Source organism: Microbacterium allomyrinae, assembly GCF_020682705.1.
In the GTDB taxonomy this organism is placed as follows: domain Bacteria; phylum Actinomycetota; class Actinomycetes; order Actinomycetales; family Microbacteriaceae; genus Microbacterium; species Microbacterium allomyrinae.
This window is the reverse complement of sequence record NZ_JAGTTN010000004.1, coordinates 281911-326097: the sequence shown is the minus strand read 5'-3', so window position 1 is coordinate 326097 and position 44187 is coordinate 281911. Positions and strand designations below refer to the sequence as shown.

General features: G+C 70.4%; 44 protein-coding genes (1 of these 44 only partly in view). 16 read left to right on the top strand and 28 right to left on the bottom strand.

Features of this window, described 5'->3' with window-relative positions; all coding sequences use genetic code 11:
* Positions 1-167: 167 nt before the first annotated feature.
* Positions 168-815, top strand: coding sequence for an IMPACT family protein (locus KEC57_RS14025; RefSeq protein ID WP_229385260.1), 648 nt, complete (start codon positions 168-170; stop codon positions 813-815).
* A 347-nt stretch (positions 816-1162) separates the two neighbouring features.
* Here KEC57_RS14025 and KEC57_RS14020 read toward each other — a convergent pair whose 3' ends face one another.
* From KEC57_RS14020 to KEC57_RS14005, 4 genes are all read right to left on the bottom strand, one after another.
* Positions 1163-2035 carry a cation-transporting ATPase gene (locus KEC57_RS14020; RefSeq protein ID WP_229385259.1) on the bottom strand — a complete coding sequence of 291 codons (873 nt, stop codon included), beginning with the start codon at positions 2033-2035 and terminating at the stop codon, positions 1163-1165.
* Positions 2036-2315: 280 nt separating this feature from the next.
* Entirely contained in the window at positions 2316-3197 is an 882-nt protein-coding gene (panB, locus tag KEC57_RS14015) for a 3-methyl-2-oxobutanoate hydroxymethyltransferase (RefSeq protein WP_229385258.1), read from the bottom strand.
* Entirely contained in the window at positions 3197-4066 is an 870-nt protein-coding gene (panC, locus tag KEC57_RS14010; RefSeq protein ID WP_229385257.1) for a pantoate--beta-alanine ligase, read from the bottom strand. Before panC ends, panB begins: the two co-directional genes overlap by 1 nt.
* Positions 4063-4821, bottom strand: coding sequence for a Rossmann-like and DUF2520 domain-containing protein (locus KEC57_RS14005; protein WP_229385256.1), 759 nt, complete (start codon positions 4819-4821; stop codon positions 4063-4065). The genes panC and KEC57_RS14005 overlap by 4 nt, the downstream gene beginning before the upstream one ends.
* A gap of 272 nt (positions 4822-5093) precedes the next feature.
* On the opposite strand from KEC57_RS14005, the gene helR reads away from it, so the two are divergent.
* Entirely contained in the window at positions 5094-7262 is a 2169-nt protein-coding gene (gene helR / locus KEC57_RS14000; RefSeq protein WP_229385255.1) for an RNA polymerase recycling motor ATPase HelR, read from the top strand.
* Between the two features lie 63 nt (positions 7263-7325).
* Here helR and manA read toward each other — a convergent pair whose 3' ends face one another.
* The 4 genes from manA to KEC57_RS13980 all read right to left on the bottom strand — a co-directional run bounded on the left by manA (position 7326) and on the right by KEC57_RS13980 (position 11172).
* A complete protein-coding gene (gene manA / locus KEC57_RS13995; RefSeq protein ID WP_229385254.1) occupies positions 7326-8480 on the bottom strand; it encodes a mannose-6-phosphate isomerase, class I in 1155 nt (384 codons plus the stop codon).
* Between the two features lie 87 nt (positions 8481-8567).
* The gene (locus KEC57_RS13990) at positions 8568-9461 is read right to left on the bottom strand and encodes a shikimate dehydrogenase family protein (RefSeq protein WP_229385253.1); all 894 of its coding nucleotides are present in this window, start codon (positions 9459-9461) and stop codon (positions 8568-8570) included.
* A 67-nt stretch (positions 9462-9528) separates the two neighbouring features.
* On the bottom strand, positions 9529-10515 hold the full coding sequence (locus KEC57_RS13985) for an aldo/keto reductase (protein WP_229385252.1): 987 nt from the start codon (positions 10513-10515) through the stop codon (positions 9529-9531).
* A gap of 117 nt (positions 10516-10632) precedes the next feature.
* Entirely contained in the window at positions 10633-11172 is a 540-nt protein-coding gene (locus KEC57_RS13980; RefSeq protein ID WP_229385251.1) for a YaeQ family protein, read from the bottom strand.
* 167 nt (positions 11173-11339) lie between these two features.
* Between KEC57_RS13980 and KEC57_RS13975 the strand changes: the two genes are divergently transcribed.
* Positions 11340-12809 carry an FAD-dependent monooxygenase gene (locus KEC57_RS13975; protein WP_229385250.1) on the top strand — a complete coding sequence of 490 codons (1470 nt, stop codon included), beginning with the start codon at positions 11340-11342 and terminating at the stop codon, positions 12807-12809.
* A gap of 34 nt (positions 12810-12843) precedes the next feature.
* The gene (locus KEC57_RS13970; RefSeq protein ID WP_229385249.1) at positions 12844-13257 is read left to right on the top strand and encodes a RidA family protein; all 414 of its coding nucleotides are present in this window, start codon (positions 12844-12846) and stop codon (positions 13255-13257) included.
* A 1-nt stretch (position 13258) separates the two neighbouring features.
* Here KEC57_RS13970 and KEC57_RS13965 read toward each other — a convergent pair whose 3' ends face one another.
* From KEC57_RS13965 to KEC57_RS13955, 3 genes are read right to left on the bottom strand one after another with little or no spacing between them, the layout of a single operon-like run.
* Positions 13259-13906, bottom strand: coding sequence for a TetR/AcrR family transcriptional regulator C-terminal domain-containing protein (locus KEC57_RS13965; protein ID WP_229385268.1), 648 nt, complete (start codon positions 13904-13906; stop codon positions 13259-13261).
* 55 nt (positions 13907-13961) lie between these two features.
* The gene (locus KEC57_RS13960; RefSeq protein ID WP_229385248.1) at positions 13962-14195 is read right to left on the bottom strand and encodes a putative acetyltransferase; all 234 of its coding nucleotides are present in this window, start codon (positions 14193-14195) and stop codon (positions 13962-13964) included.
* Positions 14189-15694: an SDR family NAD(P)-dependent oxidoreductase gene (locus KEC57_RS13955; protein WP_229385247.1), complete on the bottom strand. Its 1506-nt coding sequence runs from the start codon at positions 15692-15694 to the stop codon at positions 14189-14191. Before KEC57_RS13955 ends, KEC57_RS13960 begins: the two co-directional genes overlap by 7 nt.
* 25 nt (positions 15695-15719) lie before the next feature.
* Between KEC57_RS13955 and KEC57_RS13950 the strand changes: the two genes are divergently transcribed.
* Positions 15720-16136 (top strand): NUDIX hydrolase, encoded by a 417-nt coding sequence (locus KEC57_RS13950; protein ID WP_229385246.1) that lies wholly within the window; start codon positions 15720-15722, stop codon positions 16134-16136.
* Between the two features lie 66 nt (positions 16137-16202).
* On the opposite strand, the gene KEC57_RS13945 is transcribed toward KEC57_RS13950, so the two are convergent.
* The 8 genes from KEC57_RS13945 to KEC57_RS13910 all read right to left on the bottom strand — a co-directional run bounded on the left by KEC57_RS13945 (position 16203) and on the right by KEC57_RS13910 (position 23908).
* A complete protein-coding gene (locus KEC57_RS13945; protein WP_229385245.1) occupies positions 16203-17171 on the bottom strand; it encodes a family 43 glycosylhydrolase in 969 nt (322 codons plus the stop codon).
* A gap of 95 nt (positions 17172-17266) precedes the next feature.
* On the bottom strand, positions 17267-18208 hold the full coding sequence (locus tag KEC57_RS13940; RefSeq protein WP_229385244.1) for a carbohydrate kinase family protein: 942 nt from the start codon (positions 18206-18208) through the stop codon (positions 17267-17269).
* The gene (locus KEC57_RS13935) at positions 18205-19158 is read right to left on the bottom strand and encodes a carbohydrate ABC transporter permease (protein WP_229385243.1); all 954 of its coding nucleotides are present in this window, start codon (positions 19156-19158) and stop codon (positions 18205-18207) included. Before KEC57_RS13935 ends, KEC57_RS13940 begins: the two co-directional genes overlap by 4 nt.
* Positions 19159-19161: 3 nt before the next feature.
* Positions 19162-20103 (bottom strand): carbohydrate ABC transporter permease, encoded by a 942-nt coding sequence (locus KEC57_RS13930; RefSeq protein ID WP_229385242.1) that lies wholly within the window; start codon positions 20101-20103, stop codon positions 19162-19164.
* Positions 20104-20161: 58 nt separating this feature from the next.
* Positions 20162-21451 (bottom strand): sugar ABC transporter substrate-binding protein, encoded by a 1290-nt coding sequence (locus KEC57_RS13925; RefSeq protein ID WP_229385241.1) that lies wholly within the window; start codon positions 21449-21451, stop codon positions 20162-20164.
* A gap of 59 nt (positions 21452-21510) precedes the next feature.
* Positions 21511-22578, bottom strand: a complete 1068-nt coding sequence (locus KEC57_RS13920; protein ID WP_229385240.1) for a LacI family DNA-binding transcriptional regulator — start codon at positions 22576-22578, stop codon at positions 21511-21513.
* Positions 22579-22676: 98 nt separating this feature from the next.
* Positions 22677-23555, bottom strand: a complete 879-nt coding sequence (locus KEC57_RS13915; RefSeq protein ID WP_229385239.1) for a CHAD domain-containing protein — start codon at positions 23553-23555, stop codon at positions 22677-22679.
* A gap of 14 nt (positions 23556-23569) precedes the next feature.
* Complete coding sequence (locus tag KEC57_RS13910) at positions 23570-23908, bottom strand: three-helix bundle dimerization domain-containing protein (RefSeq protein ID WP_229385238.1); 339 nt, start codon at positions 23906-23908, stop codon at positions 23570-23572.
* A 16-nt stretch (positions 23909-23924) separates the two neighbouring features.
* On the opposite strand from KEC57_RS13910, the gene KEC57_RS13905 reads away from it, so the two are divergent.
* On the top strand, positions 23925-24293 hold the full coding sequence (locus tag KEC57_RS13905; protein ID WP_229385237.1) for a hypothetical protein: 369 nt from the start codon (positions 23925-23927) through the stop codon (positions 24291-24293).
* 28 nt (positions 24294-24321) lie between these two features.
* On the opposite strand, the gene KEC57_RS13900 is transcribed toward KEC57_RS13905, so the two are convergent.
* Together KEC57_RS13900 and KEC57_RS13895 are read right to left on the bottom strand one after the other, a co-directional pair.
* Positions 24322-24816 carry a MarR family winged helix-turn-helix transcriptional regulator gene (locus KEC57_RS13900; RefSeq protein WP_229385236.1) on the bottom strand — a complete coding sequence of 165 codons (495 nt, stop codon included), beginning with the start codon at positions 24814-24816 and terminating at the stop codon, positions 24322-24324.
* A 136-nt stretch (positions 24817-24952) separates the two neighbouring features.
* Positions 24953-26092, bottom strand: coding sequence for an FAD-dependent oxidoreductase (locus KEC57_RS13895; protein ID WP_229385235.1), 1140 nt, complete (start codon positions 26090-26092; stop codon positions 24953-24955).
* Between the two features lie 239 nt (positions 26093-26331).
* Here KEC57_RS13895 and KEC57_RS13890 point away from each other — a divergent pair, with 239 nt between their 5' ends.
* From KEC57_RS13890 to KEC57_RS13845, 10 genes are all read left to right on the top strand, one after another.
* Complete coding sequence (locus KEC57_RS13890) at positions 26332-27867, top strand: sugar ABC transporter ATP-binding protein (protein ID WP_229385234.1); 1536 nt, start codon at positions 26332-26334, stop codon at positions 27865-27867.
* Positions 27860-28843, top strand: coding sequence for an ABC transporter permease (locus KEC57_RS13885; protein ID WP_229385233.1), 984 nt, complete (start codon positions 27860-27862; stop codon positions 28841-28843). Before KEC57_RS13890 ends, KEC57_RS13885 begins: the two co-directional genes overlap by 8 nt.
* Before the next feature lie 59 nt (positions 28844-28902).
* A complete protein-coding gene (locus KEC57_RS13880) occupies positions 28903-29874 on the top strand; it encodes a sugar ABC transporter substrate-binding protein (RefSeq protein ID WP_229385232.1) in 972 nt (323 codons plus the stop codon).
* A gap of 262 nt (positions 29875-30136) precedes the next feature.
* Complete coding sequence (locus tag KEC57_RS13875; RefSeq protein ID WP_229385231.1) at positions 30137-31585, top strand: aldehyde dehydrogenase family protein; 1449 nt, start codon at positions 30137-30139, stop codon at positions 31583-31585.
* Positions 31585-32799 (top strand): L-2-hydroxyglutarate dehydrogenase, encoded by a 1215-nt coding sequence (lhgD, locus tag KEC57_RS13870; RefSeq protein WP_229385230.1) that lies wholly within the window; start codon positions 31585-31587, stop codon positions 32797-32799. The genes KEC57_RS13875 and lhgD overlap by 1 nt, the downstream gene beginning before the upstream one ends.
* A 156-nt stretch (positions 32800-32955) precedes the next feature.
* Entirely contained in the window at positions 32956-33396 is a 441-nt protein-coding gene (locus KEC57_RS13865) for a flavodoxin domain-containing protein (protein ID WP_229385229.1), read from the top strand.
* 32 nt (positions 33397-33428) lie between these two features.
* On the top strand, positions 33429-34664 hold the full coding sequence (locus tag KEC57_RS13860; protein WP_229385267.1) for an MFS transporter: 1236 nt from the start codon (positions 33429-33431) through the stop codon (positions 34662-34664).
* 84 nt (positions 34665-34748) lie between these two features.
* Complete coding sequence (locus KEC57_RS13855; RefSeq protein ID WP_229385228.1) at positions 34749-35465, top strand: DUF2306 domain-containing protein; 717 nt, start codon at positions 34749-34751, stop codon at positions 35463-35465.
* A complete protein-coding gene (locus tag KEC57_RS13850) occupies positions 35462-36589 on the top strand; it encodes a sensor histidine kinase (RefSeq protein ID WP_229385227.1) in 1128 nt (375 codons plus the stop codon). The genes KEC57_RS13855 and KEC57_RS13850 overlap by 4 nt, the downstream gene beginning before the upstream one ends.
* Complete coding sequence (locus tag KEC57_RS13845; RefSeq protein ID WP_229385226.1) at positions 36586-37257, top strand: response regulator; 672 nt, start codon at positions 36586-36588, stop codon at positions 37255-37257. Before KEC57_RS13850 ends, KEC57_RS13845 begins: the two co-directional genes overlap by 4 nt.
* Positions 37258-37278: 21 nt before the next feature.
* On the opposite strand, the gene KEC57_RS13840 is transcribed toward KEC57_RS13845, so the two are convergent.
* From KEC57_RS13840 to KEC57_RS13810, 7 genes are all read right to left on the bottom strand, one after another.
* A complete protein-coding gene (locus tag KEC57_RS13840; protein WP_229385225.1) occupies positions 37279-38559 on the bottom strand; it encodes an MFS transporter in 1281 nt (426 codons plus the stop codon).
* 31 nt (positions 38560-38590) lie between these two features.
* Positions 38591-39577 (bottom strand): ABC transporter ATP-binding protein, encoded by a 987-nt coding sequence (locus KEC57_RS13835; RefSeq protein WP_229385224.1) that lies wholly within the window; start codon positions 39575-39577, stop codon positions 38591-38593.
* Positions 39567-40586, bottom strand: coding sequence for an ABC transporter ATP-binding protein (locus KEC57_RS13830; protein ID WP_229385223.1), 1020 nt, complete (start codon positions 40584-40586; stop codon positions 39567-39569). Before KEC57_RS13830 ends, KEC57_RS13835 begins: the two co-directional genes overlap by 11 nt.
* The gene (locus tag KEC57_RS13825; protein WP_229385222.1) at positions 40583-41497 is read right to left on the bottom strand and encodes an ABC transporter permease; all 915 of its coding nucleotides are present in this window, start codon (positions 41495-41497) and stop codon (positions 40583-40585) included. The genes KEC57_RS13830 and KEC57_RS13825 overlap by 4 nt, the downstream gene beginning before the upstream one ends.
* On the bottom strand, positions 41494-42459 hold the full coding sequence (locus KEC57_RS13820) for an ABC transporter permease (RefSeq protein WP_229385221.1): 966 nt from the start codon (positions 42457-42459) through the stop codon (positions 41494-41496). Before KEC57_RS13820 ends, KEC57_RS13825 begins: the two co-directional genes overlap by 4 nt.
* A gap of 65 nt (positions 42460-42524) precedes the next feature.
* The gene (locus KEC57_RS13815) at positions 42525-44108 is read right to left on the bottom strand and encodes an ABC transporter substrate-binding protein (RefSeq protein WP_229385220.1); all 1584 of its coding nucleotides are present in this window, start codon (positions 44106-44108) and stop codon (positions 42525-42527) included.
* On the bottom strand, positions 44105-44187 hold the final stretch of the coding sequence (locus KEC57_RS13810) for a Rieske (2Fe-2S) protein (RefSeq protein ID WP_229385219.1). 349 nt of this gene lie beyond the right edge of the window; 83 of the gene's 432 nt are visible here — the last part of the coding sequence; the start codon falls outside the window, past its right edge; its stop codon occupies positions 44105-44107. The genes KEC57_RS13815 and KEC57_RS13810 overlap by 4 nt, the downstream gene beginning before the upstream one ends.

Sequence of the window (44187 nt, the reverse complement as noted above, 5' to 3'; positions counted from 1 at the left end):
CCGGGCGGGGCGCGCGGGCGGTCAGCGCCCGGGCGGGGCGGGCGGGCGGGCGGGCGGGCGGGCGGGCGGGCGGGCGGGCGAGTATCGTGCCAGCAGGAGGAACCGATGGCCCGACCACCCCTGGCGGAGGAACCCGCGGCATCTCTCGGGCATCGAGCGAAGGGGCGATGAGCCGCCGCTACCCCGCGACGATCGCGGCGCCCGTCGAGCGGGAACTCGTCGTGCGCAAGTCTCGATTCATCGCGCACGTCGCGCCTGCGTCCTCTCCCGAGGCCGCCGACGCCGTCATCGCAGCGGTCCGTAAGCACCGCTGGGATGCCCGCCACAACTGCGCGGCGATGGTAACGGGGCTGTGGGCGGATCAGGCGCGCTCCTCCGACGACGGCGAGCCGTCCGGGACCGCGGGCATCCCGATGCTCGAAGTGCTGCGCCGTCGCGAGCTGACGGACATCGTCGCCGTTGTCACGCGCTACTTCGGTGGCGTGAAGCTCGGAGCCGGCGGTCTCGTCCGCGCCTACTCCACGGCCGTATCCGAGGCGCTCGACGACGCGCGTCTCGTGCAACGCGTAGCCCTCACCGCCGTGCGCATCGACGTTCCCCACGCCGACGCCGGCCGCTTCGACAATCTGCTCCGTGAGTGGGCGCAGCGCTCGGGCGCCTCGCTCGGTGAGACGACTTACGGGAGGCTCGCGACGCTCGAGGTATGGGCACCCGCCGACGCTCTCGCTCGGCTGCACGACGAGATCGCCGCAGCCTCCGGCGGTGCGATCCTGCCGACCGTGGGCGACGAGCGTGTCGTCGACTTCCCGGGCTGACTCGCGGATCAGCGGCCGGGACGGCCTGCACCCGAAGACGGTCAGCACCCGAAGACGGTCAGTGATCGAGACCGTCAGCGATCGAGACCGTCAGCAATCGAGACCGTCAGCGATCGAGACCGCCGGTGATCGAGACCGTCAGCGATCGAGACGGTCAGCGATCGAGACCGTCAGCGTCCGAGACCGTCAGCGTCCGAGACCGTCAGCGTCCGAGACCGTCAGCGTCCGAGACCGTCAGCGTCCGAGACCGTCAGCGATCGAGACCGTCAGTGATCGAGACCGTCAGCGATCGAGACGGTCAGCGTCCGAGACGAACACCGCCCGAAACGCACACCGTCTGAGACGGATCAGCGCCCGAAGAGGTCGCCGAACCCCGGGATCTCGAAGTTCGACAGCTGGTCGCCGAAGCCCGACACGACATCACCGGCACCCGAGACCAGGTCGCCCGTGGCACCCACGTCCAACCCGCCGGCGATCGCGTCGAGATCGAGTCCGGATGCGATCTGCTCGAAGTCGACGCCCATTCCGGCTGCCTGTGCAAGCAGCGGGGCGGCGACCGCGCTGAGGATGGCACCCCCGGCGACAGCTCCCAAGAGCCCGCCCGCACCCCGCAGCGCCGTATTGCGCGCACCACTGCCGCCCGGGCGTCCTCCGCGTCCGGCGCGGGCCAGGAGGCCGGCCATGATCCCGGGACGCATCGCCTCGGTGCGGGCAGCGGAGCGGGCGAGGTCGCCCGCTTCGGCGGATCGAGGCTGCTCCGCCGGCAGCAGCTCGGCCCTCATCCCGGCCTGCACCTGCGCGCGCTGCTGCGGCGTGAGGCGCGCGAACGCCTCGCGATGGATCGCCTCGACCTGATGCGGGTCGGAGGTCTGCAGCAGGTACTCGTAGCGCGCGATCGCAGCGCGGTCCGCGGCATCCGCTGCCGGAGGCGTGACGCCTGCTCCCGCGCGCGGCGACGGAGAGGCGGTGCCCGACGGCGGCGTGAGACCGACGCTCGCGGACGTCGGCTCCGCCGCGCCGGAAGTTCCCGCGAGCGGCGGCGCGTACCGGGCGCGTGGGTCGGTCTGCGCGCGCTGCGGCGTGTCGCCCGTCACGGCTCCGGCGACATCGCGGAGCATCGCACGCCAGTCGCGGCCGCCTGCCTGCGAGGAGTTCGACGACGACGTTCCCTTGTCGAGGGCTTTCGAAGCCATGTCGATGAGGCGCGAGAACGAGCTCATGGGGATCCTTCCGGTAGGAGACGGTGGCCTGTCGCGCACGGCCCTGAGGCTCGCCGCGCGATGGACGCCAAGGTCTCCTCCGCCTCGAAAGGCCGGCAGCCCGGGATCCGTCGATGGATCCGTATTGACGAGCGTGCCGCAGACGGGAGTACTCCCCTTGCTGCTTCCAGCCTAGGTCGCCGCGCACCGGCATCCGCCGACTTCGCCGGGCTCGTCACGCTCTCTCAGCAGATTGATCGAATCCGGATGCCGTCGGCTCGAGACCGCCAGTCCGCGACCGTCAGTCCGCGATCTGCCCGGGCTCGAGCGCTGCTGCGGCTGCGGCTGCGGCTGCGGCTGCGGCGATCGCGTCGGCACTCGCGGGATAGCCGTGCTCGGCAGCGGGGAAGGCGCCCGAGCGCACCTCTGCCGCATAGGCCGTCACGCCGGCGAGCATGGCGTCGCCGACGGCGGCGAACCGCTTGACGAAGACAGCGGTCTTCCCCTCGGTGATGCCGAGCAGATCGTGCAGGACCAGCACCTGTCCGTCGGCAGGCCCGGCACCGATCCCGATCACGGGCACGTGAAGCTGCGGCAGCACGACGTCTACGACCTCGGCGGGCACGGCTTCGATGACGATCGCGCTCGCGCCCGCCTCCTGCACGGCCAGCGCCTCACGCACGAACCTGTCCGCGGACTCCGTCGTGCGTCCCTGTGCACGCATCCCACCGAGCGCCACCGCGGTCTGCGGCGTGAGGCCCACATGACCGACGACGGGGATGCCCGCCGCGACGATGGCACGGATGCGGGAGAGCCGCTGCGCACCGCCGCCTTCGAGTTTGACCGCGTCGGCCCCGGCGCCTTTGACGAAGCGCACGGCGGTCGCGACGGCCTGCTCGTCCGAGACCTCGGTGGAGCCGAACGGCACGTCGCAGACGACGAATGCCGAGCGCACCCCGCGCCGGACGGCGGCGGCGAGCACGAGCATCTCGTCGACCGTGACCGACACGGTGGAGTCGTGCCCGAGCACGACCTGCGCACCGGAATCGCCGACGAGCACCATGTCGACCTCGGCGCGCTCGGCGATCCGGGCCGTCGGGTAGTCGTAGGCCGTGACCATCACGATCGGGTCGCGCGCCGCCTTCATCTCGGCGAGGCGCCGCAGGGTGGTCTGGGGACGCATCACGAACCTCCGGTGGTGCTGAACGGCTCGGGAGTGAGCACGGTGTTGTCGATGAGGCGCGTCGCACCCACGCGCGCCGCGATCGCGACGAGCGTCGGTCGGTCCACCAGCGGGAGCGGCTCGAACGTGTCGGGGTCGACGAAAGCGATGTACTCGAGCGGGATCAGAGCCTCGGCGAGCACGTCCAGCGCGCGGCCGCGCAGTGCATCGGACGAGCGGATGCCGGAGGCCGCGGCATCCGCCACCGTCTGGAGTGCGCGCGGGATGGCGACCGCACGCGCGCGCTCCTCCTCCGATAGGCGCGTGTTGCGGCTGGAGCGAGCGAGCCCGTCGGCATCGCGCGAGGTGGGGCACACCACGAGCTGCACGGGCAGGTTCAGGTCGGCGACCGTGCGGCGCAGCACCGCGACCTGCTGGGCATCCTTCGCGCCGAAATACGCCGCGTCGGGTTGCGAAGCGAGCAGCAGCTTCGTGACGACCGTGGCGACGCCGTCGAAATGGCCGCGGCCTCGCTCGGCGCCTTCGAGCGTCTCGGCGATCCGGCCGGTGACGCTCACGGTCGTGGCGAATCCGTCGGGATAGATCTCGGCGGCATCCGGCGCGAACACGATGTCGACCCCTTCGGCGGCGGCGACCGCGAGGTCGGCATCCTCGGTGCGGGGGTAGCCGGCGAGGTCGGACTGCTCGTCGAACTGGGTGGGATTGACGAAGATCGACATCACGACGGTGTCGCCGTCGGTCCGGGCGGCACGCAGTAGCGACGCGTGCCCCTCGTGCAGGGCTCCCATCGTCGGGACGAATCCGATGCGTCCGGTCCGACGGTCGCGCAGCTCGGCGCGCAGGTCGGCAATGGTGCGCACGACGATCACGACGACACCCGGCCCTTCGTCGCCGCGAGGGCCCGCGTCGCGTCCGTGAGGGCGTCGAACAGCGCCAGGCGCTGGGGCGTCCGCTCCGCCACCGCGGCGCGCTGTCGCGCGAGCGTCGCGTCGTCGCCGCGCGCGATGGGCCCGGTGAGCGCGAACGCCGCGCCGTGTTCCTGCCAGTTCTCGACAGTCGCGCGGACGAGCGGCGCGAACGCCGCCCGCTCGACCCCCGCGGTCGCGGCGAGCTCCTCTGCGAACCACTCGAGGGTCACCAGGAAGTTCGAAGCGATCGAGGCGGCTGCGTGGTAGGCGGCACGATCGGCATCCGCGACCTGGAACGGCGCCATGCCGAGCGCGACCGCCAGCTGATCGGCTGTCTCGAGGGCACGGGCAGTGGCGCCGGCGATCGCCGCGGGTACGCCGGCGAACGACGCATCGCCGCCCGCGATCGTCATGAGGGGATGGATGCCGAACCCCTCGTGCGGTGCGAGCGGCTCGAGTGTCGTCGCACCCGAAAGGTGGCCGACGAGGCGTCCGGGCGCGATCGCCGACGCTGCGGCCTCGATCTCGGCATCCGGAACCGCGAGCAGCACGATCTCGACACCCTCGCCGTCCGCGCCGCGTCCGAGCGGCCCGCGGACGTCGATCCCGGCTCCGCGCAGCCCCGCGACGACCGCGTTGCCCACCCGGCCGTCGCCGACGACATCGACGCGCAGGTCGGCGAGCGCGCGCGTCTGCGCGGCGTGCGGCTCCGGCATCGTCGTCGTCTCCCGTCGTGCCCGGCATGGGTGAACCACGTTCAAAACTACCGCTCGCACGCGAGGGCGGCGCTCCGGACCTTTGATCGGGGCGGATCGGCAAGATCGTTGGCTTCGACTCGGAGACCCGAGCGGGTCGACGCGCGATGCGCGGACCTCTTGCCATGTCCAGGATATCGCGGGGTGGGGGGCTTGCGGCAAGGGCCCCTCACTGGCGCATACTGGTCGGCCGCGCTCCCTCGCGCGACGCGATCACCCCCGGAGTCGATGCCGTGAACACCACTGACACCCGCGCCTTCCAGCTTCCCGACACCCTCGCCGCCAAGTCCTCCCCCGCACTGATCGCCGCCGACGAGCAGCAGTTCGCCGCGATCGCCGCGAGCCTGGACAGCTCCATCGCCGCGCTCTCGGAACGGCTCGCATCCGTGCGGCGGCTGCCGGGCGGCGGCGGCCAGGCCGCGCTCGAGCGCGACCTCGAGATCCACCGGCTGTCTGCGCGACTGCGCGCGCTGCGCCGATTCGCCCTGGACGCCTGCCTCGGGCGGATCGTCGCCGACGACGGCTCGGCGCCCGTCTACATCGGGCGGTTCGGTCTGACCGACTCGAGCGGCCGCCGACTGCTCGTGGACTGGCGCACGCCTGCCGCAGAGCCCTTCTTCGCGGCGACCCATGCGCGTCCGATGGGCCTTGCGAGCAGACGCCGCTACCGCTGGACCGGCGGCCGTGTGACCGACTACTGGGACGAGGTCTTCACGGCCGAGGCGCTGCAAGGCAACGCCGCTCTCGACGACCAGTCGGCGTTCATCGCCAGTCTCGGCGCGAGCCGCTCACCGCACATGCGCGACGTGCTGGGCACCATCCAGGCCGATCAGGACGCCATCATCCGCGCCGGCTCGCAGGGAGCGCTCGTGGTGGACGGCGGCCCGGGTACGGGAAAGACCGTCGTCGCGCTTCACCGCGCCGCGTATCTCGTCTACTCCGATCCCCACCTGGGCGAGGGCCGGGGCGGAGTGCTCTTCGTCGGACCGCACCAGCCCTACCTCTCATACGTCGCCGATGTGCTGCCGAGCCTCGGCGAGGAGAGCGTGCAGACCTGCACGCTGCGAGACCTCGTCGCCGAAGGCGCCGCCGCGGCGATCGAGAGCGACCCCGCCGTCGCACGCCTCAAGGCCGACGCGCGCATGACCGACGCGATCGAGCCGGCCGTCGCGCTCTACGAGGAACCGCCAACGACGACTCTCCTCGTCGAGACGCCGTGGGGGGAGATCCGACTCGACCCGCAGGACTGGGCCGAAGCCTTCGCCTCGCCCGAACCGGGCACCCCGCACAACGAGGCGCGCGACCAGGTGTGGGAGACGGTTCTCGACATCCTCATCGACCAGGTCGGCGGCGAGGTGCCGCCCCACCAGGTGCGGCGGGCACTCGCCCGCAACGACGAGCTGGCGCGCGTCTTCACCCGCGCGTGGCCGCTGGTCGAGGCATCCGTCCTCGTCGCCGACCTGTGGTCGGTGCCCGCGTACCTGCGCCGGTGCGCGCCCTGGCTCACCCCCGACGAGGTCGCGGCGCTTCGACGATCGGATGCCTCGGCCTGGACGGTGTCGGATCTGCCGCTGCTCGACGCGGCACGCCGGCGCCTCGGCGACCCGGCCGCGTCGCGTCGACGCCGCCGACGCGAAGCGACGCTGGCTGCCGAGCGCGAGTACATGTCGCAGGTCGTCGAGCGCCTGAAGGAGGCCGGCGACGAACTGATGCAGTGGATGGACGGAGACGACCTCCGCAACAGCCTCGTCGACGAGAGCGTCGCGCCCGTAGGGGACCCCGACCTGCTCGCGGGCCCCTTCGCCCATATCGTGGTCGACGAGGCCCAGGAGCTCACCGATGCGGAGTGGCGGATGCTGCGCGAGCGCTGCCCGTCGCGCAGCTTCACGATCGTCGGCGACCGCGCGCAGGCCCGTCACGGGTTCGCGCAGTCGTGGGAGGAACGGCTCGGTCGGGCCGGCATCTCGGACGTCTCGGTCGCGTCGCTCACCATCAACTACCGCACGCCGAGCGAGATCATGACCGAAGCCGAGCCGGTCATCCGGGCGGTGATCCCCGACGCCAATGTGCCGGTCTCGGTCCGCAGCACAGGCATCCCGGTGCGGCGCGCACCGCTCTCGCAGCGCGACGCGATCCTCGACGAGTGGCTCACGACCCACCACGAGGGCACCGCGTGCGTGATCGGCGATGCCGGGTTCGCCGGACGCGAACAAGTGAACGCGCTGACCCCGGAACTTGCGAAGGGTCTCGAGTTCGACCTCGTCGTGCTCGTGGACCCCGAGCGACTCGGGGACGGGATCGAAGGCGCCGTCGACCGCTACGTCGCGATGACGCGGGCGACCGAGCGCCTGGTGATCCTGGTGCCGGACCAGCCCGACCAGCCCGACCGGCCGGAGCGCTAGCGAGAGCGGAGCTCAGTCCTTGCGGCGGACCGGTCTGCGGGCGGGGACCCGCTCGCGCGAGCGCTACTCGGCAGAGGCGAAGTAGAGGCGTCCCTCCCCGCTGATCGCGAGCTCGCCCGCCTCGGGCACGAGCACGGCCTGCCCGCGACCCACGCGGTGCTCGCTGTCACCGCGCCGAAGCACGAACTCGCCGTCGAGCACGACGCCGATCGCGGGGCTGGAGGTGCGGATCGCGGCGTCCCCGTCGATGAGGCGCAGATCGAACGGCACGCCCTCGCCGGACGGCTGGGTCGCCGGGCGGTACACCGCGACGTGCTCGGATGGATGCCCGGGCGCCAGGTACGGCGCGGGGCCGTCGCTGAAGTCGAGGACGCGAAGGAGCTCGGCAACGTCCACGTGCTTGGGCGTCAGCCCACCACGCAGCACGTTGTCGCTCGGGCCCATGAGCTCCACCCCGAGGCCGCGCAGGTAGGCGTGGATGTTGCCGGCGGGCAGCCAGAGGCATTCGCCCGCCTGCAGCGTCGTGTGGTTGAGCAGCAGTGCGACGACGATCCCGGGGTCGCCGGGATACTGCGCGGCGATCCGCAGGACGAGCTCGAAACGCGCAGGCTCCCGGCGCGCTGCGGCCACGACCTGGGCGATCAGGGACGCGACCTCGCCCGCGCCCGACATCAGCCACTCGAACGCGGAGCGAAGCCCGCTCTCGCCGTTCAGCGCCACGAGCAGGGGGCGGAAGAGCGCGGGCTCGTCGGCGAGCGCGGCGAGCGCCTCGATGTCGGCGATGGATTCCGCGAGCGGGCGGAAGCCGCAGAGCGCCTCGAAGCCGTCCTCGACGGCGACGATCAGCTCGGGCTTCGCGTACGGGTCCTTGTAGTTGCGGTGAGCCGCATCGCGCGGGATGCCGAGGGCGTCCTCCTTGGCGAAGCCTGCGGCGGCGTCGTCGGGGGTCGGGTGCGCTTGCAGCGACAGCGGCGACGAGGCGGCGAGGACCTTCATCAGGAAGGGCAGACGCACCCCGTCCTGTCGCTCCCACTCCGCCAGGTCCGCCCACGGCGCGCCCGCCGCGCGGCTCGGAGACAGCGGATGGGCGCCGAGCCAGACCTCCGCCTCGAGCGCATCCGTCGGCGCGAGCCCGAATGCGCGCGAGATGCCGCCGGGAGTTCCCCATGCATAGTCGCGCGGCTCGTTGCTGATCGGGATGAACGTGGGCGAGGTCATTCGTGCCTTTCGAGGTCGTGGATCGGTGGGAAGGACGGATCTCACGGTTCCACTCAATCGTGGCATCCCACGGCGAGCGGGCGCGCGTCAGGACGTGGTGGGATGCCGCCAGTCGCCGATCGCCGCGCTCAGCGCCTCGTGCATCACCGCGCGGTCGGGGTCGAGCCCCAGCCACAGCCCGAGGTTGATCGCGGCCTGGTTCACCAGCATCCAGCGGCCGTCGAGGGTCGTGGCTCCGCGTCTCGCGGCTTCGCGCAGGAACGCCGTCTCGGGCGGGTTGGGGATCACGTCGCACACCAGCAGGTCTGAGCGAAGCGACTCGGGTTCGACGTCGAGCATCGCATCGGCATGCGGCGCGAGGCCCACCGACGTCGCGTTGACCGCGATCGTGGCGTCCTCGTCGATCGCGTAGGGCCCCTGCCACGCGGACGCCGAGGCGTCCACGCCGATACGTTCGCGCAGCAGTGCGGCGATGGCCTCGGCCTTCGCGGCATCTCGGTTCACGATCCGCACCGCGGCTGCGCCTGCCAGCGCGAGTTCGACGGCGATCGCGCGAGCGGCACCGCCGGCACCGAACAGCACGACCCGCTGTCCTCGCGGGTCGACGCGCGTGCGGAGCGCGGCGACGAACCCCTGGCCATCGGTGTTGTTGCCGGTGAGGCGCCGGTCCTCGCCCACCACGACGCAGTTCACCGCGCCGATGAGGCCCGCCGACTCGGCGAGGTCGTCCAGGAGCGGGAGCACGGCCTGCTTGTGCGGCAGCGACAGGCTGAATCCGAGCCAGCCCATCGCGACCGCGCCACGCACCGCATCGGCGAGGTCGGCGGGCTGCACGTCGCAGTTGACGAAGCGCGCGAGCACTTCATGGTGCGCGTACGCGGCTTCGACCATCGCCCCGGTCGGATTGCCGCCGGCAGGAGAGGAGAACGATCCGGTCAGGTTCTTTCGCAGCGGTGTCGGCGCCGGGCGTGGGTTCGTCACGGGTTCGTCTCTCTCGTGTCGGGGTGATCCCAGACTGCCACGCCGCGCCCCGGCCTCAGCGTGGCGATCAGAGCCCGACGGCCGCCATGCCGGCCTCGTCGTACCGGTTGCCGGCGACGCCGATCCGATCCGCAAGGCCGTCCAGGTCGGCGATGTCGTCCGCGGACAGCCGCACCGTCGTCGCGGCCGCGTTCTCATCGATGCGCTCCCGGCGGCGGGTGCCGGGAATCGGGGCGACGAAGGGATGCTGGGCGAGCAGCCAGGCGAGTGCGATCTGGCCGGGCGTCGCCTCACGCTCCTCGGCCAGCGCACGCACGTGGTCGACGAGGGCCTCGTTGGCGCGGAGGTTCTCGGGCTGGAACCGCGGCACCCTCGCGCGGATCTCGCCCGCGGCGAACGTCTGATCGGCGGCGACCGTGCCGGTGAGGAAGCCCTTGCCGAGCGGGCTGAACGGCACGAATCCGATGCCGAGCTCGGCACACGCGCGCAGCACCTCGCTCTCGGGGTCGCGCGTCCACAGGGAGTACTCGCTCTGGACCGCCGTCACGGGGTGCACCGCGTGCGCGCGCCGGATGGTCTGCGCGCCGGCCTCCGAGAGGCCGAAGTGGCGCACCTTGCCGGCCCGCACGAGATCGCCCACCGCACCCGCGACGTCCTCGATCGGCACGGCGGGATCGACCCGGTGCTGGTAGAACAGGTCGATCGCATCGACACCGAGGCGTGCCAGAGAGGCATCCGCGACCCGACGGATGTTGTCGGGGCGGGAGTTGACGCCCTGCATGGCGCCGTCGACGATGTTGAACCCGAACTTCGTCGCGACCACGACCTGGTCACGGATCGGGGCGATCGCCTCTCCGACCAGCTGCTCGTTGTCGTAGGGGCCATAGACCTCTGCGGTGTCGATGAACGTGACACCCTGCTCGACGGCGTAGCGCAGCACCCCGATCATGTCGTCGCGATCGCCCGGATTCGGGCCGTAGCTCATCGACATGCCCATGGCGCCGAGTCCGATGGCCGAGACCTGCAGTCCCTGGCCGAGAGTGCGTGAATGCATGCTTCTCCTCCAATGCGTTCGGCGGATGCCGGGGCCCCTCGATCTCGGAGGGCTCGCAGTCCACGCTAGGAGGCGCGGGCGTGCGTTGGGAGGGCCCGTCGGAACCTCCCTCGCGGGCTACGGGAGCGGGTGGTCGTGGATGGCCGAGCTCGACGTCGCGCCGTTCAGCTCGAGATAGAGCTGGCGTTCCGTGACCGAGAGGGTCATCGTGTTGCGGCGACCGATCGCCGCGACGGCGCCATCAATGAAACCCGGGTCGAAGCTGTACAGGGTGATCTCGTCAGCGCGGTGGATCCGCTTGCCGGCCCAGGGCGCGAGCACCTTCGCGGGATCGCGATGCGTGTAGATCACGGTCCGGTCGGCGAGCTTGCTCGCGTAGTGCAGCCGCTCCGCATCGGGGGCGCCGATCTCGATCCACGCCGTGATCCGGCCCGTCAGGTCGCGAACCAGCACCGCAGGCTCGTCGACCTTCGAGATCCCCTCGCTGAACGCGATGCCCTCCTCGAACTCGAGCAGATAAGCGAGTACTCGCGTCATCATGTACGCGTCCGTCTCGGACGGGTGCCGCGCCACCCGCAGCGTGACCTCGTCGTAGACGCCGCGGTCCACGTCTGCCAGCTGCACCGCGAAGGTGTGGATCGTTGCCCCGAGTGCCATAGCGACCGAGCCTACGCGTTCGCAGGCGCCCCCTCAGCGACTCATCCGTGTTTCCGCTTCGTGAGGCCGGATGAAGATCTCGTTTCCCGACGGCCTCGTTCCCGACCCGTCCTCTAACTTGGTCACAGCACAAGTAACTTGGTCACTGATCAACTGAGGGAGAAGAAGTGACAGATGTCCTGATATCCGGGGCCGGTCCCGTCGGTCTCTGGCTCGCTGCCGAGCTGCGCCTGCGCGAGATCGACGTCGTGGTGGTGGAGACGAGGAGCGAACCCGTCGCCCACTCGAAGGCGTTGACGATCCATCCGCGGACGCTGGAGCTGTTCGCGCAGCGAGGCGTCGCCGACGAGTTCCTCGACCACGGGCTGAGGATCCCCGCCGGGCACTTCGGCGCTCTCGAGCAGAAGCTGGACTTCCGCGCTCTCGAGACGCCGTTCCCGTTCACGCTCCTCTTTCCCCAGGAGCGGACCGAGCGCATCCTCGAACGACGGGCGCGGGATCTGGGTGCGGATGTGCGCCGGGGGAACACCCTGGTGGACTTCGACGAGACCGCCGATGGCGTGCGTGCACGGATCCGCCGCGCCGACGGCAGCGAAAATGCCGTCACGGCGACGTTCATCGCGGGGTGCGACGGCGCAGGCAGCACGGTGCGCAAGCGCGCGGGGATCGACTTCCCCGGGACGGATGCCGACACCTTCGGCATCCTGGCCGATGTCTCCCTGACCCGGCCTCCGGCGGTGCCCCTGTACGGCTTCTCTGCGATGACGGGGCAGGCCATGGTCGTGCCCCTTCCGGACGGCCAGCACCGGATCGTCGGCATCGACCCGCTGTGGCAGGAGCCGATCGCCGGAGAGCTCGCCTTCGATGAGTTCCGCGAGAGCATCCGCCGTATCTGCGGGCAGGACTTCGGAATGCACTCGCCGTCGTGGGTCTCGCGCTACGGGAACGCGTCGCGGCTCGCGACGACCTACGCGCGAGGCCGCGTCGCCCTCGCCGGAGACGCCGCACACATGCACTTCCCCGCGGGCGGGGTCGGGATGAACGTGGGGATCCAGGATGCTCACGGGCTCGGCTGGCGGCTCGCCGACGCCGTGACCGCGCTCGCTCCCCCCGCCGCCGCACTGCAGGAATACGATCGCGAACGCCGGGCCGTCGGCGCGGCACTCCTGGCGAGCACGCAGGCGCAGACCGCGATCCTCGCCGCGTTCGACCCCGACAGCCAGGCCTTGCGCGCCCTGCTGAACACGCTCATCGCCGAGGTGCCCGAGCTCTCGCGCACTCTCGCTGCGCGATTGTCGGGCCTGGACGTGGCATACCCGGCACCGGCCGGGGCGCATCCGCTCGTCGGCCGCCGGCTCGTGGATACCGTCGACGGCGTCCGCTCCGCCCAGCCGGTGCTCCTGCACCCCGCGCCGCTCGACCGCGACCTCGCCGATGCCCTCGCAGGCGCCCGGGTCGAGACCGCGCCGACGACCCACGACATCGCGATCCTGGTGCGACCCGACGGCCACGTCGCGTGGGCAGCCGAGGCGGGCCAGGCGACCCCGCAGGCGATCGGCGACGCGGTTCATACGCTTCGCCCCGGCGCCGGCACAGGCACCGGCACCGGCACCGGCACCGGCACCGGCACCGACTGAGACCTGCAGCACCCACCGACAGAAGGAGCACCACATGCCCATCATCCGCACCGATCCCGCCGGCCTTTACGCTGTGCCGGGCTTGATCAGCCTCGTCGCCGCACCCCACGACGCCGACCTCGTCTACCTCTCCGGCCAGATCGGCTGGGACGCCGACGGCGTCATCCAGGACCCAGGAGACCACGCCGCGCAGACCGCGCAGATCGCCCGGAACATCGACATCGCACTGGCATCGCTCGGGGTGACACGCGAGGCGATCGTCAAGGAGACCGTCTACGTGGTCGATTGGAGCCCGGAACTCATTCCGGTCGTGATCGGAGGACTGCGCGACGGGTCGGCAGCGCCGGCCAGCACCCTGGTCGCCGTCGCCGCCCTCGCGTTCCCCGACGCCCTCGTCGAGGTGGAGGTCGTGGTCGCCGTTCCGCGACCGGCTCACCCTCGGCCCTGACTCAGCGGGTGGACCGGGCGTGGGAGATCAACGCGTCGAGGCCGAATGCGAAGCGGTCGTCGAACGAGTCGGTCAGCAGGACGTCCTCCACGCCGACGAGCACCGGGTAGTGCGCAGCCGTCACCTCGGATGCGAAGCGGTCCCGGTGCTCGGCGGTCGTCGCCTGCTCCTCCTGGACGAGCCCGATGAGGAAGTAGTGCAGTCCCCAGAACGCACGCACGGCGCTCACCCGTGTCGCGCCGCTGTCGAGCAGGGCAGCGACGATCGCTTCGCCGACGCGGAGCGTGTTCTGCTCGACGACGCTCGTCCCGGCCACCAGCCGCGCTCCGTCGCGGCGCGTGAGCAGTGCGCGCCGGTAGCGGTGCAGGATCTCTTCGACACGCTCGGCGGGATCCTCGGGAAGATCATCGAGGGTGAGGCCCGCCATGATCGTGTCGGCCATGAGTTCGAGCAGGCGCGCCTTCGTCTTCACCTGGAAAGACACCGTGTTGAGGTGGGCGTCGAGCCGGCGCGCGACCTCGCGCAGTGCCACGGCTTCCAGCCCGCGCTCGTCGAGGATCTCGAGCGCGGCGGCGATCACATCCTGTCGCCCGTAGCGTTTCGATGCCACCGCGCCACCCATCTCTCCTCGCGACCGCCGAGTGCGCATGGTCACGGACCAAGCATAGAGAAGCCCGGCCGCCCATCCCGCGGCGACGGCCGCCTCAGGCAGGCCGATCGGCGGAGCCGGTCCGACGCTCGCGGGGCTCCGGCGGCGGCGGCACCTCTTTCGCCGCGATGATGTCGGCCACCGCGATGCGCTCGATGCCGCGCTTTCCATCGACGACCACGGTCACGGCATCCGCGCTCAGCAGTTCGCCGAGCGCATCGGTCGCCTGTCCCGATGCCAGCAGGTACCGCACCACCACGCGGTGTCCGGGCTCGGGGAGGATCACCATGCGCCGGGCGCGTAGTCCTTGAGGAAGACGCCGAACAGATCCTCGCCGGCCTCGCCGCGGACGATCGGGTCGTAGACGCGCGCCGCGCCGTCGACCAGGTCGAGCGGGGCATGGAAGCCCTCTTCGGCCAGACGCACCTTGGTCGGATGCGGGCGCTCATCGGTGATCCACCCGGTGTCGACGCTCGTCATGAGGATGCGGTCGGTCTCGAACATCTCCCGGGCGCTGGTGCGCGTGAGCATGTTGACCGCCGCTTTCGCCATGTTGGTGTGCGGATGCCCCGGGCCCTTGTACCCGCGACCGAAGACGCCCTCCATCGCGCTGACGTTCACGATGTAGGTGCGTCGCGCCCCGCTCGCAGCCATCGACGGGCGGAGCTTGGAGACCAGCAGGAACGGCGCGGTCGTGTTGGCGAGCTGCACCTCGAGCATCTCGAGCGGATCGACCTCGTCGACGCGCTGAGTCCAGGAGTTGACGTGGTCGACGTCCGGGATGAGTCCGCCCGCATCGATCGCGGTGCCGGCGGCGAGGCGCTCCAGCGAGCTGGAGCCGGCGGCCATCGCCTGCTCGGTCAGCTCGTCGGCGCGCGACGCGGCGGCGGCGAGGATGGGGTGGGCCGAGACCGAGCGCTCGAGAGCCTGCGGATGCTGGTCGTTGGTGTGACCGAAGGTCACGAGCTCGGGGATCGGCCCGTTGGGCAGGGGTGCGAGCTCGGCGTCCACGAGCGGCTGATACGCGCCCGGGGAGCGGCGCACGGTCTGGGTGGCGTTGTTGATCAGGATGTCGAGGGCGCCTGCCGCCGCGACGTCGTCGGCCAGGCCGATGACCTGCGCGGGGTCGCGCAGATCGATCCCGACGATCTTCAGGCGGTCGATCCACTCGGGCGCATCCGGAAGACTGCTGAATCGGCGCACCGCGTCGCGCGGGAAGCGCGTCGTGATCGTCGTGTGGGCGCCGTCGCGCAGGAGCCGCAGCGCGATGTACATGCCGATCTTCGCGCGGCCGCCGGTGAGCAGGGCGCGCTTGCCGGTCAGATCGGTCCGCGCGTCGCGCTTGGCGTGACTCATCGCCGCGCACGACGGGCACAGCTGGTGGTAGAACGCGTCGACCACCGTGTAGGGCTGTTTGCAGATGTAGCACGCGCGCGCCTTCATCAGCGTGCCCGCGGTCGGCGCGGTGGTGGACGTGCTGATCGGGATGCCGCGGGTCTCGTCATCGATCCGGTCCGGCGCTCCCGTCGCGGTGGCTGCGACCACATCGCGGTCGGCCTGCGCGATCGCGTCGCGGATCTCGCGCCGACGCACCTTCTTGACCGCCTTGAACATCTTCGCGGTCGCCTGGCGCACGGCGACGAAGTCGGGGTGGGTCTCATCGAGTCCGGCCATGCCGTCCAGCACCCGGAGGGTGGCTGCGAGATCCGCCGGGTCGATGCCGCTCGGCGGCAGGGCGGAAGGGGCAGGAGTCTCGGCGGGCACACGCGATTCTACGTCGGCGTGCATGCGCGGAGCCTGTTAGCGTGCCACGGTGACCTCCGCCACCGCCGATCAGCCCGACCCTCGCCGCATCCACGTCTCCGCCGCCGTCATCCTCGACGAGGAGGGCCGGCTGCTGCTGGTGCGCAAGACCGGCACGACGGCGTATATGCAGCCCGGAGGCAAGCCCGAGCCCGGCGAGTCCGCGAGCGAGACCCTCAGCCGCGAGCTCGCCGAAGAGCTCGGCCTCCGGGTCGATCCGCAGACCCTGCGACCGCTGGGCGCATTCACCGCCGCCGCGGCGAACGAACCGGGCCACCTGGTGGTGGCCGATGTGTTCGCCGCGGACATCGGGTCCCAGCATCCCGTCGTCGGCGCCGAGATCGCCGAACTGCGCTGGATCACCCGGGCCGACGCCGACGATCTCGACGTCGCCCCGCTCGCGCGCGAGTACTTCCTGCCGCGCTGAACGGTCGAGGAATCGGCGGCAGCGTCGGCTCCGCGCACAGCCGCTACGTACATCGAGTTGCGACTGCTATCGCACCGAAGCGCGCACGTCGTCGCGGACCACGAGTCGGTCGCCCTCCCATTCGACGGGCATCGCGTCGGTGATCCCGCCCACGAAACGGCCGTCCGCACCGAGGTTGCGGAACGCGAAGAGCAGCCACTGTCCGTCGGTGCGCCGCCGCAGCAGCCGCCCCACGTAGAGTCGCTCGTCGGTGAGCGGGTAGGCGCCCTCGATGTCGAAGGGGCCCAGCAGGCTCTCGGCGGGCACCGCCCACGTTCCGCCTGCGGCTGCGCGCCGGGCCCCGGTCGCGTGCTCTGCGAGGCAGGAGAAGATGAGCACCGGCCGGCCGTCGACGACCTCGACCTGCGTGACTTCGAGTTGACCGAATCCGTCGACGCTCGGGGCGGTGAGGGGCTCGCGCAGCTCCCACGTGCGCAGGTCCGACGACCACGCGTGGCCGATGACGCCGCGTCCTTCGACCGGGCCATGCGGGGCGCGGGCCGTGATGAGCATGTGCCAGCCGTTCCCGCCGGGGTCCGCGAAGACCCACGGATCGCGGAAGGCCTCGTCGTGCCAGGCGCCGCTGTCGAGGGTCTCGTACCAGGGACCTCGCGCTTCGAGCACCGGTCCGCCGGCCTTCGTCCAGGTCTCGCCGTCGGCGGAGGTGGCGTATCCGATGCGCTGGACGTTCTTGCCGTCCGCTGCGAGCGATGCTCCCGTGTAGAAGAGGAACCAGGTGCCGTCGGGATGGCGCACGACCGAGCCCGTCCAGGTGGCGAGGTCGTCGAAGGCCGGGGCGTCGCTGCGCACGAGCGCATCGGCGATCTGCGTCCATTCGACGAGATCGCTCGACACGGCATGGCCGATTGACGCGCGGTAGTGTCGCGCATCGGGGTCGTGGAGCGCACGCGAGGCGTAGAGGAAGTAGAGGTGGTACTGCTCGCCGTCGTCGGCGAACCAGTAGTCCCAGACCCAGGAGCCGGGCAGGTCGAACATGGCGTGATCCTTCGGTTCTTCGGCGCCGTGCGCCGGTCGGTCGGTGAGTCCCCGCCCGACGGGTCGGGGGGATCGGGCGGATCGCCCGGGGAGTGCTAGTGCTGGCGCGCGGCGAGTTCGACGCGACGCGGGGGGTCGGCCCCCGGCCGCGACACGGTGATCGCCGCCGCGTACGCCGAGCGCCGCAGCAGTTCTTCGAGATCCTCGAGACGGATGCCGCCGCCCGGCGCGCGCAGCGCCGCCCCCGCGCCGTCGTGCATGAGCACCCCGTCGATGAGCGTGCCCATGAAGGTGTCGCCCGCCCCGACGGTGTCGACCACCGTGGTGCGCACGGCCGGAATGCGGATGACGGAGTCGGCCGTGACGGCGACAGCCCCCTCGGACCCGAGGGTGACGACGACGAGCGCCGGTCCCCGCGCCCGCCACTCCTGCGCCACCTCGACGAGATCTCGGTCGGGATGCAGCCATCGGAGGTCTTCGTCACTCGCCTTGACGATGTCGGCGAGCGAGACGAGCTCGGCCACCCGGGCACGCACCGCCGCGGGATCGTCGACGAGCGCCGGGCGGATGTTGGGGTCGTACGTCACCGTGGCATGCTCCCGCGCCCTGCGCACGAGCGCCGCGACCTGCGATGCCCCGGGTTCGAGCACAGCCGCGATCGACCCGATATGCAGCAGATCCGCAGAGACCACGAGGGCGCCGTCGACGCCGTCGAGGTCCCAGTCGAGGTCGAATTCGTACGTCGCGGCGCCGCTCTCGTCGAGATGCGCGACCGCCGTGGACGTGCGCGGCGCGGCGGCGACGGCCACCACGACACCCGAATCCTCCAGCCACCGGCGCACGCGCAACCCGCGGTCGTCGTCCGCGAAGCGGGTCACGAGGGTGGGCCCCAGACCCAGGCGTCCGAGCACCAGGGCAACGTTCGCGGGGCTGCCGCCGGGTGTCTCGTCGATCGAGCCCGACGCGCGGTGCACGATATCGACCAGCGCCTCGCCCACGACGACGATGCGGGGAACCGGGCCTGCGGCATCCGTCATCCCTTCACCCCGCTCGCGGCGATGCTGCTGACGAACGCCCGCTGGAAGATCAGGAACACGATGAGCACGGGCAGCGTGATCAGCGACGTGTACGCCATGACCTCTCCCCAGGCGGTGTTGAGCTGGAAGAAGTACTGCATACCGACCATGACGGGCCGCAGCTCCTCTTTCTGCACGACCATGAGCGGCCACAGGTACTGATTCCATGCCGGCAGGAAGGTCAGGATGGCGACGGTCGCGAACGCCGGACCCGACAGCGGGACGAGGATGCGGCGGTAGATCGTGAACCAGCTCGCACCGTCGATCCTCGCCGCCTCGTCGAGCGACTTCGGGATGGTGGAGAAGTACTGCGTGAACAGGAAGATCGAGAACGCGTTCGCGATGAACGGCACGATCTGCACCTCGTACGTGTTCAGCCAGCCGAAGTCGTACTTCACGACCCCGCCTTCGAGCACGAGCGTCGGCAGCTGGGCGACCCAGTAGACCATCGGCACGGCGATCGTCTCGAACGGGACGATGAGCGTGGCGATGACGATGGCCAGGACGACGAAGCGCCCCTTCCACTCCAGCCGCGACAGGGCGAAGCCGGCCATGGAGTTCACGATGAGCCCGAGCCCCACCGTGAGAACCGTCACGAGCACCGAGTTGAACAGGAACTGCGCGACGGGCACACGGTCGAAGACGCCGAAGTAGTTGTCGAGGCTGATGTCACCGACCGGCAGGAACGCCATCGGCGAATCGATGTCCTGCAGGATCTGGCTGTCGGGCTTGAGGCTCGAGACGAACATGAACACGAGCGGGAAGAGGAACACGATCCCGAACAGCGACATGGCGAGGTAGAGGAAGACCTTGCCGCGCCGGCGATGCGACTTCTCGCTCGCGCCCGCGGCCCGGCGCCCCGATCGGCGCGGCGCCGGCGCACCGGTGGTGAGGGTTTCTGTGGCGGTCATGACTCAGTCCTTGTCTCGCGTGAGGCGTCGCTGGATCAGCGCGATGACCAGCACGGCCACGAAGAAGATGAGCGAGATCGCCGCGGCGTAGCCGATCTCCTGCTGCTCGTAGCCCTTGCGCACGGCGTAGTAGACGATCGTCGAGGTGGAGTTGAGCGGTCCACCCTGGGTCATCACATCGACCTGCACGAAGAGCCCGAGGGCGGCGATGGTGATCGTGACGAGGACGAACACCATCGTCGGGCGAAGCCCGGGCCACGTGACGTTGGTGAACTGCCGCCACGGGCTCGCGCCGTCCATCCGGGCGGCCTCGTAGAGCTCTTCCGGGATCGTCTGCAGGCCGGAGAGCCAGATGATCATGTGGAAGCCGACCGCCTGCCAGATCGACAGGACGATGATCGCGCCGAGCGCGGTCTGCGGATCGTTCAGCCAGTCGACGCCCGACCACGCCCCGAAGGTGAGCGCGTCGATCATCGAGTTGATCAGCCCGTCCTTCTGGTACATGAACTTCCACAGGATCGACACGACCACGATGGACGTGACGACCGGGATGAAGAAGATCACGCGGAACGCGGTGACACCCCTCATGCGGCGGTTCACGAGCACCGCGAGGAGCAGCCCGAGACCCGCCTGAACGGGAACGACGACGAGCGCGAAAACCGCGGTGTTCCCGACCGACTGCACGAGCACCGGGTCGGCGGTGAACGCGCGGATGAAGTTGTCGAACCCGACGAAGCGCGGCGGGTTGGGCGAGATGAGTCGCGCGTTGGTGAACGAGAGCGTGAAGGCGAGGATCACGGGGATCACGAGGAACAGCACCAGGAGGATGCCCGCGGGGGCGATCATCCCGAGCCCGGCCCATGTCTCGCGTCCCTTGATGGAGCGGAATCGACGGATGGCGCGCCGTGGCTGTTCGGCGGCGACCGTCGGCGGTGTGACAGTCATGGCAGATCTCTCTGTATATGCGCCGGCGGGGGCGTACGGCCCCCGCCGGCGCAGGGAATCACTCGAAGCCGTAGCCGTCGTTGGAGGCGATGTTGGCGTCGATCTCGGAGACGGCCCGGTCGAGCGTCTGCTGGACGTCGGCGCCGTTCATGATGTCTTTCGCCGCGGTCTCGAAGGTGCTCGAGATGACCGCGTAGGCGGGGGTCTCGGGACGCAGCACGGCGTACTCCTGCGAGAACTCGACGAAGGGACGCAGCGCGCCGTCCTCACCGAAGTACTCCGAAGCCTCGGCAGCCGCCTCGGTCGCGGGGATCACGACCTGCTTGTCGGCGAACTCGGTGATGTACTCGTCCTGGAAGCTGAACTCCAGGTACTCGCGCGCGCCGTCCGCGTCGTTGCAGTTCGACGAGATGGCCCACTGCCACGAGCCGCCGCCGATCTTGGGTCCGGTGCCGAGGTCCGGCGGAGGCAGGATCAGCAGGTCGTCTCCGACCGCGTCGAGCGCCGTGACCGCGTTCCAGACGCCCGTGTAGCTGAGGGCGACCTCGTCGTCGATGAACTCCTGGTTGCCGATCGTCCCGGCGTTGCCGGCGAAGCCGTCGGCGAAGAGCCCGCCGAACCATTCGCCCCACGCCACGGCCTCGGGCCCGTTGAGGACGCCGTCGGCGCTGAGCATGGTGGAGCGGTCGATGAGGTCGCCGCCGAAGCTCTGCAGGAACGGCGAGTACGCGTACGGCCACCACTCGCCGGTGTCTTCGGCGCCGATGTCGATGGGCGTCTCGTAGCCGGCGGCCTTCAGGGTCGACAGGACCTCGGTGAACTCGTCCGCGGTCCAGGGTTCCTCGACCGTCGGGATGCGGATGCCGTTGGCGCTGAGCACCGACTCGCGCGCGAAGATCGAGAGCGCGGCATCCCAGTAGCCGGCCGAGTAGATCTCGTCGTCCCAGACGCCCACCGCGGTGGGCAGCAGCGAATCGGTCAGCTCCGTCGGCAGCTCGAGGGGCTGCAGGTAACCCGCCCACGCCCAGTTCGGCATGATCGGGCCGTCGAGGTCGAGCAGGCAGGGAAGATCGCCGGATGTCGCGGCCGCGACGATCGCGTCGTTGTAGGCGCCCTGGGGGAAGGACTCGTGGACGACCTCGTACTGATCCTGCGATTCGTTGAAGTCCGAGATGATCCGCTCGTAGACCTCGAGCTCGGCGGGGTTTCCCGCGGAGTGCGTCCACATGGTCAGCTGGGTGCGGCCATCCTCGGTGGTCGCGCTGTCCTGGCCTGCCTGACCGCATCCGGTCAGGGCGAGCGCTGCGACCAATCCAGCCGATACGAAGATCGGCGTCGTTCTGCGCATATCTGTGGTTTCCTTTTGTTGGTGACCGACGCCCGCGTCGATCGCTCGTCGGTGGCTGCCTAGGGCAGCCGTTCGGTGTGTAGAGCCCGTCGCCGGTTCGGTTTGGCGACTTGCGCCGGTGGCGGGCCCACGGAGTCTCGTCTGACGACGGGACACTCCATAAGGTGTGCGGCGTCCTCATCCCCTTCTGCGCGGACGCCGAGCGCGACCTCCATCGCCCAGCGACCCATTGCGTAATGGGGCAGGGCGATCGTGGTCAGTGGGGGATCCTGTTCCGCGGCGACGAGCTGCTGGTCGTCGTAGCCGATGACCGACAGGTCGCGCGGAATCTCGAGGCCGCGGTGGCTGGCGGCGGTGTAGACGCCGATGGCCATGCGGTCGTTGAAGCAGAAGATCGCGGTGGGCCGCTGGTCCTCTGGAAGATCGAGCAGCTTCTCGGCGGCGGCGCGACCGCCCTGCGCGGAGGTGTCACCGGTCACGTGCAGCGCCGGTTCGGCGGAGATGCCGGCCTCGGCGAGCGCCTCGAGGTAGCCCTCGTGACGAAGGCTGGAGGCGATCGGAGCGTCGTCGGTGTCGAGGTAGGCGATGCGCCGGTGCCCTGCCGCGACGAGTTCGCGCACCGCCGCCGCTCCCCCGGCACGATCGTCGGGTACGACGCTGCGGAATCCGCCCGTCGCCGGCCGGCAGTCGAGGAGGACGGTCCCTGCGGGCAGGCCCGCGGGCGGGTCGATCACGCGATGCCACATGCTCGCGTAGATCATGGCGTCGACCTGCTGCGCGGTGAGGGCGCTGATCGCGTCGCGCTCGATCCCGGCGTCGCCATCGGTGTCGACGAGGAAGACCAGGTGCCCGCTCTCGCGCGCCGCGTCCTGCGCGCCGGCGAGCATGCGTCCCGCGAAGGGCGTGGTCGCGATCCGGTCCGAGATGAGTCCGACGGTTCGCGTCTTCTGCGTGCGCAGGCCGCGCGCCACCGAGCTGGGCGTGTAGCCGACTTCCCTCGCGGCGTCGCGGACGCGCTGGCGGGTCTGCTCCGGGATGCGTGACTCGACGTCGTTCATGACGAGCGAGACGGTCGTCACCGACACGCCCGCCGCCGCCGCGACGTCTGAGATCCGCACCCTGGTCACTTCGTCACTCCCTCGTGATAAATCGATTTATCGTACGCATCACGATTATCGGGTGCCCACGTCGGTTTCGTCAACCCCCGCTTCGAACGCCCGCGCCGCTACCGGGCCGCAGCGCTGATCGCGGTGGCGAGCTTGCCGACGGCCTCGGGCAGTGCGCGCTCCCTGTCGTCGGCGAGAGTCTGTGCGGCCTCGGCGAGCTCGTCGTAGACGAGGACCTCTTCGCCGGCACGGCGCGCGAGGACACGCGCCCGCTCGATCCGCGTGACGAGGAGGAGTGCGTCACGTTGGTCGCCGAGATCCGTCTGGAGACGGTGGGCCGCCTTCGCGATGCGGCTCATCCGGCGCCCGAACAACCTGGGCGGCTCCGCCGTCATGGCCTCCACCGCATGGCGAAGTCGCCGTGCCCGCTTCCTCAGGGTGTGCGGGGACTGCCGTGACCGCGTCGAGCGCTGCGCTCGGCGCAGCACCCGCTGCGCTGCGCGGACGAGGGTCTGACGCACAGCGGAAGCGGGCGCCTCGGACGCCGGCAGGAGAGGGGGGTCGTCCGCGAACGCGTGGAGTTGAATCCGCGCCTGTCGCAGTCTCTCCAGGTCGTGGATCTCGACGATGCGCCGCTGTGCGGCCACGGCGGCTTCCCGTTCCGGCTTCACCAGACGGGCGGGGATGCGTGCCTCCGGGCTCCGGGGCGACACCTCGCGCAGGAGCGCAGCGGCGAACTCGATCACGACCTCGTGATCGCGCACCACCCCCAGTGCCGTGCCCCACTCTCTGAGTCCGGCGCGGGTCTTCGCCACCGCGGACTCATCGAACAGGTCCCGGAAGACCCGCAGCACATTGCGGAGTCGGCGCACCGTGGTCCGATGCCGGTGCACGCCATCCGGTTCGCCCGCCAGCGCTGCTCGCTCGGTCTCGTCGAACTGCCCGACGAGGTCGCGGATCGCCGCAGTGATCGCCTCGCCGGCGGTGATGTCCTTCATGAACGCGGCGAGTGCTAGTCGCCGCCGTAGTTGCCGAGGAGCGGTCCGCTCGGCGCCTCCGAACGCCGTTGCACCTCCATCGGATCGAGACCCGCCGGCTCGGCGATCCGCGCCGGCATGGCATCGGACTCCTGCGCCGGAGCCCATTGCGGCTGCGTCTCGAGCCGCAACCGCTCGGTCGCGGCGTGTTCGACGAGCACCGGGATGAAGTCGCGCACCCTGGCGCCCGCGAGGTCGTCGAGCTCTTCCTGCACGATCTGCCCGATGTGCTCCCTGCCGATACCGGGGAACCGCATCGCGACCCGGTTCGTCACCGCGACGAATTCGGCGTCGTCCTCGCCTGTTTCGCTCATAGCCGCATTGTGAGGCGTGGATCGTGGGCCCCACAAGTACCTCGGCGCATCGGCGCTTCTCGGGGATACCCGGCCGGCATCCCGAGCTGCTCGCCGATGGTTCAACCTCGAGATCGGGCCGCAGCTCGAAGCCGTCATAGCGACCAGTGCCGAGCTGCAAGACCGCGCGCTGCTCAAGAAGGTCGGCATGGCCGCCGCGATGGCGCACGCCCTGCGCGAGCGCGGCGTCGAGGACGCCGTTGCGGCGATGGCCGGCGAGGTCGGCGTTCTCGCCTTCCGTGACGGCTACGACGCGTGGACGGCCGACGGCAACACCCGCGATCTGAACGAGCTCGTGTCAGAGGCACTGCAGCGCGTCCGCAGCGCCGCCGGCAAGCTCGGCTGACGACCTGCGGCCGCCTCGGTATCGCGCCTCAGCCGGTTGCAGGATGCTGCAGCAGCCGGTGCACGGCCTGCAGTGATTCCAGGGCGTCGTCCAGCGCCCGGCGCTGCTCGTCCGTCAATTCGGCGACGGCCTCATCGACGGGCCGCGTCCACGCGTCCGAGATCGCCCGGTGTTCCGCGATGCCCCGATCCGTGGGGCGGATGCGCCAGACTCGGCGGTCGGCGGCATCCTTTCCCCGCGAGACGAACCCGCGCTGCTCCAGCGTGCGAAGCGCCGCACTGACGTTCGGCTGCTGCAGGCCCAGTGTCGCGACCAGCTCCCCCACGGTCGAGCCCGGGGCGTCGATGACCTGCTTGAGCAGGGCGATCTCGGTCGTGGGGATCGGGCCGACACCGGCACGCTCGGGGGTGTGACGGTGGATCGTCCACGCCAGTTCGCGGAGCACCACGCTCAGCTCTGAACGCAGGGCGCTGCTCGGCTCGGCGTGTGCGGCGGTGGACTCGGGGCGCGTGGGTGTCGGCATGACGGCGCCATCCTATCGAGGGGCATTCCGGTCTATCGAGCGGGATCCCGTTCCATCGAGCGGAATTCCGTCTCTCGAGGGGTCTCCGGCCGGGCCGCGAGGAGGCGCAGGACCCGGCCGGAACCCGGTCGGCGGCTCAGAAGGGCTGAGCGAGAATCTCGAGGACGTGGTGAGTCGCGGCGATGTTGTCGAAGTCGGGCTTGCGGCCCTGTTCCCATTCGGCGATATCCAGGCACGTCTGCACCACGAGCTTGCACCGCTCGTAGCGTCGCTCGGTGTAGTCGGCGAAGGCCTCCTCGTACGACGAGTGCGCATCGAGGCTGCGGGCGAGCACGACGCCGTCCTCGATGGCCTGGGCCGCACCCTGGCCGAGGTGGGGCGTCACCGCGTGGACGGCATCGCCGACCAGCACGATCCGGCCCCGATGCCACGGAGCCGGTGCGATGAGCGCCTCCTCGGGCCGGAGCACGATGTCGGCCGGGTCCGCTCGCGCGATGACCTCGTCGCGGGCCCACGCCGTGAGCCCGCCGTACGCCTCGATCTCCCCGGTCAGGGCGTCGACGATGTCATCAGCGCTCGGGCGGGCGTCGCGCGCCATCTCGGCGTTGAAGAAGAAGTACGCCATGTCCTTGCCGATCGGGACGAACCCGGCCATGCCGGTGGGGCCGGTCTGGAGGATGATGCGGTCGATCTCGGGCCGGAGCGGAACGTTGATCCGGTAGGCGGACTGTCCGATGTAGTACGGCGTCAGCTCTGTCGGCAGGACGTGGCTGCGCACCTGGGAGCGGACGCCGTCGGCGCCGACGACGATGTCGAAGTCCTGCGACGACTCGTCGTCGAAGACGACGGTCACCTTGTCGTCGTCGGGCTCGAGCCTCAGGAACGAGGTCGCGTACCGGATCTCGACACCGACCTCGTGCGCCCGGCTCGTGAGGATCTCGTGCAGTTTGGGCCGCGTGACACCGTTCATCGGGGGGAACTTCGACTGCTCGAAGGTGGCTCCGGGTATCTCTCGGATGAATTCGCCGTCGACGTCGTACATGCTGCCCCAGGCGCTGGCCGCGTATCCCGCGTCCAGGCACTGCTGGGCGCAGCCGATCGCGTCGAGGGCCCGGAGGGCGTTGGCCGGCTGGATGATGCCGACGCCGAACACGGACGAGTGCAGGTCTGCCTGCTTCTCGATGACCGTGACGTCGAAGCCGACGACGCGCAGAGCGATCGCGGTGGACAATCCGCCGATTCCGCCGCCCACGACCAGGATGGTGCCGCTGTTCATGCTTCGATCCCCTACATCTTTGTGAGTTCCGGCCGGCGCATTCGCTCGGCTCATGATCGGGAACGCTAGCCCGGCTGAAGCTTCATCGCCCGCCTGCAACGCGAACAATATGTTTGCATATATATGTCTACTAATGTTTTGCTCATCCGGGCGACGATGGCGGAGGCGCCGGATCCGATGGCGCCCCAGCCGGCCGATGGCGGCCGGTCGACGGTCTGCGACGATGCGGGAGCCACGTGATGAGAGATGTCGACACGGCGACCCCGACGCCGACGCGTGCGCCGACGGCGCCGATCCTGACCCTGACCGGCATCGGCAAGGCGTTCGGCGGCGCGGCGGCGCTGCGCGACATCGACTTCGACGTCCGCGCGGGCGAGATCCACGCACTCGTGGGGATGAACGGCGCGGGCAAGTCGACACTGGTCGGCGTCCTCAGCGGGCAGCACACCCCCGACGACGGCATCCTGACCATCGACGGCCAGGTGCTCACGGGGCTGACCCCGCGCCGGGCGCGCGAGCACGGCATCGTGACGGTCCCGCAGAAGCGCGATCTCGTTCCGACCCTCACGATCGCGGAGAACCTGCTGCTGGGCGAGCTTCCCCGCAGGGGCGGCGTGATCTCGTGGAAGGCCGTGGACCGGGCCGCACGCGCGGCGCTCGACGAGGTCGGACTGGATCTGGACCCCGACGTGCTCACCGGCACGCTCACCGCGGCGGAGCAGACCATGGTGGAGATCGCACGCGAAGTCCGCCGCGGCGGACGCGTGCTGATCCTGGACGAGCCCACGGCGTCTCTGGGCGGGGCCGCCGCAGAGCAGGTGCGCACCCTCGTCCGACGACTGCGCGCGCAGGGCACGGCGATCATCTACATCTCGCACCACCTCGACGAGATCCTCGATCTCGCCGATCGTGTCACGGTGCTCCGCGACGGGCGCCGCCGGCTCACCGTCCCGGTCGCCGAACTCGACGAAGCGGCGCTCGTCTTCGCGATCGCGGGCGAGCACGTCGATGTGGAGCGGCCGCCCTCCGTGCGAACCCCCGGCGACGATCTGCTGAGCATCACGGGTCTGGTCGTCGGGCATCGGCTGACGGATCTGTCGCTGCGCGTGCGCTCCGGCGAGATCGTCGCGGTCCTCGGACCCGCCGGCGATGGGCAGTCGGTGCTGTTCCCCGCCCTGTCGGGACAGCTCAGTCCGGACGCCGGAACCCTCGACATCGACGGCGCCCACGTGCCGTGGGCCGATGTGCGCGCCGCGCTCCGCAGCGGCCTGCGGTGCGTCACGGGCGAACGGCTGGCGTACGGGCTGATTCCCGGCCTCAGCGTGGACGAGAACATCGTGCTCGCGGAGGATCGACGCGCTCGGCGCCGATGGATCGCCTGGCGATCCCTCCACCGTCGCGCCGCAGCGATGCGCGAGCGGTTCGGGGTTCGCACGATCCAGGCCGACCCGCCGGTGTCGCAGCTGTCGGGAGGCAACCAGCAGAAGGTGCTGCTGGCCAAGTGGCTCGCCGGTGCGCCGCGCGTCTGCTTCCTCGAGGACCCCACCAACGGCGTCGATGTGCGCGCCAAGGCCGACATCCACCGCCTCATCGATGCGCTCGCCGACGGCGGCGCGGCCGTTCTGCTGGCGTCCTCGGATGTCGCCGAGGTACAGCGGCTGGCCGACCGCGTCATCGTCGTGACCGCCGGACGACCGACGGCGATTCTCGACACCGCCGAGACGACCCGGGACGAGCTCGTCGCCCTGACTGTAGGAGGTTCTGCCCGTGAGTGACACCCGAACTCCGATGACGGCGACCGTCGCGCTGCGGCGCAGGTCCCCGCGCGTACGCAATCTGACGTCCCACGCGGGTCTCGTCGTGGTGCTGCTGCTGCTCGTGGTGGTGACGGCGATCGGCTCCGACGTGTTCTTCACGGCACCGAACGTCATCAACGTGCTGCGACAGGTGAGCGTGCTCGCCGTCATCGCCGCCGGACTCACCGTCCTGATGATCTCGGGCGGCATCGACTTCTCGATGGGATCCAACGCCATCGTCACGATGGCCGTCGTCGCCCAGCTCATCGCGGCCGGCGTGCCGTCGATGTTCGCCGTCGCCGCAGGCGTGGCCATCGCCACGGTGATCGGCCTGGTGAACGGCCTCATCATCACTCTCACCCGCGCCGCGGCCTTCGTCGTGACACTCGCCACCGCGACGCTGCTCGACGGGCTGGCGCTTCTCGTGCTCGACGGGCTCAGCGTGTCGGCCGGCGAGGAGCTGTCGGCGTTCGGATCCGGCGGAATCCTCGGTCTGCCGTATCTGCTGATCATCGCGATCGTGGTCATGGTGGTGCTCGGACTCACGCTCAAGTACACGATGTTCGGCCGGGACGCGTTCGCGATCGGAGGCAACGAGGCCGCGGCCCGGCTCAGCGGGATCGCGGTCAATGCCCGCAAAGTCGCCCTCTATGCGCTGATGGGACTGCTGGCCGGAGTCGCCGGAGTCATGCTGCTCGGGCGACTGGGCGCCGCGAGCCCCGGCGTGAGCGGGCTGACGATGGAGCTGCAGGCCGTCGCCGCCGTCGTCATCGGCGGCACGTCGCTCGCGGGCGGCAAGGGAACGATGACGGGCACCGCGCTGGGCGTCCTCCTGCTCGGGGTGCTCGCCAACGCGCTCAACCTCCTGGGCGTCTCGAGCTACCTCCAGATCATGGCGGTCGGTGCGGTGCTGCTCATCGCCGCGATCGCCAACTCCTGGCGCGGACGCCGCTGAGCGTCGCGCCTCGCGCGCCGGTCCGGCGCGTTCACCGAAGAGAAGAGAAAGGCACAGCGATGACAGCCACGAACAGGCAGAGCCGGCTGTTCACGACCCTTGCAGCGACGGTGCTGCTGGGTGCAGGACTGGCGGGATGCAGCACGGGCGGTTCCTCCAGCGGGGCCGAAACGGGCGATGAGGCCACCGCCGTCAAGATCGGCTTCATCAACGGAGCCAACAACGAGTGGGGCACGTGCCTCGAGAACGGCGTCGAAGCGGCGGCCACCGCAGGGGGCGTCGAGCTTCTGGTGGCGAACTCCGACACGGATGCCGCGAAGGAGACCGCGAACATCGAAGACATGATCACGCGCGGCGTCGACGCGATCGTGCTGAACACGGTGAGCGTGGACGCGATGACGGGCGGCATCCAGAAGGCGAATGCCGCCGACATCCCCGTCTATCTCGTCGCCGTCGTCCCCGAGGACCTGAGCGGCGTGCTCGGGGCGACGGTGGTCGATCTGCCGGGTGTCGGCGCCCTCGCCGCAGGCTGGATCGCCGAGGACGCCGGCGACCAGGCGGTGGACGTCGCGGTCGTCGCGGGTGCTCCGGGTGCCGCGTCGGACTATGTCGTGGCAGGGTTCACCGGCGCCCTCCCGGAGAGCGCGACGGTCGTCGCCGAGCAGCCGGGGATGTTCAACCGGGCCAAGGCGCAGGAGGTGGCGGAGAACATCATCCAGGCACAGCCCGATGTCGACTACGTCTTCGTCCTCAACGAGGACATGGCCTTCGGCGTACGGACGGCGCTGGACGCCGCCGGTGCGACCGAGGTGAAGATCGTCACCATGAACGGCACCGAGCCCGGCCTCGCGGCGGTCGAGGACGGACAGTTCTCGGCGACCGTCTCGGACTCCGCGGCCGATCTGGGCGCGCGTTCGATCGAGAACGCGCTGGCGCTGCTGGACGGCTCGAGCAGCGAGAAGGTCTTCCAGATGCCCACGACGCTCATCACGGCGGACAACCTCGACGAGGCCACCGCGTTCTGCGGCTGACCCTGCCCGGCGACGCGCCCTGGACGTTCGCGACCCGTGAGGGCGCGGTACGTCCGGGGCGCGTCGCTTCGCGGCGCCGAGGCGACCGCAGAGGGTGCGCGGCGACCGCCCGCACTCGCTCGACCCACGGTGAGCGCTGGGCAAGCAAGGCTTGCGAGATCCGCCTGCCTCGTGCGTTGCCCGCTCCGCCACCGCGCGTGATGCTGGAAGGACGCCACAGCGGGCGACCCTCGCTCACCGTGGCGATGCCAGGAGGATCCGCGTGAGCACCATCGTCGAAGCCAATCTCGTGGGCGGCCGCTTCACCGCCGAAGCGTCGGGCGAGCCCCTCGAGGTCCGAAACCCCGCCAACGGCGAGCTCGTCGGCCGGGTGCCCGCGATGGCGGCCTCCGACCTCGATGCGGTGCTGGACGCTGCGGTGGCCGGTGCGAGGACCTGGCGCGCGACCGGATCGATCGAGCGCGGGCGCATCCTGCTCGAGGCCGCCGCGCTGATCCGGCAGGACGCCGCGTCGCTCACCGAACTGATCGTCGCCGAGATGGGCAAGACGGTCCTCGAGGCGCGGGGCGAGGTCGGCAAGACCGCGGAGTTCTTCGAGTACTACGGCGGCTTCGGCCGCGCCCCGTTCGGCGAGATGATCCCGGACGCACGACCGGGCACCTTCGTCCTGCAGCGCCGCGAGCCCGTCGGCGTGGTGCTGCTCATCACCCCCTGGAACGACCCGCTGCTGACGCCGGCGCGAAAGATGGCGCCGGCTCTCATCTCGGGCAACGCGGTCGTCATCAAGCCCGCGAGCGAGACCCCTCTCATCGCCCTGCGCCTGGCCGAGATCCTCCATCGAGCGGGTCTTCCGGCCGGTGTGCTGGGAACCGTGACGGGCCGCGGCTCCGTGATTGGCGACGCACTCGCGACCGATTCACGCTTGGCGGCGGTGTCGTTCACCGGCTCGACCTCGGTCGGCCTCGACCTGCAGCGCAAGCTCGCGGGCAGCGGCATCCGGATCCAGACCGAGATGGGCGGCAAGAATGCCGCCGTCGTGCTCGCGGATGCAGACCTCGACCTCGTCATTCCCGTGCTGATGGACGGCGCCTTCAAGCAGGCGGGCCAGCGGTGCACGGCCACCAGCCGCCTCATCGTGCAGCGCGAGATCGCGGACGACCTGCGGGCGCGGGTCGCGGCATCCGTCTCGGCCCTGCGAGTCGGCGCCGGCGACGCCGACGGCACCGACGTCGGACCGGTCGTCAGCCGCACCGCGCAGCGCGACATCACGCAGCGCGTCGAGGCGGCGCTGGGCGAAGGCGCGATCGTCATCGCCCGCGCCGCCCTGGCCGAAGGACTCGCCGAGCGCGGCTCGTTCGTCGAGCCGCTGTTCCTCTCGATCGACCGCGACAACAGTCTGTGGCGAGACGAGGTCTTCGGGCCCGTCCTGGGTCTGATCGAGGTCGACTCGCTCGACGAGGCGATCACCGCGGTGAACGACTCGGCCTACGGATTGTCGAGCGCGGTCTATACGCGCAGCCTCGACGCCGCGTTCCGCTTCGTGGACGAGGTCGACACCGGCCAGGTCTCGGTGAACCAGCCCACGAGCGGCTGGGACATCCACCAGGCCTTCGGCGGTTTCAAGGAGTCCGGCTCGCCGTTCAAGGAGCAGGGCCTCGAGGGGCTGCGCTTCTACACGCGCGTGAAGACCGCCGCGGTGAGGACCCACTGATGGCGCGCACAGCAGCACCCCGCACCGGCATCATCGGCGGCGGGATCGTCGGCATCGCGCTCGCGCGCGCGCTGAGCGCACGCGGCGACGAGGTCACCGTGCTGGAGAAGGAGGCGCGCCTGGCAGAACACCAGACCGGGCACAACTCCGGTGTCGTGCACGCCGGTCTCTACTACGCGCCCGGCTCGCTCAAGGCGACCCTGTGCGCGGCAGGACGCACCTCGATCCGCGAGTTCTGCCAGGAGAAGGGCCTGCCCTATCGCGAGGTGGGCAAGCTCGTGGTCGCCGTCGACGAGTCGGAGCTGGGCGCGCTCGCCGAGATCGAGCGGCGATCGCTCGAGAACGGCGTGCCCGATCTGGCGCGCATCGACGACCCGTCGCGCCTGCACGAGATCGAACCCCACGTCGCGGGCGTCGCCGCGGTGCACTCGCCGCACACCGCGGTCGTCGACTACGCGTCGATCACCGAGGCGATGGCGCAGGATGTCCGTGCCGCCGGTGGGCAGGTGCGGCTCGGGCACGAGGTCACCGGGATCTCGCTCGAGCACGGGCGGGTGCGCGCCGTGACCCCTGTGTCGGACCACGTGTTCGATCGGCTCATCGTGTGCGCCGGACTCCAGTCCGACGTCGTGGCCCGGTTCGTCGGTGCGAACCCCTCCCCCAAGATCCTGCCGTTCCGCGGCGAGTACTGGGAGCTCGCACCATCCCGCACCGATCTGGTGAAGGGCATGATCTACCCGGTGCCCGATCCCCGCTTCCCCTTCCTCGGCGTGCACTTCACGCGCGGCGTGTACGACAACGTGCACGTGGGGCCCAACGCCGTGCCGGCGCTCGCCCGCGAAGGCTACAACTGGCTGCAGTGGTCGGTGAAGGACACCTTCGAGTCGCTCCGCTGGCCGGGCGCGTGGCCGCTGGCCAAGCAGCACTGGCGGATGGGCGTGGACGAGATCTCGGGTTCGCTGATCAAGCCGCTGTACTTCCAGAAGGCTCGCCGGTTCATCCCCGAGCTGCGCTCGTCCGACCTCGCCCACAAGGCGGGCGCCGGCGTCCGCGCGCAGGCATGGGGCCGTGCCGGCGAGCTGCTCGACGACTTCGCCGTCGATCAGGTCGGGCCCGTCACGCTGCTGCGCAACGCCCCGTCGCCCGCGGCGACCTCGTCCATCGCGATCGCCGAGTACGTGATCGCCCGCTACCTCGCCCGGGCATCGGCCTGAGGCATCCGTCATGCCCCTCCGACCAGCCTGCGAAACACCACGTTCGCGGCGAGACACCACCGGCGGCATGGTGTCTCGTCGTCGATACGGTGTTTCGCGAACGACGGGTCGCCGGCTGGCCGCACGACGCGGATGGCACGCCGCGGGGGCCGGAGCATGAGGATCGTCGCGCTGTTCGGCACCGAATCGGGCAATGCCGAAGAGGTGGCGGTCGGCATCGCGAAGGCGGTGCCGGGCGTCGAGGTCATGAACATGGCGGATGCCGATCCCGGCGTGTTCGAGAAGGGCACGCTGTACCTGATCGCGTGCGCCACGCATGGCGGAGGCGAACTGCCCGGATTCGCGCAGTTCCTGCACGACGACCTGGCGGAGCTGCGACCCGACCTCGACGGCGTCCGGTATGCGATGTTCGGCCTGGGCGATACGTCGTACGACGAGCGGTATCTGCGCGGGGCGAAGCAGTTCGACGAACTGCTGCGCTCGCTCGGTGCGGCGCGGATCGGGCCGTTCGGGGAGCATGACGTGATGACCGGGTCGGAGCCGGCCGAGGTCGGCGTCGCGTGGGTGCGCGACGTGCTTGCGGGAATCGGGCCGTGACCGCGTCGGAGCTGGATCCGGGAACCCGCGCGATGCTGTGGCGGTTCGCCCCGATGATCTACGGGCCGACGCTGCTGTTCGGCCTGGCCGAGGGCGCCCTGCTGCCACTGCTGCCCGTGATCGCGGCAGCCCTGGGCGCCGACGTCGCGCAGGCGGCGCTCATCGCGTCGGTGATCGTCGTCGCGCGCCTCATCGGAAACCTGCCGGCGGGATGGCTGGTCGCGCGCATCGGCGAGCGACGCACGATGGCGATCGCGGGAGGCCTCGCCCTGGCCGGCGGAGTCGGCGTGCTGCTCGCGCCCGCGCTCGGCCTGCTCGCGGTGTCGGCGTTCGCGATCGGGCTGTGCGCGTCGGCCTTCGGCCTCGCTCGGCACGCCTTCATGACGACGCGTGTGCCGCTGCGATACCGGGCGCGGGCGCTGTCGGTGCTGGGCGGATCGTTTCGGCTCGGCATGTTCGCGGGACCGTTCATCGCGGCCGCCCTGCTGGCCGTCGCGGGGACGACGGATGCCGCGGTGTGGTTCTTCATCGCGATGCTCGCAGGACTCGTCGTGCTGGTGCTGGTCGGGCGCGACCCGGAGGAGCAGCTCGATGCCGAGGGACTGCTGCCCTCGCACCCGGCGAACGGCTCGCCTCACGCCGCCCCGCCGGCGACGGATCCCTCACGGGGCGTCTTCCGCACGATGTGGCATCACCGCGCCGTGCTCGCCCGGATGGGCCTGCCCGCGGCATCCCTCTCGGGTCTTCGGCAGGCCCGCGTGTACCTGCTGCCGCTGTGGGGCGTATCGCTCGGTCTCGATGCCGGCACGATCGCGCTGATCGTCGGCCTCACCGGTGCGCTCGAGTTCGCGCTGTTCTATTCGAGCGGCCAGATCATGGACCGCTGGGGGCGCCTGTGGGCGTGCCTTCCCTCGATGGTGCTGATGGGCGGGGCCTTCGTCGGGCTCGCGTTCACCCATGACCTGGACCACGCGACCGGGTGGTTCGTCGCCGGCGCAGTCGTCGTGGGCATCGGCAACGGCCTGTCGAGCGGCATCCTGATGACCCTCGGCGCCGACGTGGCGCCCGCGGGCGATCCCGCGCCGTTCCTCGGATCGTGGCGGACGCTGACGGATGCCGGAGCCGCCGCCACGCCCTTGCTCATCGCCGGAGTGACCGCGGTGGCGAGCCTTCCGCTCGCGACCGCCGTGATCGGACTGCTGGGACTCGTCGGCGCCGTCGGGTTCGCGCGGTTCGTGCCGCGCTACGTTCCGCACACCCGGCTCTGACCCTCCTTCCTCGTCCGATCGGACGAGGAAGGAGGAGCCTGACGGCCGATGCGCGGTGAGGCCGGGACTCGCGAACATGGCGGCATGACCTCCTCCACGAGAGCACGCACCGTATCGCCCCGTGCCGGGCGGCGACGCGACTGGCTCGCTCCCGCGGGGCTGATCGCTCTCAGCCTCGTCCCGATCATGGCCGGTGTATCGCGCGTCACCCAGCTCACGCAGGGCGTGCCGGTCACCGAGGACAACGCCCGGTTCTTCGACTCGCCGATCCCCGTGCTCGTGCACATCGTGGGATCCAGCGTCTTCCTGGTGCTCGGCGCACTGCAGTTCGCGCCCTCGCTGCGGCGACGGCGCTGGCACCGGTTCGCGGGGCGCGTCGTCGCACCCGCAGGGCTGCTCTCGGCCGGATCGGCCCTGTGGATGACGCTCTTCTACGACATCCCGTCGGCCGTGACCGGACCAGGACTGCCCGCCATGCGCATCGTCTTCGGTCTCGCGATGGCCGCGGCGATCGTCGTCGCCTTCGTGTCCATCCGACGCGGCGACGTCGCCACGCACAGCGCGTGGATGACCCGTGCGTACGCCATCGGTCTCGGCGCCGGGACCCAGGTGCTCACGCTCGTCCCTTGGACGCTCGTGTTCGGAGCCCCCGACCCGATCGTGTATTCGGTGCTGATGGGCGCGGGGTGGGCGATCAACATCGTCGTCGCCGAGATCGTGATCCGGCGCCGGGCCGGCGCCGGGCCGGCGCGGGACGGCGCGGGACGGCGCGGGATGGCGCCGCCTACGATGAGGGCATGATGAGCCCGGTGCGTGCGCTCTGGGACGCCCCGGCGGCCATTCCGGCACCGCCGCGGCGGGTGTGGCGTGACGGGGTGCTGATCGCAGCGGTCGCGCTGCTCGCTCCGCTCGAGGCAGCGCTGCGTCCCGAGGTGCCGTGGCGGTGGCTGTGGGCTGTCGTGCTCGTCGGCCTGTCGCCCACCCTCCTGTGGCGGCGGGCGCGACCGTTCACGATGCTGGCGATCGCGTTCGGCACCGGCACGATCGTGGGCCTCTTGGCGGGCGGTGATTCGCAGCTCTTCACGACGGCGTACCTGCTGATCCTGCTCTACGCCCTCTTCCGGTGGGGCCGCGGACGCGCGCTCATCGCCGGGGGGATGCTGGTCGCGATCGGCATCGTCGTGTCTGCGTTCACGCCGCCGCTGACGCCCGGCGACACCGTCGGCGGCATCGCGGTCGCGGTCGCGACGAGCACCCTCGGCGTCGCCTTTCGCTGGCGCAGCCGCGCGCGTGCCCGGGAACTCGACCAGGTGCGTCTCATCGAGCGCGCTCAGCTCGCCCGCGACCTGCACGACACGGTGGCGCACCACGTTTCGGCGATCGCGATCCAGGCGCAGGCGGGCACCGCTGTGGCCGCGACGGATCCCGCCGCCACCGCCGGGGTGCTCCGGGCGATCGAGGGTGAGGCGACGCGCACGCTCCGCGAGATGCGGTCGATGGTGGGTCTCCTTCGGGCGGATGCGCCGGACCTCGCTCCGACGCCGGTCCTCGCGGATCTGCTCCGGCTCCGCGAGGACGAACCCGCCGGCCCGCCGGTCTCGATCCGCCTCGACGGGAACGTCGACTCGGTGCCTCCTGCTGTCGCGGCCGCGGTGTTCCGCCTCGCCCAGGAAGCCGTGACGAACGCGCGGCGGCATGCCCGCAACGCGCACCGGATCGACGTCGCCGTCCAGGTCGACGGGAGCGGCGTGCGCCTCGCGGTACGCGACGACGGCGAACAGACGGGATCCGCCCCCACCGGCTACGGCGTCCGCGGGATGAAGGAACGCGCGGCACTGCTCGGCGGCAGCTGCGAGAGCGGGCCGATCGCCGGCGGCGGGTGGCTCGTGGCCGCCTCGCTCCCCCGGGCGGGGTGGACGACATGACCGTCCGCGTGCTGGTCGCCGACGACCAGGACCTCGTCCGCGCGGGCCTGCGCATGATCCTCGACGCGCAGGACGGCATCACGGTGATCGGCGAGGCCGCCGACGGTGCGCAAGCCGTCGCCCTCGCCCGCCGGCTGCGCCCGGATGTGTGTCTCATGGACATCCGCATGCCGGTGCTGGACGGACTCGCAGCGACGCGGGCTCTAGCCGGCGAAGGGGTCGCCGACCCGATCCCCGTCGTGGTGATCACCACGTTCGACCTCGACGAGTACGTCTACGAGGCGCTCCAGTCCGGCGCTCGGGGCTTCCTGCTCAAGGACGCCGGTCCGGCCATGCTGGCCGACGCCGTGCACGCGGCGGCGCGCGGCGATGCGCTCATCGCCCCCAACGTGACGGTTCGCCTCATCGAGGCGTTCGCGAAGTCGGCGCCCGCACGCCCGGCGCCGCCGTCGAGCCCGCTCACCGAGCGAGAGGAGGATGTCCTCGCAGCGGCCGCGCGCGGGCTCGGCAACGCCGAGATCGCCGATCGGCTGCACATCTCGCTCAGCACCGTGAAGACGCATCTCACGAGCCTCATGACCAAGCTCGGAGCCCGCAATCGCGTCGAGCTCGCGATCTGGGCGCACGAGCGCGGAGCGCGCAGCTCTTCACCACGACAGCGGCCGTGATCCGGCACCTCGCCAGCAGGCTCAGGCGCGCCTCTCACCGGCGGGCGCCGACACCTCCGGCGCCGGCACCTCCGCGGGCGCGTCCTCGACGGCCCGGCCAGGACGCAGCAGCAGCATCGCCAGCAGGGTCGCCACCAGCACGATCCCGCCGCCGAAGACCAGGGTCCAGCGTGGCCCGAACGTCTCGCCGACCCACCCGATGACCGCGGCGCCCAGCGGCACACCGCCCATGGAGACCATCACGTACAGCGCGGTGACCCGCCCGCGGACCTCGGGATCGGTGAAGATCTGCACGGATGCGTGGCAGGCGTTCGCCATGAGCATCGTGCACAGCCCGACGACGATCGTCCACGCGGTGAACATCGCGAAGGTCGGCATGACGCTCGCGATCAGCTGCGCGACTCCGAACGCGATCGCCGACGTGGCGACGATGCGCGATGTCACCGTTGCCCGGCGAGCGGCCAGCAGCGCGCCGGTGAACGAGCCGATGGCCATGACCGAGCCGAGCAGACCGAATCCCCCGGCGCCCTGCCCGAACTCCTGCGTGGCCATGAGCGCGTTCGTCAGCTGGAAGTTGATGCCGAACGTGCCGGTGATGAACGCGATGCAGAAGACGAAGGCGAGTCGCCGATGACCGCGGACATACCGGACGGCCTCGCCCATCATGCCGCGGCGCAGCGGTGCGCGCGGGCGGACGACGAGCTTGGCGGGATCGATCATCTGCAGGGCCCAGATCGTCGCGAGGTACGTGGCCGCATTCGTGCAGATGACCCAGCCGGCGGCCGCCTCCCCCGAACCGAAGGCCGCGATCAGCAGTCCCGCCAGCGCCGGTCCGACGATCCGCGCGAGATTGAACGACACCGAGTTGAGGCCGATCGCGTTCGCGATCTCGTCCTTGCCCACGAGCTCGGGGACGAACGACTGCCGGGCCGGCGCATCCAGCGCCGCGCCCGCGCCGAACAGGAACGCGAGCACGTAGACGTGCCAGACCTCGGCGGTCCCGGTGATGGCGAGGATGCCCAGGACCAGGGCGGGAACGGCCATCATGACCGCCGTCGCCTGCATCAGCCGCCGTTTGGGGTACCGATCGGCGAGCATGCCCGCCAGTGGCGACAGCAGCAGGACGGGCAGGAACTGCATCGCCGTCGTGATCCCGACGGCGGTGCCGCTGCCGCCGGACAACTCGAGGACGAGCCAATCCTGACCGATGCGCTGCATCCATGTGCCGACGTTCGACACGACGGTGCCGGTCACATACACCCGGAAGTTGCGGATGCTCAGGGCGCGGAAGGTCTTCAGCAACGAGTCTCCCCCGCCGAGGGCAGTACGGCCTTCATGCCGCCGCCAGGGCGAAGTGGCAGGCTGCGAACTGGCCGGGCCGGATCTCGCGCATCTCGGGCGCCTCCGAGGCGCAGCGCTCCTGTGCCAGCGGGCACCGCGTGCGGAACCGGCAGCCGCTGGGGGGATCCAATGGCGACGGCACGTCACCCTCGAGCGCGGGGCCGGCGAAGGCCTTGTCGGGATCCATCAGCGGCGCAGAATCCAGCAGCGCACGCGTGTAGGGATGCGCGGGGTTCTCGTAGACCTCGAGCGCGTCGCCGAACTCGCACACCTTGCCGAGGTACAGCACCATGACTTTGTCGCTCACCGAGCGCACGACGCCGAGGTCGTGCGCGATGAAGACGACCGTCAGGTCGAACTCCGCCTTGGTGTCCTCGATGAGGTTGAGGATCTGCGCCTGCACCGAGACATCCAGGGCCGAGACCGGCTCGTCGCAGATGAGCAGTCGCGGGTTGAGCGCGAGCGCCCGGGCGATCGCGACGCGCTGCGCCTGACCGCCGGAGAGCATGCGCGGCAGCACGTCGGCGTAGCGCTCCGACGGGAGGCCGACGCGGTTCAGGATCGAGGTCGCCACGCGGTCTCGCACCTCCGCGGGCCGGCCGGCGATCGTCAGCCCCTCCACGACGATGTCCTTGACCTTGCGGCGCGGATTGAGCGAGCCGATCGGGTCCTGGAAGATCATCTGCATCGAACGGCGAAGCTCGCGCATCCTCTTCTCCGACGCGCGGTCGATGCGGTCGCCCTCGAAGCGGATGTCGCCGGAGGTGATCGGGTCCAGTCGCAGCACCGCGCGGCCGGTCGTGGATTTGCCGCAGCCCGACTCGCCCACGATGCCCAGCGTCTCGCCCGGGAGGACGTCGAAGCTGATGTCGGACACCGCCTGGACGACTCCCCCGGCGGTCTTGTATTCGACGACGAGGTTGGACACGCTCAGCAGCGCCTCCTCGCCGCGCAGGTGCGCGGTGCCGCTACCGGCCATCCGGATCTCCTCCTATGGTCGCGAGCTGCGCATTGCGGGACTCGACGGGGTGGAAGCAGGCGACCGCGTGGTCGCTGCCGACGGAATCGAGCGGCGGCTGCTCGCTGCCGCAGGCGCTGGAGGCCGCCGCGCACCGGGGCGCGAAACGGCAGCCCGGCGCGGGCTGGGTGGGATCGGGGAGCGACCCCGGGATGAGCCGGAACTCGCTGTGCCGCTCATGGTCGATGGACGGCGTCGCCTGCAGCAGCGCGTGCGTGTAGCGGTGACGCGGATCGGCGAACAGCTCACGCGAGCTGCCCACTTCGCACAGCCGTCCCGCATACATGACCGCCGTGCGATCGGTCCGCCCCGCCACCACGGCCAGGTCGTGGCTGATGAGGATCATCGACATGTCGCGGGTCTGCTGCACATGACGCAGGAGATCCAGGATCTGCCGCTGGATCGTGACGTCGAGCGCGGTCGTCGGCTCGTCCGCGATGAGCAGCTCGGGCTCGCACGAGAGGGCGACCGCGATCATGACGCGCTGGCGCATACCGCCCGACATCTCGTGCGGATAGTTGCTCAGGCGTCGTTCGGGATCGGGCACCCCGACCTCGTGCAGCAGCTGCAGCGCGCGGGTCCGCGCTTCGGAGCGACTGAGACCGAGGTGTGCGCGCATCCCCTCGGTCAGCTGGCGATCGACGCGCACCACGGGGTTGAGCGATCGCCCCGGGTCCTGGAAGACCATCGCGATCTGAGGCCCCCAGATCCTGCGCAGCTCGCGGCGAGGACGACCCACGAGCTCCTCGCCCTTGAACAGGACCGAGCCGGTCAGGGCCGAGCGGCCCGGAGTGAGGCCCATGATCGCTCGGGCCATCACCGATTTGCCGGAGCCCGATTCGCCGACGACGCCCAGCGCCTCGCCGCGTGCGACCGCGAACGACACGTCGTCGACCGCTCGCACGACTCCCCGGGAGGAACGGAGATAGGCGTGCATGTTCGAGACCGAGAGGAGCGCTTCGTGCGTCATTCGTGGACCGTCCGATCGAACTTCACCCTCAGCTGATCGCCGACGATGTTCAGGGAGAGCACGGTGAGGAAGATCGCGGCAGCGGGAATGAACACCAGCTGCGGGTCGCTGGCCAGCGAGTCCTTGCCTGCCGCGATCATCCCGCCCCACGAGGGCGTGGGCGGGGCGATACCCAGGCCCAGGAAGCTCAGCGAGCCTTCCGCGACGATCATCGCCGACATCACGATCGGCAGGTACGCGGCGAGCGCGGGCACGACGTTCGGCATGATCTCGCGGAACAGGATGCGCGGCGTGGTGGCGCCCATGTTCCGCGCCGCCCGGACGAACTCCCGCGCGGACCAGCTCATCGTGTGCGCACGCGACAGGCGGATGAAGGTGGGCAGGCCCAGCATGCTGAGCCCCAGGATGATCGTGGCAGCGTTCGGCGCGAGCACCGACGACAGCGCGAGCAGCAGGATCAGCGGCGGGAACGCCAGCATGACGTCCGAGAACAGGCCGACCGCGGCATCCAGTCCCTTCGAGGCGTACCCGGCGACGAGACCGAGGATGCCTCCGACGAAGAAGCAGAACAGGCCGGAGACCGTCGCCACGAGAAGCGACACCTGTGCGCCGTAGATCAGCCGCGAGATCACCGAGCGGCCGATGTTGTCGGTGCCGAGCCAGAACCCGACCGACTCCCCGCTCGGGGGCAGCCTCGGCGGGCCGATGGGGATCGCGTAGGACGGCAGGGGCAGCAGAGGCGCCGTGATGGCGAGCGCGAAGATCAGCACCAGCCACGCGGCGCACGCCCACACCAGGATGGAGTGCTTCTTGCGCGCGACCGGAACGCGTGCCAGCGCCTCGGCGGCCGGTGCTCCGTCGATCAGCTCCTGGGCGGCATCCGGTCGGATCAGTGTGGGGACATCGGTCATGCGGCCGCCCTCCTTCGCACGCGCGGATCGAGAAAGCTGTAGCTGACGTCGACCATCGTGTTGATGCCGACGTACATCACCGCGGCGAACGTGACCGCGCCCATGACCATGGTCACGTCGCGCGTCATGATCGACTGCACGATCAGCTGCCCGAGACCGGGGAGGCCGAAGAGCGTCTCTACGACGACCGTTCCGCCGGCCAGGGCCCCGAGGGTGATGCCGAGGACGGTGACGAGCGAGAACGAAGACGGCCGCAGCGCGTGGCGGAGCATGACGTAGACGCCGCCCATGCCCTTGGCGCGGGCGGCGGCGATGTAGTCCTCGCTGAGAGTGCTGATCAGATCGGCGCGCAGCAGCCGGTGGAAGGCGGCGATCTCGACGAAGGCGATCGACAGGGCGGGGATGAACGCGGTCTGCAGATTCGCCGCAAGCCCCTCGCTGAGCGGGTTCCACCCGAGCACGGGGAACAGGCGCAGCTGCACGGCGAGGACGTAGATGAGCACGGGACCGGCGATGAAGGCCGGCACGGCGAGGAAGACCGACGAGAGCGAGCTGAGTGCGCGGTCGATGCCACGGCCGGGCCACGTGGCGCAGATGAGCGCGAACGGGATCGCGACCGCGAGAGCGATGCCGAGCCCGAGGAATGCGAGCTCGAGAGTGACCGGAAGCCGCTCGAGGATCGCCTCCATGACCGACTGACCGGTGAGGGGCGACTCCCCCAGGTCGCCGACGACGGCACCGCGCAGCCACGTGAGGTACTGCTGCCAGGGGGGCGCGTCCAGCCCCCACTTCTCATTGAACTTCGCGATCGCCTCGGGCGTCGCGTTCTCGCCGAGCATGCCCTCGGCGATCGAGCCCGGCGCGAGAGACATCAGCATCCGCACGAGGAACGTCGCCAGCACGATGACCAGCAGCGCCCGACCGATGCGTTTGAGGCTCGCCAGCCATTTCAGATTCTTCATCCCAGCGCTCCTTCGCACCGCGGGGGAGTGCGCCGGGGTGGGATGCCCCGGCGCACTCGGAGTGATCAGTCCTGGACCCAGAGGCGATCCGGAAGGATCGACCCGCGGCCGTACAGATCGATTCCGCCGACGGCGGTGTTCGCGATCGCGACCTGTGCCGCACGCGTGTAGTAGATGGCCGGGTTGGTCGCCGCCAAGCGCTCAGCGGCGAGAGTGTACGCCTCGATGCGCTCGTCCAGCGTCTCGGCGAACCGGCCCTGGGTGAGCGCCTCATCCAGCTGCGGGTCCGAGATTCCGGTCGCGTTCCGACGGGATTCGCTGTCGAACGAGTTGAACAGTGTCGGCTCGGGATCCACGAAGTTCGTGGCGGCCAGCGTCATCTCGAACTCGTGCTGGCCGAGGATGCGGCCCGTCTCGGACCAGTCCGCGATGTCGATCTCGGCGGTGACGTTCTCCAGCAGGCTCAGCTGCGCCTGGACGGCCTCGCCCAGCGCCTCGGAACCGCGGAAGACCGTGAACGTGAAGGAGACCGGCGTGCCCGCATCGGCGAGCTCGTCGAAGATCTCCTGCGCCGCCTCGGGGTCGTAGGTGTGCAGCGGAACGTCGTTGTACAGCGGGCTGGTCTCGGGGAACAGCGTCTCGGCCGGGACGGCGGCGGTGCCGTAGAGGGCGGTGTTGAGCGAGTCGATGTCGATCGCCTTGCTCACCGCTTCTCGTGCGAGCGGGTTGTCGAACGGAGCGGCCGCGGTGTTGAGGGCGAGGTACTGGCCGCCCGCCATCGGCTCGCTCTGCACCTGCAGGCTGGCCTGCTCCGCCTTCTCGACGCCGAGCCAGTCGTTCTCCGAGGCGATGTCGACGTCGCCGGTGACCACGGCGTTGACGCGCTGCTGCGAGTTGTCGGTCGTGTTGATCGTGAGCGCGTCGAGGTACGGGCGCGGAGCATCCCAGTACTCGTCGTTCTTGACGAGCTCGATCGTGCCGCCGCGGGTCCAGCTGTCGAGCACGAAGGGACCTGCGCCGATGGGGTTCTCGTCGAACTCCGCCTGTCCGAGCGCCAGCGCGTCGGGCTGCGCCACCCAGTTCATGGACGACTCGATCACCTGGGTGCCGAAGTAGGGCGCGGGCCGGGTCAGGGTGACCGTGAGCGTCTGCGGATCCACGACCGCGGTGTCGGCGATCATCGTCGCGTCGGGCAGCGAGTTGGAGGCGAGCGTCTCATCCTTCAGACGGTCCCAGTTGTACTTGACGGCGGCGGCGTCGTACGGCGTGCCGTCCGAGAAGGTCACGTCGTCGCGCAGGGTCAGGGTGAATGTGGTGCCGCCGTCGGTCGACGAGAAGTCGGTGGCGATGGAGTATTCGATCTCGCCGGTGGTCTCGTCCGAGATCATCAGGGTCCCGTACAGCGCATTGCCGAGCATGCCGTTGCCCTGCGAGGCGTTCATCAGGAGGGCGGGATCGAGATTCAGGGGTGCCGAGATCTGGGCGGCCGTGAGGGCGCCGCCCTGAACGGGCTCGCCTGCGGGGCCGTCCGTCGTCTGCGTGGGGGTGGCGGTGCCGCCCCCGGCGCATGCGACGAGAGAGAACGCGATGGCTGCGCTGCCGATCATGGCCGCGACGCTGCGGCTGGTGCTGCTCTTTCGGTTGATCATTTCGCTTCCTTGTTGGTGTGGAGTCCGGCCGGTCGGCCGCTTCCTGCCGCGTGTGATTGCAGGTCTGCGCGCGGTGGAT

Excerpts from the sequence above, each read along its gene's own strand:
- KEC57_RS13900 (WP_229385236.1), bottom strand. The coding sequence starts at position 24,816 with ATGCCGACACCCACGCGCCCCGAGTCCACCGCCGCACACGCCGAGCCG.
- KEC57_RS13860 (WP_229385267.1), top strand. The coding sequence starts at position 33,429 with ATGCTGTGGCGGTTCGCCCCGATGATCTACGGGCCGACGCTGCTGTTC.
- lhgD (WP_229385230.1), top strand. The coding sequence starts at position 31,585 with ATGGCGCGCACAGCAGCACCCCGCACCGGCATCATCGGCGGCGGGATC.
- KEC57_RS13830 (WP_229385223.1), bottom strand. The coding sequence starts at position 40,586 with ATGACGCACGAAGCGCTCCTCTCGGTCTCGAACATGCACGCCTATCTC.
- KEC57_RS13865 (WP_229385229.1), top strand. The coding sequence starts at position 32,956 with ATGAGGATCGTCGCGCTGTTCGGCACCGAATCGGGCAATGCCGAAGAG.
- KEC57_RS13850 (WP_229385227.1), top strand. The coding sequence starts at position 35,462 with ATGATGAGCCCGGTGCGTGCGCTCTGGGACGCCCCGGCGGCCATTCCG.
- KEC57_RS13895 (WP_229385235.1), bottom strand. The coding sequence starts at position 26,092 with ATGAACAGCGGCACCATCCTGGTCGTGGGCGGCGGAATCGGCGGATTG.
- KEC57_RS13985 (WP_229385252.1), bottom strand. The coding sequence starts at position 10,515 with ATGCATTCACGCACTCTCGGCCAGGGACTGCAGGTCTCGGCCATCGGA.
- manA (WP_229385254.1), bottom strand. The coding sequence starts at position 8,480 with ATGACCTCGCCCACGTTCATCCCGATCAGCAACGAGCCGCGCGACTAT.
- KEC57_RS13935 (WP_229385243.1), bottom strand. The coding sequence starts at position 19,158 with ATGACCGCCACAGAAACCCTCACCACCGGTGCGCCGGCGCCGCGCCGA.
- KEC57_RS13940 (WP_229385244.1), bottom strand. The coding sequence starts at position 18,208 with ATGACGGATGCCGCAGGCCCGGTTCCCCGCATCGTCGTCGTGGGCGAG.
- KEC57_RS13925 (WP_229385241.1), bottom strand. The coding sequence starts at position 21,451 with ATGCGCAGAACGACGCCGATCTTCGTATCGGCTGGATTGGTCGCAGCG.
- KEC57_RS13960 (WP_229385248.1), bottom strand. The coding sequence starts at position 14,195 with ATGGTGATCCTCCCCGAGCCCGGACACCGCGTGGTGGTGCGGTACCTG.
- KEC57_RS13915 (WP_229385239.1), bottom strand. The coding sequence starts at position 23,555 with ATGAAGGACATCACCGCCGGCGAGGCGATCACTGCGGCGATCCGCGAC.
- KEC57_RS14020 (WP_229385259.1), bottom strand. The coding sequence starts at position 2,035 with ATGAGCTCGTTCTCGCGCCTCATCGACATGGCTTCGAAAGCCCTCGAC.
- KEC57_RS13880 (WP_229385232.1), top strand. The coding sequence starts at position 28,903 with ATGACAGCCACGAACAGGCAGAGCCGGCTGTTCACGACCCTTGCAGCG.
- KEC57_RS13835 (WP_229385224.1), bottom strand. The coding sequence starts at position 39,577 with ATGGCCGGTAGCGGCACCGCGCACCTGCGCGGCGAGGAGGCGCTGCTG.
- KEC57_RS13955 (WP_229385247.1), bottom strand. The coding sequence starts at position 15,694 with ATGCACGCCGACGTAGAATCGCGTGTGCCCGCCGAGACTCCTGCCCCT.
- KEC57_RS13910 (WP_229385238.1), bottom strand. The coding sequence starts at position 23,908 with ATGAGCGAAACAGGCGAGGACGACGCCGAATTCGTCGCGGTGACGAAC.
- KEC57_RS13945 (WP_229385245.1), bottom strand. The coding sequence starts at position 17,171 with ATGTTCGACCTGCCCGGCTCCTGGGTCTGGGACTACTGGTTCGCCGAC.
- KEC57_RS13890 (WP_229385234.1), top strand. The coding sequence starts at position 26,332 with ATGAGAGATGTCGACACGGCGACCCCGACGCCGACGCGTGCGCCGACG.
- KEC57_RS13980 (WP_229385251.1), bottom strand. The coding sequence starts at position 11,172 with ATGGCACTCGGGGCAACGATCCACACCTTCGCGGTGCAGCTGGCAGAC.
- KEC57_RS13845 (WP_229385226.1), top strand. The coding sequence starts at position 36,586 with ATGACCGTCCGCGTGCTGGTCGCCGACGACCAGGACCTCGTCCGCGCG.
- KEC57_RS13970 (WP_229385249.1), top strand. The coding sequence starts at position 12,844 with ATGCCCATCATCCGCACCGATCCCGCCGGCCTTTACGCTGTGCCGGGC.
- KEC57_RS13965 (WP_229385268.1), bottom strand. The coding sequence starts at position 13,906 with ATGCGCACTCGGCGGTCGCGAGGAGAGATGGGTGGCGCGGTGGCATCG.
- KEC57_RS13825 (WP_229385222.1), bottom strand. The coding sequence starts at position 41,497 with ATGACCGATGTCCCCACACTGATCCGACCGGATGCCGCCCAGGAGCTG.
- KEC57_RS14005 (WP_229385256.1), bottom strand. The coding sequence starts at position 4,821 with ATGCCGGAGCCGCACGCCGCGCAGACGCGCGCGCTCGCCGACCTGCGC.
- panB (WP_229385258.1), bottom strand. The coding sequence starts at position 3,197 with ATGCGTCCCCAGACCACCCTGCGGCGCCTCGCCGAGATGAAGGCGGCG.
- KEC57_RS13815 (WP_229385220.1), bottom strand. The coding sequence starts at position 44,108 with ATGATCAACCGAAAGAGCAGCACCAGCCGCAGCGTCGCGGCCATGATC.
- KEC57_RS14025 (WP_229385260.1), top strand. The coding sequence starts at position 168 with ATGAGCCGCCGCTACCCCGCGACGATCGCGGCGCCCGTCGAGCGGGAA.
- KEC57_RS13930 (WP_229385242.1), bottom strand. The coding sequence starts at position 20,103 with ATGACTGTCACACCGCCGACGGTCGCCGCCGAACAGCCACGGCGCGCC.
- KEC57_RS13855 (WP_229385228.1), top strand. The coding sequence starts at position 34,749 with ATGACCTCCTCCACGAGAGCACGCACCGTATCGCCCCGTGCCGGGCGG.
- KEC57_RS13820 (WP_229385221.1), bottom strand. The coding sequence starts at position 42,459 with ATGAAGAATCTGAAATGGCTGGCGAGCCTCAAACGCATCGGTCGGGCG.